Genomic DNA, 57,671 nt, shown 5'->3' with positions numbered 1-57,671 from the left:
CCACCAGACCGGCTGTTTTGGGAACAAACCAGCCTGTTTCTGGTCATATGGGTTATCTGTCGGAAAACGATTGTTGGTTAAGGAGATGACCGTCGAGCATCAACTGATACGGACAATGCTGAATATCTAAAGCTATCAGGTGGTGTTCATGAATGTAGCGGAATTCCTTTTTTTGTTGACTGAAACCGTCTCTCGCTGGTCGCGTGGCTTCTTGTTCGGGTTAATACCTGCAGCCCTGCTGGCATTCTCAATACAAACCCGTTCTATTGTTGCCGATGCCTCCGGGGCGGAGCTTCCCGAAGTCTTTGAGAGCGGGCAGCAGACCGCTTATGCCAACCTGTCATCGGACCAGGAGCTGGGCCTGCTGCTGGGGTATGTGGTCGCACAGTATCCGGACCATGTTATTCGCTACATCACAAAAGCCACAGATTTACAGGAAGGCGGTCTGGAAACCCGGACATTCCCGGATGATCAGAACAAGAGTGCTTCCCACCCCGGCATGATGTTTAACGACAGAGCCTTGATACTGGTGGTCGATTACCGGCTGATGACCGCCGCACAGGTGGCAGAACTGAACGGGATACTCGACAGTGTCCGGACCTACAATGGCAATACACTCTCAGACTCAACCCGGATTCTTGTTGTGGTCGATGAGTCCGTCCTCTCTGGTTCCGGGTCCGGGTCAACGGAGGCTCCGGGCAGTGATTTCTGGCGTCGGGTGAATAAAATCGGGCAGCCGCTGGATATATCCCTGTTGAAAAACCGGTCCGGTGACTGCCTGCCGACGCTGGATCAGTATGTCAACCGCCACGTCTGGACAGACTTTCCTTTCGATGTGACTCACCTGCCGACTAAAACCCTTGATTTTGCAGCAGGGCTGCCCGCTACCGATATATTGTCAGGTGGCATTGAACTGGATTCCGAAGGTGGCCTGATTTTTCGTGACGCGGCGCTGGGAGAGTCCGGGAATACTCTTTTTATCCTTAAGGACGCGCCCTGGCAGGATATCGCGTTCAAAGTACAACTGGCGAATAACCTGGCCAGCCGGGGGGTAGACAGTGGTGACCGCTGCCTTGCCCTGCCTGCACGATTTTTGCTGCAAAGAAAAGACACCTCTCCCGGGGAGATGGCAGACATCCTGGAAGCGTTCGGAACGCGGCACCGGGACATCCGGTCTCGCTGGTTTCCAGTCAACAGTGTTAATTTTGACCTTGTTTTCAGCGGGATGACATTGCGCAAAGGGAAACTGGTCAAGTCCGGCGCGGTTGGCAACCTGAAGCAGAATTTTGAAGGGGTTGAAGTCACATCCACGTTAACGAGGCATCAGTGGCAACGATTAACAGGCTTATTGTCTGATGGCGGGCCGCTGGGGAGCCTGGCGTTGCGGGTCCGGGAGAAAAAACAACCCTTTCTGATACCTGACAGCCTGTTACAGGGCCAGGGAGAGGCCGTTAACGGTTCGCAGTTGCAGAGGCTTCCCGGACACTGGTCTCTGGAAACCCTGCAGCAAAACTATTCCGGCGCGCACATCGAGGTGATATCACCCAGTCTGGACGCCAGCGGACTGCTGGATACCACCCGGATGGAAAGCCTCCGGGACCGTCTGTTTGAACAGCAGCCTACGGGCTTCTACCAAGCACTTCAGTCACCGGGCCAGGTGGTTATTACCGGGCTGGAGTCAAATCCCGGCATCCAGAAGCTGTTGGAGTCACTCTTGTCCAATACACCTTCTGTGCCGGGGTTCGGGACCTTATCTTCCATTCATTCCCGGGCCGATATCCGGGTTCAGTGGCGGGAACCGGCGCTGGCGGCGACAACCTCCTGGTCGAACTGGCTGAGCCAGACGTCAGAACCTGCTGATGAGAGTCACACCCCGTCAGAGCTATCACCATCAGAACGATCACCGTCAGAACCGGAGCATGTGAACTGGTCCAACCCGAAGCAACTGGTAGAGACGGTCACAGGGGCGATACAAAATAACACGCTGGTTTACCTCGAAGGTCCTCCGGGCAGTGGCAAGAGTTATACGGCAAATCGTGTGGCAAGAAGCCTGGCGGGGCAGCAGACGGTTTACCAGTTGACAACAGGCCCGACCAGCCGTCGTGAAGACCTGTTTGGCGAGCAGACCCTGCGTTCTCTGCCGAACCGTCCGGATGATTCTGAAACCCGGTTTGCTGAAGGCCCCATTCTCCAGTGGGCCCGGCAACGGAGTAAAGATGGGGAGCCGGTTATCCTGATCCTTGATGAGGGCAACCTGCTTGATAAGAATATTCAGGTGCTGCTCTCAGGCGTGACCCTGAAGCAGCCTTTTATCAGCAGTAACGGTGACGTGTATTTCCTGACCCCGGAACACCGGCTGGTCATTACCGGAAACCCTCTGTCGTTTAAGGGGCGGCATATTATCCCGGAATTACACAACCATGCGAAAACGATCCGGTTTGCCGCGATGGAGTCCGCCGACTTGTCCGGGCAGGTGATTGTGCCTTTTCTTGCCGCTATGGCCCCTCAGTATTGTGCAACGGAGCAGTGTGGCTGGATCGCAGACTCTCTGCTGGAGAACATGGCGGGCTACCGGAAGCAGTTGCCAGATTACCCGTTTTCGGCAAGGGACACTCTGGATGTTCTCAGCCGGTTTCAGTTTTATCTGGGCGACCTGACGCAAAAAACGACTCATGAGATTGAAGGTACTCTGAAGCAGTCGCTTTATGAAAGTTTCTCCGGCCAGCTTGAAGAACAGGCGCGTTCCGCCGGTTTGTCTGGTCAGGAACATCATGCCTTCGCCGATTTCTACGAACGACTTAAGCAGCAGCCCACACGCCTGCATTTTGATAATGATTCAACAAGGGCGCTGGCTCACCGCATCTGGCTCGAGCTGGAGCGGGTTGCCGGGGAAAATAATCAACACCAGGGTCATCCCGGCCGTCACGGGATGATGATTGAAGGACCTGCCGGACGGGGCAAGGACGTGGTTCTGGACGTGGTCATGAAACAGTGGCAGGAAGACTGGGCGCACAAAGGACTGATGTTGCCCGCCCCCCTGCGAATTACCGCCGGTTACAACAACTGGGACCGGTTAAAAGCGATGATTATCCAGGCGAAAACGGAAGGCAGGATACTCATTGTTTCGGAATTAAATCTGCTCCCCACCCATTTCCTTGAAGGGGTGCTGAATGATGTACTGACGGGCGAGGCCGCACCGGGTTTCTTCCTGTTTGCGACCGTGAACCCGGTGCAATACAGTGGACGACATGCGTTTTCTTCTGCGCTGGCAAGCCGCTTTACTCCGTTGATTCTGGATGAGTACACCCTGAATGATTTCAAGGCGATCGCGGCCAGCTATTCGGACTCGCCTTTTACGGATGATATCGCGCTCTGGCACTACGAGCGGGTAAAGACCCTGAAGGAAAAGCAAGCCCTGGCGGTTCCTGCCGTTATGGTCATGATTGAGTACCTTAATACCCTGAACCAGTCGGAGACAGCAGACCCTAATGCCCTGCGAAACCGGTTTATAGCGCACTATCGGCTGTATCTGAAAGACGGCTGGCGGCCTGAGCCGATTGTGGTTCCTTTCGAGGCGGATGTTGTCAGCGTTTTAGAAAAGGAAAAGGAAAAAGAAAAACAAAAGGAAAAAGAAAAAGCGTCTTTGTCAGAAGTGCCGCTGATGACAACGCTGTTCAATCTGTTTGGCAGTGAACATGAGACGTCAGACATTCCTGAAGAACCCCAAAAAAACCTGCCGGCCTCTTCAGAGGTTGTTGGCGCTTCCGGTGAGGCTACAGCACAGAATGATGTTGCTCAGACGATTTCAGAAGAACAACCGGAGAAAAAGACAACCGATAAGCAGCCACTCTCTTTTATGACAATCCATGAGGCCATCCTGAAAAAAGGTGCGGCGCTTATTGATGCATTAATAAAACCCTTTCTGACGGTAAACGACGAGCCGGGTATTCATGCAGAAGAACAACTGCCTGAAGACAATGAACTGGACAGGCAGGCTCTGCCCCAGCCAAAGACCGGACAGGCAGACAGGTTGCCGGATGGACACTTTGCCCCGGGACAGGCGGGTGTGTTGCCCGATGGTCACTTTGCCCCGGGACAAGCGGGTATGTCGCCCGATGGTCAGTTTGCCCCGGGACAGGCAGGTATATTGCCCGATGGACACTTTGCCCCGGGACAAGCGGGTATATCGCCCGATGGTCACTTTGCCCCGGGACAAGTGGGTATGTCGCCCGATGGACACTTTGCCCCGGAACAGGCAGGTATGTCACCCGATGGACACTTTGCCCCGGGACAATCTGATATGTCGATGGATGATAACGTTGCCCCGGGACAATCTGATATGTCGCTGAATGATAACGTTGGCCCGGAACCGGCTGATGAGTCGCTGGATGATCACTTTGACCAGGATATTTCTTTAAGGCTTAACAAGCGATTTACCAGTAATTTTCCACCCTCGTTTTATCGTCTGGAAATCAACAGGATGAAAATTCACGACAACGGAAAAGTAAAGCTCGAACCCTTTCCCGCCGGTGAATTGACGCCCTACCACCCGGAATCTGTACAGACTGACTTGTCACCGTCTCTTCAGCCCGGGCAACATCACGGTATTCAGGATAATTTCAAAAGCGGCGAGCTGACCAGTCTTTTCCCCCACGAAACCCTGGTGGGTATCTGGACAGAAGATAACCGTAACCAGCCAATCGAGGTGCAATACGACGCTTTGAGGGGAACCTATACCGTTAACCTTCCTGAGTCCGGTCATCCATCAACAGCACAGCTTCATTATGTTGTGGAGAAAATCAAGCCTCAACCGGAGCCGGAGATGGCTCCTGTTGAGGCTTATCAGGCTCCTCCTGTCTGGATCGAAAGACTCGGTCGTCTGCTTGAGGAAAGACAGGATCTGGCCAGAGAGCTGAGGCATAACCAGAACCTTTCGCAGAAACAGAGAGTCGAGGGCATCATTGCTTACGTCAATCGTTTTACCAAGCCCCCCAAAGGGGTGGTAAGCCTTGAAAACCGGCAGTCAGATATTGAGATGCTGGCCGAGTTGATTGAACGGCGTATTGGTGCCTGCCGGCACGTTGCTTACGCGGCTGCCGGACTGCTGCAGTTCTATGGCATTCCGGTGCGGGTGATGTTCAGTGAAACTCACGCCTGGGTAGAATACTCCCTGAATAATGGTAAAACCTGGCGCACATCCGAAACCTGGGGGACTTATGGCAGTATTGAAAATCCGGAGGATTTTGGGGACAGGTCGTTGATTTCAGGTCATGAAGACCCACCTGACTGGCCGACATCGCTGATGGGTCAGGAGGCGAGAAAGGCTGCAAACGATGCTATGGCGCAAGAGCCTCACAGGAAGGAGATGGTTATTCAGCAGCTGTTTTATCATAAACACTCTGCAGCGCTCTACCGTCAGCTGGTTCAGTACATGAGCATAGATGATGAGGGGCATGTTCACTTTACCAACCTGCCTTACCGGGGCATTCGTATACCCGCACTGCCAGCCGATATCGACGAGCAGCAGCTAAGCAACCACAACGCGGTCAGGGGAAAGCAGGTGATAAAAACCGGCAAAAGAACGCCCCTGGGCAGTTTCTCTCCCCGGGAAAAGTTGCTGGCGTTGTCGTTTGAAGGCATGGCATCAAGACCGTACCTGCTGGAGTACGATACTTTTCAGAAGCGTTACTTTATCACCGTTAATAAAGCAGAAGGTGACGCGGAAACCATGACACTGCTCTTTCTGGTACAACCCGACGAGCTGCCTTTTGCCCGGGAGGCGCTGATGGTTGATAAGCAGATACCGGTCTTGATGAGTGACAGGCAAAGACAGCGGGTGGCTGCTTTCTTTGCTGCTCATCCTGACATAGAGAGCATGATTGGTATTCAGCAGGGCATGGACCGCAGCCAGAAAATAGAAAAAATAGTACGTTTTGTGCGCCAGTTTATTCCCGAAAGACCTTCGTCACCTGAGGTTACCCTGACATTATTATTACAAAAAATGGAATACGGTCTGGGAGACTGTCGTTATCGCAGCTACATCGCAGCCATGCTGGCTGAGTATTACAACGTCGCTATTGCGCGGGTGGTATCCAATAACGTCAATACGTTTGTTGAACTCTCTGTCGATGGCGGAGTTCATTGGCAGGGGTATGATTTAGAAGGTTATAAGTTTATCGGATTTAATGAGAAAGAGACGGGTACTGAATTACTAAAAACCGGTTGGGACCGCTTGAAAGAGCTACCCACTGTGAAACATGAGCATAAAGATAAGACAGGGTTCAATAAAGACCCCCGGTTTTTCTTAAGCCCTGAACCTTTGAACAGCGTACTCAAAGATATTAAGACCCTGAAGGGTGAGCCAGGAAAAAAAGCCCTGGATTATTATAAAAATCTGCTGCTCTACTTTAATGCCGACCCATCCCGTATGAAGGATATTCCTTATTTGTTACTGGATGATCCAAAGGTTCGTCAAAAATTGTCACCCTGGCTGAACGGGCAGATGAAGGAAATAGGAACAACGCACCGTTTTTTAAACTCGGAAGAATCTGGATTAATGAGTGTTATTAATCCGCAGTTAAAGGGTTCGCCATTTTCTGAGCTAGAGCAGCGAATAAAGAAAAGGGCTTCCAGCTTTAAAACCGTCTGGAAATATCAGCCGCCAGGCCCGTTGCAACTCAACCGGTTGCTGGAGAATAAAGCCGCTTTCGCGCATACCAGCGAACATCATGAATTACAGCCAAACAGGCGCGTCATTTTCAATGTGGGTCAGTCTCCCCTGCTTGACCCAAACAAGCTGGCAAGTTATCAGGCCATACTGCTGGGTAAACTGGGGAAAGATAAAACCAGTAGCATGGATTCAGGGACAAAAAAACAACTGGTTGAGCAAGCCCTTTTTGACGCTACCTACCACCTGCATGGGTTAGCAGGGCAGAAGACTGGAGTACTGCTACGGCGCACAAAGGATGACGATACTTATGGTTTGACTTTTGATCAGCCTTATGGGGAGTCAACCAGGCAAGAAGCCGAATGGTTGTGGGCTAAAACGATTCTCCAGTTTGAAAGAGCGCTGCCAACCTCTGTCCCACTGCAGTTTAACCTTGTGGGTCAAGAGTGGCTGAAGAGAAGGTGGCAGGATGCCGTGGTTATTGATGGTGATATGCTCCATCGCCTGTCTGTTCGCTATCTGGAGTCCCTGTCCGGTGAGCAGGCAGAAGCGATCAGAAAGGCGGTATCCCAACAGCAGGGCCGCCACTGAAGGAGCAGCAGGCAGCGCCTGCTCATGAAACGGTTAAAAACTCTCGACGCTCTCCTCGCCCTCTTCACTGTCACCCGTCGCGGTCGCTTCTGAAGGCAGGGCTTCAATCAGCCCCATCCCGTCAAAACCACTTTCTACCAACAGGTAATCTCCGCTCAGAGGTTCTTCCAGGGAGTTTTCAGAAATGCTGAAACTGTTAATGGCTGTGAAGACCGCCGGGTCGATATTGCCCAGCTGATTCACCACATCCTGAGACTCCGATTTCGCGGCGGCCATATCACCCAGTTCATACACGTTCAGCAGGCGTTCACCCAGATAGGTAAAGCTGGCTGAATCACTCAGCTGATCATTCACATAGATCCGGGGTGAGTAGAAGCGGGAAGCGATAAAGTTCACGTTCGACGCGATTTTACTGAGAATATGAAACGGACTGTCTTCCGAGCTGATGGTGTAGCCAATGGCGTTCATCGACACATTGTCCGCAACGATGTGATAGCCCACACCGTCTTTATCCAGTGCCAGAATATCCCCGGCCCGGGCCTGCAACGTCACGTCACTGTCTTCAGCCACAATACTGTCTATCACCAGAGTGCCGGAGAAGGCATCAATCTCCACATTCCCGGTAGCGACCACCGAGTCAATGGTCATATCGCCTGTGGTGGCGAGACTGATGTTATTGCCCTGCAGGGTCAGCCTGTCGGTTCTGGCCTGACCGCTGATATTCTGGTCGGTGGCCACCACCAGATTATCAAAACGACTGACGTCGCCAATGGCAACAGAGCCGGAACCGGTGGCAATCGTCTGACTGCCAAGACTGACAGCACTGTCGCTTTCAAGGTTCAGACTGTTTTCAGTATGAGTCAGGTTCTCAAAACCGCTGAATGCCTGTCCGCCCAGACTGGTTCCGGCAGACAACAGTTTCCAGCCAAACGAAGCCTGTCTGTTTTCCAGGGTATCGCCATTGCCGTCGCCGCCGGTAAGACTGGTCAGGCTATCCACTTCCCCCTGAATCGACACAAGATCATTGCCGTCACCGCCGTCTATGGCGGTGAGTCCGGAGAAGCTCATACCGGCGGCATCCATCAGGCCGTTGCCCAGCCAGTTGATGGTGTCGTCTGACTGACTGCCCCTGAGCGAACCGTTGCCGGACTGGTCCTGAGCCGTCTCTACATCGGCAAAGGTCATACCCTCCACCAGTAACCGGTTCAACTCTCCGCCCAGCTGCCATTCACTGGCAACATTACTGACCACGGTATCCTTGCCATCGCCTGCCAGAATCATGCGGATACTGTTGAAAGCGATGCCCTTCGTAGTCAGAGAACCATCCCCCGTCACCTCAAACACATCGTCATCAGTGGTTGCGTTAATGGTATCGCCATTGCCCTGACCATCGTCGTATCCCGTAATGGTGCTGACCCCCTGAAACTTCATGTCGGCAGCGCTCACCTGCTGGTCGGCACTGAGCAGGTTCCAGGTCAGATTACTGCCACTGCCATTGCTGACCGAACCGGCATGGGTGAGGGTGGTGTCCGTATCGGTGAAGGTAAAGGTAATATCGTCACTGGCGGCGGACTGGTTGCCAGCAATGCGCCATTCACTGTCTGCACTGCGACCGGTGACATTCGCCCCGGTTTCCACCGCACTGATGCCGGTAAAGATAAGATCACTGTCGTCAGTGTTACCGGTCACAGCGTCGTTCACACCGGTAATGCGCCAGTCCAGCCCGCGCAGATCAGTAACGGAATCCTGACCGGTTCCGACAAAACCACTGGCTTCCATAAAGTTGATGGAAGCCGTCTGCAAACTGCTGTCAGCCTTCAGCTCAACCTTCAGCGAGCCTTGAGTTTCATTACGAATGGAACCCACATTGCTGATCACCGTGTCAGCATCGGTAAAGGCAAAGGTGACGCCATCGCTGCTGGCTGAACGGTCACCTTCAACCAGCCAGTCACTGTCGCTGTTCTGCCCTCTGGCGTTGGCGGCGGTGGTCACATGGTCGATGCCAGTGAACGACAGGGTTGATGTATCCGCTTGATGGATGCCGGTGACAGACCAGTCCTGACCAGGATTGTCAATAATATTGTCAGTGCCGGAACCTGCGTAGGTCTGAATATCGGTAAAGTTGATACCGGCAGCGGTCAGAGAGCTGTCTGCCAGCAGCGAGACATCCAGATTCAGAAGTGCCTGATTCCTGACAGCCAGTATATTCATCGCTTTGGCAATACCGGAAAGATCCATACCGCTGCTGTCTTCAGCCGTATTCATACGGTTGTCGCCGGTTATATACCAGTCACGGCCAATCGTATCGGTAACGGTGTCTGACCCGGAACCGGTATAGTCACTGCTACCCACGAAGGTTATAGAATCGGTGGCAATGATCTCCTTTGTTGTACCATTGTCGTCAACCTGATCAAGGGTGATAGCCAGAGCATCGCCCGTATTGTTCGTCAGCCCACCCGTAGTGGTGACACGATCAATACCCGTAAAGTTACGGCTCGCTGAAGCACTGTCTGTCACCTGTGCGGCACCAGAGTCGGTGATCAGCCAGTCTTTGCTGGTTGTGTCATTAACGTTATCGCTGCCGTTACCGGTATAGCCGCCGGTGTAGCTGGCGGAATGGTTAAACGTAATACCCAGGTCGTCGAACCCTGTTACTGCCACACCGGCGTTATCGCTCAGGGTGATATTCTGGTCACTGCCGGTGTCGTTGGTCAGGCTACCGGTTGTGGTCACACGGGTGGCACCGGTAAACAGAATCTTTCCATCGGTGGCGGTGGTTATCGTGTTGTCTAAGCCCACACGCCAGTCGCTGTTCTGATCATCAACGACCACGCCCGCCTGACTGACCGCCCCGATATTGGCAAACAACAGACTGTCTGACCGGAGGGCGTAGTCACCGGTAATACTCCAGCCAAGACCCCGGTCATCGGTGACGCTGTCGGAGTTATCGGCAAGACCCGTATACCCGGAGGCATCAATAAACCGGAGTTCGGCTGCGGTGATGGAGCTGTCGTTATTCAGTGCTACATTCAGTGTTGTGGCTGAATCGTTGGTGACGGTTCCCACATTGGAGATGTCGGCGTCAGTGCCTTCAAGGGTAAATTGAATGCCATCGCTTTTTGCCTGACGGGTACCAACAATCGACCAGTCACTGTCAGCGGTCCGACCGGCAACGTTACCTTCCGTTGCAACCGCATCAATATCGTTAAAGCTCAGGCTGCCCGATTCAGCGTCGTTGGCTCCGGTAATCGCCCAGTCTGTTGGGCTGCTACGGTTATCATCGACACTGTCCACACGAGAGCCACTGGCATCGCCATCGAAACCGGTCGCCCCGACAAAGGCAACCCCGTTCAGGCTCAGGTCACTGTCGTTTACGGTAAGGCTCTGGTCTGTTGCCTCTGCGGAAGACAAACGACCCGCAGTCGTTACCTGTGAAGTCCCGGTAAAGGTGATATCTCCGGCTTTAACGATAGTGTTGCCCTGACTTTCCCAGTTATTGGTAGCGGTCTCAGTAATATTGCCCGTTGTGGTGACACCGGCGATATTGGTAAACGACCGGGTTTTAACACCTGACACCTGCTGGCTGGCAGCATGACTGCCATCAAGGTTCCACCCTTTGTTGGTGGTATCGTCAACCGTATCGGTCTGGTCAGAGTGGCCGGTATAACCGGACGCATCCGCGAACTGAATGCTATGCACACTGAGCGACTGATCCTGATTAACGGTCACCGCTTTACCCGACGAGGTGGCATTCGTGACCATACCTGCATTGCTGATAATGGTGTCGGTATCGGTAAAGTCAAAGGTAATGCCATCGCTGCTGGCTGAAACATTGTCGTAAAAAGACCAGGCACTGTCAGTGCTGCGACCCGTGACATTCGCCCCGGTTTCCACCGCATTGATACCGGCAAAGGTAAGGTCACTGTCGTCAGTGTTACCGGTGACGGCTTCGTTTACACCGGTAATGCGCCAGTCCAGCCCGCGCTGGTCAGTAACGGAATCCTGACCAGTTCCGAGAAAACCGCTGGCTTCCATAAAGTTGATGGAAGCCGTCTGCAAACTGCTGTCAGCCTTCAGCTCAACCTCCAGAGAGCCCTGAGTTTCATTATGAATGGAACCCACATTGCTGATTACCGTGTCAGCATCGGTAAAGGCAAAAGTTACGCCATCACTGCTGGCTGAACGGTCACCTTCAATCAGCCAGTCGCTGTCGCTGGTCTGCCCTCTGGCGTTGGCGGCGGTGACAACACGGGTGATGCCGGTCAACGACAGAGAGCCATTGCCTACCTGCTGAGTACCGGAGATCGACCAGTCCTGGCCCAGTTCGTCAGTGATGGTGTCAGAGCCTGAGCCTGTGTAGCTTTGAGCGCCTGCAAACCCGATACCGGAAGCAACCAGTGAACTGTCAGCCAGCAACCTGAGATTCAGGTTATTAAGCGACTTATTTCTGATATCCAGTATCCTGATGGCCCTGGCAATGCCGGACAGCTGAAAACCTGTCTGGTCTTCGCGGGTGTTTATCGTCTGGTCATCGGTCAGGTACCATTCACGGTCGATATTGTCGGTAACCGAGTCGCTTCCTGAACCGGTATAGCCAGTGCTGTCGACGAAGGTAACAGAGCCAGTGTCGAGGGTGTCTTTTGTCGATCCATTGTCGTCAATCTGGTCAAGGGTAATGGCCAGCGAACCGGGAGAATCATTGCTGACCCTGCCGACATTGCTGATCACGGTGTCCGTATCGCCAAAGGCAAAGGTAATGCCGTCGCTGCTGGCTGACTGGTCGCCCTTAATCAGCCAGCTGCTATCGCTGGTCTGACCGCTGGCGTTGCCCGTTGTGGTGATGTGATCGATGCCCGAGAAGGAAAAGCTGCCCGATGTCGCCTCGTAAATGCCGGTAACCGCCCAGTCCTGACCGCGCTCATCAAGCACATTATCGGTGTTATTACCCGCATAAGTGTTCAGGCTGTCAAACAGAATGCCTTCGATACTGAGCTTACTGTCGGCCCTGACGGTGACATCCACCTCGTCTGCAAAACCGGACGCGTGTTCTAATGACGTAACACCGCCGCCTATATGATTAATATTATCCAGCAGAAAACCATTGTCCGCTGGCTGGTCGTTTAATCGCTGATAACCGGTGAGATACCAGCTGGAACCCAGGGAACCCGTGACGGTATCGTTCAGGGTCTGGTCACCGATATAGCCTGTCAGCCCCGTAAAGGTCAGGTTGTGTGCGGTTAAGGTGTTATCAAAGGAACGGTTGATCACCACGGACAGGTCTGAACCTGTGTCGTTAGACACCTGTCCTGTAGAGGTCACACTGTCTATACCGGTAAAGAGACGGGTATCATTTTGTTCAAGGTGTTGCTGTGCTGCTTTATCGCCAACGATACCCCAGTCGCGGTTGCTCTGGTCGTCAATATTGTCACTGCCGCTGCCGGTGTAATTGCCATCGCCCACAAAGGTAACGTCAGCCAGTTCCAGGGTATTGGCGGTGGACTGACCGTTCACCGTTGTATCAAGGGTGACATCCTGGTCCGCACCGATGGCATTGTTAATGCCAAGGCTTGTTTTTACCACATCAATGTTCTTGAAAATCTGACCGTCTTTTCTCACTTCGCCGGTGCTGTGAATGGCCCAGGTGCTGTCACTGGTCTGGTCATTAACGGTATCCACCCGGTTGCCAGCGGCATCCCCTTCAAAGGTGTCGGCTCCTGAAAAACGAATGCCTTTCAGCGACATCTCCCGGGAACCCAGATAGTCAACGGTCTGGTCAGCCTGAGAAGCTGAAGACAGGCTGCCACCTGACGTCACCCGGTCAATGCCCGCAAAGGTAATGCCCCCGGAGACTGCCGTGTTATCGGTATCGCCGGTCGCCCAGTCGTTATCATCGCTGTCGGTAATATTGTCGTTACCGCTGCCTGTATAGCCTTCAACGTTCTGAAAGGTGACGCCTTCTGCGGTCAGGTGACCGCCGGATACCTGTGCCGTCATATCGTCAACAGATTCATTAACGACAGCCTTGCCGGTCGTCACCGTTTCAACGGAGGAAAACTGAACATCATCACTGTCGCCTGCCGCCCCGGACTGGTGCAGGCTAAACTCAGCGGAACCGGTAATGACTGCCTGGTCAAAGGTGCTTGAAGCGTCTTCGGTCAGGCTGTCGGCTCCCCCCTGACCATCAACAGACGCCATATAGAACTTTGTGGTGCCTGAGTTGGCTTCAAGATAGTGGCTGTTGCCATCGTTAAACACGGTGAAGCTGTCATCGCCACTGGTGCCTTGCAGCTCACCGCCGGTGGTTTCCAGGGTGATGTCAGACGAACCGTCTATCTGTTTGCTATAGCTGGCTTTACCAACCACCAGTGCATTAAGGTTGTCGTCTACTGTCAGCCCCAGCCGGTCAAGGTCGGCCGATGTCACGAAACTGTTATCCGACAGGTTGTAGGTACCGTCGGAGAATATCAGGGTGTTGTTATCCGAGCTGAGGGTCAGGTTGAAACGGGACGTTGCGCCACTGCCCGTATAGATTCCGGACAGTTCGCCCATCTGGATGATACTGTCTGTACCCGGTCCATTACGGCCAGCCTCCAGGTTGTGGTGGCCATAGTCATTGGTGCCGCCACTGAGATCAATGGAACCGTTATTGATAAAGTGTTGCGTGGCGGCGGTGAAATCGCCACCGCCGGTGTCAATGGCTCCGGCTTCACCGACGTGCAGGGTGTTGCCTGCATCCACTATCAGGTCAATGTCGCCGGCTTTGTCGCTGCCATCAGACTCTTTGGCGATGCCCAGGTAACCGTTGACAGCAATATCGCCATCGGCTTCCAGTGTCAGTGTCCGGGTTTTGTTATTACCGCCGGGATCAATCTGAATATCGGCGTTAACAAGGATATCATCCTGCTGACTGCCCGTTCCCTCATCGGCGGTGGCAAGGATTTTGGTACCGCCCTGTAACACAATGGTTTCACCATCCAGCTGCACCTGTCCCGCAATCCCATGGCCATTTCTGCCCGATACATCCAGAGTGCCACTGTTCACCACATCGGCCACATCACCACCCGAGCCACCAAGACGAATGGTACCGCCCTGTGTGTCGATGCCTGTGGCTTCAATAACGCCCTGATTATTCACGGCGTTATTAAAAAGAGCACTGGCGACAGATGCCGTTAATAACACCTCTCCTGACCGGATAGTTCCGGAATTAAGGACGGCACTGTCGATACCCAGCTGATTCTCCAGTACCTCTCTGGTCACCCGGACACCAATCAGCTGATCGGCGTCAAAGGTCAGGACCGACTCCGACCCACCGGCCAGGGCGATATAATCAGCAGCCACCAGAGTGCCTGAGTTTTCCACCGCTTCCCCTTGCAGAACAATGCCACTGGCCGCGTTGACTGTTCCTCTGTTCACGACAATACCGTCCGTGCCGTCCAGTGCCTTAAACGCAAAGTCGTCGTTCATAAAGTCATCGGTGGCAATATCCAGCGAGGATGCTGTCAGGCTGTTGACGTTTATCTGAGCCGTTTCGGTAAACAGAAGGCCACGGGGGTTGACCAGAAGAACATGACCATTCGCATCTATCTGACCGTGAATAACACTGGCGTTGTCATCCAGAATACGGTTCAGAACCAGGGATGAAGCGTTGGGCTGCAGGAAGCGAACCAGTTCATCGGCAGACAGGTTAAAGCTGTCCCAGTTGATAGACAGCTTATCCGTCAGCTGATCAATCGTGGTGGTGGTGCCATTGTAATCAATGGTGCCTTCGCCCCCGGTCACATCACCGCCGACAGGGCCGGCCTGACTGACTTGCGGCGCCATCAGCGTCAGTGCGAACAGGCCGCTGCTGATGGATTTGTAATGTTCTGCCATGCCCCGGGTGATGGCATTCAGGCTGTTGTTATTTTCACGTTGGCTTTTATTTTCACGAGAGATCATGGTGCTGTCCGTGCATAAGGGTAACAGGGTACAAGTCGATGTCAGCGTAACTGGTAAGTGGCATCAATATAGGTGCGCCAGCTTCTGGCATCATTGCCGACCAGGTCACTGCCGGAACGGGAAGACACCGGTCTGGCAACGGTCAGGGTGGAGACAAAGCGGTCATCCCAGTTGAACCTGAACAACAGGCCCGCCCCTGCCAGATGAGCCCATGGATCGGGCGCCCGGGTATCGCTGGCATTAAACTTATAACTGTTCTCATGGCCGTAGGCGCCTTCAAACAGAACGGCATACTGGAGCCGGTCACTCAAACGCCTGCCGCTGGCAAACTCGTAGTTCAGCACGCCGGGAAGGTCAAAATACCACTCGGCTCCCAGATAAACGCCGGTGTCAGCAGAAAACTCACTGCCGGTAAAAGCCCGGACAGTATTTGCGCCACCCAGCGCCATCTGCTCGAAAGAGGGCAGGGGGTTGTTGCTGTAACGCCATTTAGACTTGACCACCAGACGTGAGTCGTTGTCAGTAAACGGCAGTGGTACAAAGAACAGGGAATTAGTGTCCAGTGCCAGCCGGTAGAAGGTATCGCCCCGGTCTTCAGGCACCGTATTGTTCAGACGACCATGCATCAGCGACAGCCGCCCCATATTCAGGGTGCGGATGCTGTCACCGAGAAAGTCCCCTTCGATAATGATTTCAGAGGTGTTGGCATGGTCGCCTTCGGTAAAGAGTGGCACAGACGCATCCCGTGTCACCCGCTTGTCGCTGTATTTAAAACCGGTGGCAAGGTTAGCTGCCCTGGAACGCTTCAGCTGATGCATCAGGGTGGCTGAGTACGTGTCGTTGGCGCCGGTGATGTTCAGGCGGTTAATAATCTCGTCGGCTTTGGAGGAGATATCAAAGCGGTTCTGTTCCGCATAGAACTCAAGGCGGGTATCGGCGCTGAACACCGGCAGGCTGTAAACCAGCTGAAACAGGTCGGTGTTTTCCGGATTGAAGGACTTGAGCGCGCCCAGTGTGAGCTGGTCGCCAATACCTGTGGGGTTGTACCAGTTGCCGACGGTATAAACCCGGTTTTCTCCGGTGAGTTCGGAACCATGGTTGTCGGCTCTTATGGCAAGGCTCCAGGTCTCCTCATCCCTGACCTGCAGGTTGAGGTTAGACTCCCCGGGGTTGTCGCCTTTCTCGAAATAGCCGTAAACACTCAACCCCGGATAATCGTTAAGCAGGTAAATGCTCTCTTCTATACGGGCATTGTCCACCAGTTCGCCCAGCTGGTCATTAAACGGTTCCTGCAGTTGTTCGGGCTGGTATTTGTGATTGCCCGACACCACCACTTTACCCAGTTTGCCCGCCACAATATCCAGCTCAACCACTCCCTGCCGTACTTCCTGGGGTGGGATAAAGGCTCTGGCCAGTAACAGCCCCCGCTCTCGATAAAAGCGGGTAATCTGTTGCGCGACTTTTTCAATATCACCGTAGGTCATCCCCCGTTCGGCGGTCTGGCGACGCAGGATGCTGACCAGCTCTTTCAGGTCGTCCAGACTGATGTCATCCGGGTTTTTGTTTAACGCTTTCTTCCTGAGCAATGCGGTCACTTCATCCAGCTCTTTGCGGGTAAAGCCGTTGTCCAGCACTTCTTCTGACTTCATGTATTGTTTACGCAGGGTTTCCGCAAACTGCTCAACAGTCTCCCTGGTGACACCCGCTTCAGGGTATTCGGGCAGGTTTCTGAACGAAAACCTGGTGATGGTGATATGGGGTACCTGTTCATTGCCGCCTTCTTTCAGCGTAACGCCCGGTTCGCTGCCTTTGTTGTCTGCGGCATCGGGTTTGCGCTCTTTGAACTCTTTCGGCAGGTCACGGGGGGGAATGTCCGGTACATAGTTTTCGGCGGCGGTCACCGGCGCGCTGAGCAGCGGCACAGATACTATCGCAGCGGCTAGCGTTACTGCTGTTCTTTTCACAACTGACTTCCCTGTTGGTGATGACGGATTAAAGAACCGTTCTTATTAATCGAAACCCGGTGTATTCATCGGGCTGCCCCGAATGCTTTGACCGGGTGGTGACCAGACAGCGTTTCAGCGGGTCTTTTCTGCTGCCCCCGGCGGCTACCAGCTCGCCATTGCTGTCAAACACCCATTCCTGAACATTGCCCACATGGTTGATCAGGCCGTTGTCGTTTTGTTTGCCGGTTGCGGCTTTGACCAGTGACAGCCCTTTGTGCAGGTTGCCGAACTTCAGGTAACAGTTACGGTCGGGGTCGCTGCCGTTGCTCTGGGGCGATGTGAGCGAGAGCCACTCTTTATGGGAGGGCAGTCGGTAGTGATAACCGGTTTCCTGACTTAACCAGCGGGCGTAACCATTGGCCTGGTCAATGGTGATGTTGTGCGCGGGCAGGTCGGCTTCAGCCTTCAGCGTCGTACATTGACCGGTTTGACGACAGTATTGGTTAAAGTCACCCACGGTGATCTCGTAACGGGTCACCGCCAGCTTTTCTTGCTCCGACCGGCCGACCACCAGTGTCGGACTGTTGCCGCCACTGGCAAGCTTGTCCTGACAGTAATAGCGCTGGCCTTTTTTTCCGGAACCCGGTGCAAGATGGGCGCAGAAGTCGATTTTGATCGACTGGATAGAAGTAGCGTCGGGGAAGAGTGTCAGCGCGTCGGACTGGAATCGGGCGGCGGTTTTCGGATTCTTTACCCCGGCCCGCCGGATACAGCTGGTCAGTGAATCGATGGTGGTTCTGGTCAGGGTGTTATGGTCTGAAGGGCTGAGGGTTTCCAGATGGTTCAGACTGGCGGCCAGTTTGCCATTAATATCCAGCTTACTGTTGCAGGTCAGGTTATTGTTGACCGAGGCAATGGCTGCTTTAATCTGCTGCTGTCGTTTTTCTTCTGCCAGTGCCTTCTGTCTCAGGGCTTCGTCACGGGCCAGCCGGGCATCCCTCTCTCTCTTTTCCTGTGCCAGTTTTTCCTGTTGCAGCCTTAACGCTTCTGCCTGCTGCCGGGCTTCCTCTTCGGCAGCCAGCCGCTGTCGCTGACGTTCCCGTTCCACCTCTTCCCGGGCATTGGCCAGCAGGGACGATTCCCTGCTGTATTCGCTGGCGTCGGTGCGCCAGTCAGCGGCTTTTTTCAAAAAGGCTTCGGCGTCGTCCAGCCTGCCGGTCTGTGTGGCCTCTGCGGCTGCCTGCAGATAAATCCCCATGGCTCTCTGCCGGGCATGGACAATGCTGTCATTATCTTCCGGAACCAGTGCCTGATAGCGGCCAATCAGCTGGTTCAGGGTGCTGTCAAACGCGCCATTAAGCGCATCACCCGGGGGTTGTTCAAGGGCTTTGTTCAACGCTTCCAATGCTGACTTCTGTTGCATTTCCAGCTCAATATTGGCGCGCAGGTCTACCTGTAACTCTTCTGTCAGCGTCTCTCTCAGCACCTCCTGTTCTGCTTCCTGAGTCGTGTACTGGTAGATAAAGGCAGCAACTGTCGCCAGTATTAAACTCGCCACCGCACCATAGACGGGAAGCTTTGACTGACAAAAAAAGGCTTTCTCAAAGTCGGGTACGGTCTGGGTGCGCTGGTCACGTTTAAAGGCCAGCGCCTGTTCCAGTGCCTTCCACTGGCGCTGGCTGAGACGTTTGATTTTTTCCGGCTTCAGCTGTTGTTCAAAGGCTTTGTCGGCCGGGGTTTTATTAAAAGGGTGTTTACCGGCAAACAGTTCATAGGCGACACAGGCCAGGGCATACACATCGTCACTGGTGGATGGCTCTTCCCCTTTCAGCATTTCATAACTGGCATAGGCGGGTGTCAGCGCGCTCAGACTACCGGCATCAAACACCGTTTTATCGCCTTCCGGTGTACCCTCAACACCACTGGCTGAAACGGCCCGGGCAATGCCAAAATCAAATACCTTGGCAGTGCCTTTGTGGGTGACAAAAATATTACCGGGTTTAAAGTCGGAGTGGATAATGTTTTTGGAGTGGGCGTGACCCATGGCCCGGGAGATATCCCGAAGAATGTTAACGGCCTGGTCATCCTCAAAACCGATGCCTGCCTGACGTTTAATTAACTCGTCCAGCGGATGACCTTCCATGTATTCCATGGTCATAAACACCATGTCACCATCCCGGTCAAAATCATAAACGGTGACGATATTCGGGTGTGCCAGATTCTGTGATTTTCTGGATTCCCGCTGCAATGAAATAAAGGCGTCCGGATGCTGTTTGAAATCTTCATTTAACAGCTTTAATGCCACATAAGGGTCACGGTCCCTGGCTTCTACTTTGCGCTGGTCAATGGCTTTATAGACCGAACCCATGCCACCGGAACCCAGCAGCGTTTCCAGCTGGAAGCGGTTGTTAATCAGTTTTCTGGTATTTGTTGGTGTGGACTGACCGGACGGCGGGTTTCCGGCAGCTCCGGCAATAATAGTGGCTTCGTCCTGCGGCGAAATACCCTTACCAACAAGACGGGTTTTATCATCGTCCTTACGAGTACTCATCCCTGGTACTGATCCCCGGCGTTTTACGCTCTTATTCTGTCATTACTTCCTGCAAACAGTATTAAAATTCTGGACAAAAGGTAATCAAGGAAATTCTAGAGTTTGGGGTATAAAGACACAAGCTGCAATTAAAAGAATGTTGTCGTTTTTTGACAGATCATTTCAATGCAACAGTTTTTGTAATAATTGCGATCGGTATCAGACTTACGCTAACATCCTTTGAACCACTAAAAATTGTGTTTTGCAGTGAAAGCAGTAAATGGAAGTATTGCTGTAAAAGCGGAATAAATACACGGCGGTGTATTTATTGACAAGGTAAGGGAACGGATAAATACCTTATGGCTGCTAACCTGGTTCTTGAAGTGATTGATGGCCCGGCAGAAGCCAATATGGCCGGGCATACAAAGACGTTTGCAAAATCAAGTGGAAGTATCGGTCGGTCGGATGCCAGTAGCTGGGTATTACCCGACATTGAACGTATTGTTTCATCAAACCATGCGGATATTCATTTTTCCGGCAACACTTATGTGCTGATTGATAAAAGCACCAATGGCACTTTCTTAAATGGCAGTGAATCCCCCATTGGCGCAGGTCAGCAGGTCACATTAAACGACGGCGATGTTATTGTCGTCGGCCATTATCATATCAAGGCGACGTTACAGCCGGTTTCCTCATCCCTGCCCGACGGTCTGGGTTCCGTTGATTTTCTCGATAACTCTGACAAAACCACCATTGGTTCTTTCTCTGCCGACCCCTCTGCTACCATGCAAGAGCCAAAGGACTCTCTGGACCAGTGGTTTGAGCCCGGACAAAGCGATGCCGCCAGAGATGTCTGGGGACAGTGGGATCAGCCCATGGAATCGCCGCTGCTGGATGCCTCGCAGTCTGTTGATCCTCTGGCTTCGTCAGCCACCCCTGATCCGGCCGTCTCGTCCGGAGTATCTCTCGATCCGCTGGATGCTCTGGCCGGTTCTGCCGGAAGCTGGGATGCCAGCCCTCAGCCAGTGTCGAACCCCAGTCACAACAGCGATGACTGGTGGCTAAGTGAGGCCGATAACACGCCTGCCATTGAACAGTCCATAGCCATACCTTCTGTTGAGCGAGCTATTGAGCCAGCTGTTGAGAAGGCTATTGAGCAAACCATTGAACCGGCTTTAACACCTCAACCTGTGGCGCAACCTCCACAACCTGTCGTTCATCCTGCCCCGCCGGAAACCAGTAACGTTGCTCCTGCACCGGACAGACAGGCGGGGACACTGGGAGAACGACTGGGCTTAAATGGCAATAACCCTGAACTGGTTGATCAGCAGGCAGCGGCCCTGATACAGGAAACCGTCAGTCGTTTAATGGATCTGCTCAGGGCGCGCAGCACCATTAAGAATGAGCTGCGCGTCGAGCGCACGATGATCGAGACTCAGGACAATAACCCCCTGAAATTTTCTGCCACGGTGGACGATGCCCTGGGCATGATGTTTGACGCCAACCGCAGTGCTTTCCTTTCGCCCGGAGAGGCAGTTCGGGACAGCTTTGACAATATTTCCGATCATCAGGTGGCGGTGATGTACGCCATGAGAGCCGCCTATGAATACATGATGGAACAGTTTGACCCGTCCAGATTGCGCACAGTGTTCGAACGGGTCAATGGCAAAGGGCTGTCGCTTAATAAAAAGGCGAAACACTGGGAGCACTATGAGCAGTGGTTTGCCGGGCAGAAAAAAGATCAGGAAGTCACCTATAACCGGCTTTTTGGTGACATTTTTGCGGACGCCTATGAAAAGAAACTGTCCGAGCTGTCTGCCGTACGACGGATGCCTTGAACAGAATTTACCTTACAGAACCATCATAAAAAGGATAAAAAACAGTGGTGTACTGGCAACGACTTTCAACCCTTTTCCTGTCAATGCTGATGGCCGTTTTGCTGGCCGGTTGCGGCACCACTGAAAAGGTAGTGGATTCCGGGCGGGAGTTACTCAATCTGGATACCCGTGTCGCCCTGGCGCTGGAAGCGGACGAGTCCCTGAACCTTGATGCAGACGAACGACCATCGCCGTTAGTGATCAGGATCTTCAAACTGGCGGATGACCGCCAGTTCCAGCGTGAAGACTTTCTCACCCTTTATGAAGATGCCGGAGAAAGGCTCGGGCGTGACCTGCTGGGCGAGGTCAAGCTGCGGGAAATTGCCCCCGGTGAAAAACGACTGGAAACCCTTGAACTGAGCGCCGAGGTGCGTTTTTTAGGGGTGATGGCTGAGTATTCCCGTTATACCGAAACCAACAACCTGCTGGTGTTGCCGGTCAAAGCCCATAGTGGCAGCGAATATAAAATATCAGCCAGCCAGTATGGTTTGAAACAGCCGTAAACCACGATCAGGGATTTAACCCGATGTCGAATAACAATAATCGAGTCATCTGGTCGGAGGGCATGTTTCTTCGGCCTCAGCACTTCCAGCAGCAGGATCGCTTTGTTGAAGCCCGGATAGAAAACCGTGTCAGTGTGTTGAACGCCTACGGCTGGGGTTTTACCGGGCTTCGCATCGATCAGGAGCTGCTTCGTCAGGGCCGGCTTTCCGTGGTTGAGGCGAGTGGCGTGTTTCCGGACGGCACCCCGTTCTCCATTCCTGATAACGATCCCCCGCCGGCTATTATCGAGATTCCGGTCAATACCCGGGATGAAGCCATTTACCTCTGTCTGCCCCTGCGCCGACCCGGTATCCGTGAAAGTGCCAGGGCCGGTGAACAGGCTCCCCAGGCGCGCTATCAGTGTCAGGCGGCTGACGTGCGTAACAATGCCTCGGATGCCGGGGAAGTGGCGTCTATTGAAACCGGACAGATGGCACTGACCCTCAAGCCTGCGTCAGAAGACCGTAACGGTTATGCGGTGTTGGGCATTGCGCGGGTACTGGAAAGACAGCCGGAGCATCCGGTCAAACTGGATAACCAGTTTATTCCGCCCCTGCTGGACTGCCAGCTGTCGCCGGTGACCAGTGGCTATATCGAAGAGCTGATCGGTTTGCTGCGGCAGCGGGCCAATGCCCTGAGTTATCGTTTATGCGACAGCGGGCGGGCAGGCTCGGCAGAGATAGCCGACTACATGCTGTTGCAGGTGTTGAATCGCTACGAGCCTCTTATGGTGGAACTGTCCCGACAGCAACGGTTGCATCCCTTTGAACTGTATAAGGAACTGCTGCAACTGTCCGGTGAACTGGCCACCTTTACCGCCAGTAAAAAACGACCAGAGTCTTTTCCACCTTTTGGCCTTGATAACCTTGGCGAGGTGTTTGCTTCGGTGGTGTCCACATTACGGCAGTCACTGGGCATGGTACTGGAGCAGACCGCCATTGCCCTGGAATTAACCCAGAGAAAGTTTGGTATTTATGTGTCGGTGGTAAACGACCGCAGTCTGATTGACAGCGCCACCTTTATTCTTGCGGTCAAGGCTGATATGCCCGGTGAAGCCTTGCGCAATAATTTTCCTTCCCAGGCGAAGGTCGCGCCGGTGGAGGTGATCAGGGAGCTGATTAGTGCGTCCATGCCCGGTGTGATGATCCGGCCGTTGCCGGTGGCGCCACGACAGATTCCCTACCATGCCGGGTTTGCGTATTTCGAGCTGGAAAAACAGGGGAAAGCCTGGGCAGCCATGAAGAATTCAGGCGGGTTTGCGGTGCATCTTGGTGCAGAGTTTCCCGGTCTGGAAATGGAATTCTGGGCCATCAGGGATTAAGCCATGACCGATAAAACCGTCATTATACCGACGCCGGGCAGCCGCCAGCCGCCAGCGACAGGCACTCTACCTACAGAGAGTCCACCGGTGCAGCAGCCTGCCCATCAGCCGGGGATGTCACCTGTCGGGGCTGCCGGTTCACTGCCCATTCGTTCGTCACTGAACCCGGTGGTCAGCGCCGCATCAACTCTGCTGACCCTGATGATCAAGCTGCGCACGACCATTGAGTTCAGTCAGGCACCCAATCTGCACCAGTTGATGGTGTCGCATATTCAGACCTTTGACCGTGAACTGCAGTCGGCCGGACTTCAGCCAGAGACGACAGTGGCAGCCCGTTACCTGATGTGTACGGTGCTGGATGAAACGGTGATGAACACCCCCTGGGGGGCAGCGAGTGGCTGGAGCCAGCGCTCGCTGTTAAGCATTTTCCACCGTGAGACCTTCGGCGGCGAGAAGTGTTTTGTCATGCTGCAGCGGTTGCAGGAAACCGCCGCCATGAACCTTGACCTGCTGGAGCTGTTTTATCTCTGTCTCAGTCAGGGCTTTCAGGGGAAGTTCAGGCTGGCTGCCAACGGCCCGGCCCAGCTGGAAACCATTCGTGACAATCTTTACCAGGTCATTCAGTCCCACCGGCAATACGCCGACAGCGAACTGTCGCCCCGCTGGCAGGGAACCGGGGTCAGGGGTAAAGGGCTGATGCAGTATATACCGGTGTGGGTGTTTGCCACGGTGGCGATGGCCGGATTGCTGGCGGGTTATGCCGGCTTCTCTTTCTGGTTGTTTCAGGGCAATGCGCCGGTGATTGAGCTTATGCAGCAGCTTGCCGGACAGTAGATTGATAAAAATTTCATGGAGCGAAGTATGAAGCGTTTTCTGGCGGTACTGGCTAACCCCTGGGTCACTGGCTTTATTGGCCTCTGTGCGCTCAGTCTGGTGATCTGGTTTGGGGCCGGCTATGTCCGTTTTGGCGCTGACAATACAGTGATCAGCAAAAACGCCCGGTTAATGACCATTGTCGTTCTGTTTCTGGTCTGGGTGATCTGTCGTCTGGTGTTGATGCTCAGGGAACGGAAACAGAACGCTGATTTGCTGGAAGGCATTCAGGCAGATGCTGGAGGTGAAGCTCATACCGCACCGGAAGATGCCCGCAGCCGGGAAGAACTGGATACCCTGTCCCAGCGGTTTAAAGAAGCCGTCACTGTTTTAAAGGCATCGAAATTCAGGGGCGGTAAAGCGCTTTACCAGATGCCGTGGTACATCATTATCGGCCCGCCGGGTTCGGGTAAAACCACGGCGTTAATGAATTCCGGATTACAGTTTCCGGTGTCTACGGGCGATGGCAAAGCGGCCCTGGGGGGCATTGGAGGCACCCGCCATTGTGACTGGTGGTTTACTGACGATGCCGTACTGATTGATACCTCCGGCAGGTACACGACGCAGGACAGCCACAGGATCGTTGACAATGCCGCCTGGACCGGCTTTCTGGGGCTGTTGAAAAAGTACCGCCGCCGTCAACCCATTAACGGGGCAATTGTCGCCATCAGTCTGCAGGACCTCATGCTGCAGACGGAAGAACAGCGACAACAACACGCCAAGGTGATTCGCGCCCGGCTGGACGAATTACAGCAGCAGCTTGGCATCGCCTTTCCGGTGTACCTGACCTTCACCAAAACCGATTTGATTGCCGGTTTCAGTGAGTTCTTTGGCAACCTCTCTCAGTCTGAACGGGAGCAGGTCTGGGGCATTACACTGAACCTGCCTGCTGGTCAGTCGTCGTCCACGGATCTGCAGGGTTTTGGCGACGACTTTAATGCCCTGGTCAGTCGCCTGAATGATCGGGTATTAAAGCTGTTGCATCAGGAAAGGGATCTGGAACGCCGGGCCTTGCTGCAGGGTTTTCCTGCCCGGATCAGTGGTCTTCAGGGGGCGATTGAGACTTTTCTGCAACAGGTCTTTACAGCCAACCAGTTTCAGGGCAGCCCGCTGCTGCGGGGCATCTATTTCACCAGTGGCACTCAGGAAGGCACACCCATTGACCGGATGATGTCGTCGGTCTCTGCCAGCTTCGGGCTGCCGGGGGATGCCGGCAGGCAGCAGGTGAATATGGGGAAAAGCTTCTTTATCCGCCGTCTGCTGAAAGAGGTGATTTTTCCGGAGTCCACCCTGGTTGGCGTCAATCGTCGGTTTGAGTCCCTGCTGCTCTGGGGCCGGCGCGCAGCGCTGACGCTGCTGCTCGGTGTGACCGGCGCAACTCTGGCGGTCTGGGCAGTAAGTGTCGGTAAAAACAAACGGCTGATTGCTGAGGTCAACGACTCTCTGGACCGTTATCAGTCGACATCTGTCCCGGCTGACAAGGCCACTAAAACCAGCGAACTCCTGCCGTCTATGGAGGCCCTGAAAGCGGCGGGCGGCGTTTATGATCAACAGGAACATCCCTGGCTGAACTCGCTGGGGCTTTATGACGGTGACGTTGACCGGGCAGCCAACCGGTTATACGACGAAAAACTGTTGTCACAGTTCCTGCCGGTTTTTCAGTCGGAGCTGGAACAGCAGCTTCGTTATCCGGATAAAAACTCGGCTGACACCCTGGAGAAGCTTCGGGTCTACCTGATGCTGACAACGCCTGAACACCGGGATAACCGGGTGATCAGCCAGTGGGCAGAGCAGCACTGGGCGCAGGAATTACCCGGCGAAGCGTCCCGGCAACAGGCACTGGCAGGGCATCTGGCACGGTTGTTAAGCCTGAGCGTTCCCGCCCTGGAGCCAGACTCTCAAATTGTTAAGGCGGCACGACAGCAGATTCGTGCCATCCCCGTCGCCCAACGCATTTATGCCCGGATGAAGCAGCAGCCCGGAATGACCGGCGAGGTGGATCTGTTCAGTGTCGTGGGTGGAGATACCGGCAAAGCGTTCGGTGTCGCTCCGGGCAGTGATGCCTTTGTGTCGCCCAGACGGTTTACCCTGGAGGCGTGGAAGCAGGCAGACTTCAGCGCGGACTCACCCCTGCTGACGGATCTGGAGCAGGACCAGTGGCTTTATGGCAGTACAGAAGGGGAAGATTTCAGCCGGACTGACCGGGAAAAAATTGCCGCACAGGTTGAGAAGCTGTATCTGGCGGAATACGCCCGGTACTGGCAGGGTTTCCTGAACCAGTTCAGGGTGCAGTCGTTCAGTAATCTGCGGGCTGCAACGGCGAGTCTGGAAGTGATGGCCGACCCGGTCTATTCCCCTTTGAAAGGTGTGCTGGAAGCGGTGGCCCTGAATACACAACTGGTGCCGCCTGTAAAACTGCCTGCGCCGGGTTCCGCCGCCGCTGAAACCGCAGGCAAACTGCTGGCAGACGTCAGAAAACCCACAACCGTTGATCAGCAGTTTCAGTCTGTAAATCGTCTTGTCAGCACCCGGCCTGATCAGGCTCCGGCGATTCAGGAGGTTCTTGCCTCTGTTCGTGAACTGCATGATTTTCTCAATGAAATGGTGCTGGCAGCGGATTCCGACGAACAGGCTTATGCGGCAGCCAGAGCCCGCTTTCAGCGTTCCGGCAACGATGTGATTAAACGTCTGCGGACCAGGGCGGCCCGGATGCCTGAGCCGGTTAAAGGCTGGCTGATCAGTATGGCGGATTCCAGCTGGGGGTTGCTGCTGGATGGTTCCAGACGCTATGTGAATACTGCCTGGCAGGATCAGGTGTACAGTGCCTACCAGAACAGTCTTCAGAACCGTTATCCGTTTGCCGATTCAGGCGACGACCGGCGTGAAGCACCCTGGCAGGACTTTAACCGTTTCTTTAAACCGGACGGTGTCGAGCAGCAGTTCTTCAATGAGTATTTAAAGCCGTTTGTGGATACCCGCAAATGGCGGGTCAAAACCCTGGATGGTCGTGGGCTGTCACTGTCGGGTAATACCCTGACGCAACTGCGTCGTGCCAGCCTGATTCGCCAGTCGTTCTATAAAGGCAGCAGTGAGCTGAATGTGAACTTCAAGCTGCAACCGACCCGGCTGGATTCCGATGTACGGCTGTTTTCGCTGGAGCTGGGTGAGCAGCGGCTGAAGTATTCCCATGGTCCGAGAATCGTCAAACAGTTCAACTGGCGTTCTGCCGACGACTCAAGAGCCCGGATTATTTTTGAAGACCTGAACGACACCGTGAACCGGCAGGAGTTTGAAGGCGACTGGGCCTGGTTCCGGCTGCTGGATGCGTCGGAGCTGTTGTCTACCTCTGACCCGAGAGAGTTCAGTCTGACGTTTAATGAAAGGGGGCGTAAAGCCCGGTTCCGGTTAATTGCCGGCAGTAGCGACAATCCGTTTGATACCTCGTTGCTGAGAAACTATCGGCTCAAGGGGTCGCTCTGATGAGGGCGACCGGCGCAAGGCGTTGTGGCTTTTACGGCAAGTTGCCCGCCCACGGGGACTTTATCGACAGGGATCTTCCGGTGTCGTTTATAAACCTCTGGGACCCGTGGTTGCAGCAGTGCCTTGCCGCCAGTCGTGAACGCTGTCGGGAACAGTGGCTGGATGTCTACCTGACCAGCCCGGTGTGGCGGTTTGTGCTGTCTGCCGGGGTGATAGACGGCAAAGCCCGGGCGGGGTTGCTGGTGCCGAGTGTGGATGCGGTGGGTCGTTACTTTCCCCTGACGCTTGCTGTCAGCCTGCGGGAGAATGAGCAACCCGCTGGTTTTCTGGCCAATAACGGCAAGGTGTTTGATGTCTGGGAACAGGTGGCCCTGCGTGCGTTGCAGGAACAGTTGACCGCAGAGCAGGTGGCTGAACAGCTGGCGCAGGGTAGCGTTATTGAAAACGCTGTGCAGGGCGCCGCCAGTCAGACGGCGCTGGTCAGAGGTCTGGCACAGCCGCTGGAACCGCTGAACCCCTGGGCGAACCTGCTGGATGCCAGTATGAGTCAGCAGCCGGACAGTTTCAGCCTCTGGTGCTGCAACGGGTCTGTGGCGATGCCGCCGATGCTGCTGTGTCGTAAAGGGTTACCCGACCCCGTTCGTTTTTCTGCGATGCTGAACGGGCAGTGGCAGGCTGAAGGCTGGGAGTGGCTGGCTGGTTAGATCGGAAGACAACAAGGATTGGAGTGTATATGTCATCAGTACAGGTCATGGATATTGAACAGTTGCTGGCACCGATATCGGATGAGCAGCCCCAGGGTTCTGATATTCGGGAAAACCGTTCACCGACGTCCGATTACTACACCATCAAGGACGCCCGTAATACCGCCAGGGCAACGGAGCGGAGCGGGCTGTTTGATGAAGAGGTGCGTCAGGAAGCGTTGAGCCAGTGGCAGCCGGTGTTTGAAAAAGGTCAGGACATTCTGGCGAACACCAGTAAAGACCTAGAAGTGGCGACCTGGCTGATGGAGGCGGCGGTTCGGCTGCATGGTTTTGCCGGGTTGCGGGACGGACTGACGGTGCTACACGGTCTGGTTGAACAGTTCTGGGACGGCGTGTACCCGGAACCCGATGAAGACGGGCTGGAAACCAAGGTTGCCCCCATTACCGGCCTCAATGGTGACGGTGCGGAAGGCACGCTGCTGGCACCGGTGCGCAACTGCCCGGTCACGGCTGAAGGCAACAAAGGGGAGTTTACCTATTTCAATTATCAGCAAATCTACGACGCCAGCAAGATAACCGATGAAGAGAAAAGGGCTGACCGCTATGAAGCCCTTGGTCATACCCTTGAAGACATTACCCAGACCATCTCGACGACGGGGGATGCCTTTTACCTTGATCTGGTCGAGAGCCTGGAAATTTGCAATGAGAAATATAAAGCACTGAACCATCTGCTGTATGAACACTGCGGGCATGACGCGCCGCCAAGCAGTCAGCTCAGCGACCTGCTGGATGAGGTGCTGCGGGCAGTACGCTATCTGTGTCAGGACATTATTGCCCGGGCGGAAGCGGAGTCAAAGGCGCAGGAGAGTGCGGCTGAGGTGGCTGAAGACGCTGAACAGGAAGGCGAGGTGCGAACGGTGACACAGACTATCGACTCCACCGGCACAGCATTGATGGCCGGACCCATTACCAACCGGGAACAGGCGTTAAATCAACTGTCGGAGGTGGCTGAGTATTTTCGTACCTATGAGCCACACACGCCGCTGGCAGACGGCATTGATCGTATTGTGCGCTGGGGACGGATGACCGTGGCTGAATTAATGATGGAGCTGATGCCGGAAGAGGCTTCCCGAAGTATTTTCAGTCAGTTGACCGGGGTCGCCATGGATGGCAGTTCAACGACGAAATATGTGGCCCCGCCCGTCAATGCGTTTAACCAACCATCAGACGCTGTGGCTGAAACCGCCGATGATGGCGGCTGGGGCAGTGAATCGGGTGGTAACGATGGCTGGGGCGATGAAACAGGCAGTGGTTCGAGCGGTGGGGATACCTCCTGGTAACAGGCGGGTGCAGTTTAGTTCTCTGATAAAAAAAAGACGACAGGGAGATAACAATGTCAGACAGTATTCATGACAAACTCAAGCGGGTAAGAAAGCCACGGGTGCATATTACCTATGATGTGGAAACCAATGGCGCGGAAGTGGTTAAGGAACTGCCTTTTGTGGCAGGCGTGATGGGGGATTACTCCGGGGATAATACGGAAGGTAAAAAGTCGTATAAAGAGCGCAAGTTTGTGCAGATCGACCGGGATAACTTTAACCAGGTCATGGGCAAGGTGAATCCAAAGCTGGGTATGAAGGTTGAGAACACCCTGGCGGATGACGACAGTGAACTGTCGGTTGACCTCGACTTTAACGCCATGGACGACTTTGAGCCGACCAGTATCGTCAAACAGGTCAAGCCCTTGAACGACCTGCTGGAAGCCCGCAACAAGTTGCGTGACCTGCTGAGTAAAGCGGACCGTTCTGAAGAGCTGGAAGAGGTGCTTGAAAGTATTCTTAAGAATACCGATGAGATTTCCAAAATTTCACAGGAGTTGGGACTGGGTGAAGGAGAGGATGCCTGATGAGTACTGAAACCGATAATGCGGTACTGGATCGTCCCGAAGCGGATGAACAGTCGCTGAACCTGCTGGATCAGGCGATTGGTGCCACCAAGCAGACCGGCAAGGATGAAGCCAAAGACCTGTTGGAGAACCTGACCCGTCAGGCGTTGCAGGGAACTGTCAGCTGGGACCGGAACCTGACCAAGACCATCAATCAGGCGGTCACCGCCATTGATGAGGCAATTTCCAAACAGCTCGCAGCCATTATGCATCATGAGAAATTCCAGAAGCTGGAAGGTTCATGGCGCGGCCTGAATCATTTGGTGATGAACAGTGAAACCAGCACCAACCTGAAAATTCGCATGCTGAATATCAGCAAGCGGGAACTGTTCAAAGACCTGGATAAAGCCGTTGAGTTTGACCAGAGCCAGACCTTTAAAAAAATCTATGAAGAAGAGTTTGGTATTGCCGGTGGTGAGCCCTATGCCTGCATGATTGGCGATTTTGAATTTACCAACCACCCGGAAGATATTGACCTGTTGAGCAATATGTCGAACGTGGCAGCGGCGGGTTTCTGTCCATTTGTTGCGGCGGCAGGGCCGGAGATGTTTGGCTTTGATGATTATACGGAACTGTCCAAGCCCCGGGATCTGGCCAAGATTTTTGAGTCACAGGAATACATCAAGTGGCGCAGTTTCCGGGACAGTGAAGACGCCCGGTTTGTGTCGCTGGTGATGCCTAAATCGTTGTCCCGGTTACCTTATGGTGCCAACTCCAAACCGGTTGAAGAGTTCAACTACGAGGAGTTTCCACTGGACGACAGCGGTATGGCGGAATCCGTCGCCCATGATCAGTACGCCTGGATGAATGCGTCGTACGTCATGGGTACCACACTGACCAGAGCCTTTGCGGAGTACGGCTGGTGTACGGCGATTCGCGGGGCAGAAGGCGGTGGTAAGGTCGAAGGTCTGCCCAGTCATATTTTCAAGAGTGACGATGGCGACACGGACCAGAAATGCCCGACTGAAATCGGCATTACTGACCGTCGTGAGGCGGAACTCAGCGGCCAGGGCTTCCTGCCACTGTGTCATTACAAGAATACGGATTACTCCGTGTTCTTTGGCGCGCAGACGGCACAGAAACCGAAGGTATACGACGACCCTGATGCCACTGCCAACGCCTCTATTTCGGCCCGGCTGCCTTATATTATGGCAACGTCGCGTATTGCCCATTACCTGAAAGTGATGGCGCGGGACAAGATTGGTTCGTTTATGGAAGCCAAAGATGCCGAGCTTTGGCTGAACCAGTGGATTGCCAACTACACCAACGGCAACCCCGACGCATCGGCGGATATGAAAGCCCGTTATCCGCTGGCACAGGCCAAGGTTGAGGTGAAGGAAAATCCGGGAGCGCCGGGTTCTTACAGCGCTGTCGCCTATCTGAAACCCTGGTTGCAAATGGAAGAGTTGACCACCTCCCTGCGGATGGTGGCGAATATTCCAACGTCGGGTTAATCCGCTGGTCGTTTGTTAAACCCTTAGACCACCGGTGTACGCCGGTGGTCTTTTTGATGAGCTCAGCGTTTGCGGTCAGGAGGTTTAAGTGTCGGATGACTGTGTGATTCAGCAGCGTGCCGCTTCGGATCAGGACTCTGGAGAAGAGAGTGGAGAGGATAGCCAGAACAATACGGTGGCCCGTTCTGAAATGACGGACCTTCAGCGGTTTCTTCTGGAACCGGACGACGTCAGGGCTCTGGCAATCTGGTTTAACGAGATCAGTTCGTTTTCCGGAGGCGACCCCAAAGACTGGTTAAGCAGCGAGATCGCCAGAATTGACGCTGAAATTAACCAGCTGCTTCATAACATTCTTCACCACCCAAAATTCCAAAAGCTGGAAAGCAGCTGGCGGGGGCTCTGGCATCTGGTGGATATTGCCAGTCAGTTTTCTACGACACAGGTACGGGTACTGGATGTGTCCTGGAAGGAGATTACCCGGGATATTGACCGCGCGCCGGATATTACCCAGACCCGCCTGTTCAGGCTTGTTTACAGTGAAGAGTTTGATATGGCCGGGGGCGAGCCTTATGGCATTTTGCTGGGCGATTATCAGGTGTCGCACCGGCCTTATCCCGGTTATCCCTACGACGATGTGTTTACCCTGCAGGGGATGGCACAGATTGCCGCAGCAGCGTTTGCCCCGTTTGTCTGCAGTGCTTCGCCGCAGCTGTTCGGACTGGATGACTATGAAGCCCTGGGGCTGCCCATTCAGTATGACACTTTGTTTCAGCAGAAAGAGTATCTGCGCTGGCGCAAGCTGCGAGAGGGCGACGACAGTCGTTTTCTTGCCGTTACCCTGCCGTCCATTATGATGCGCCAGCCTTATCGGGCCGGTGAGCATGAAGGACTGAGTTACGCGGAAGAACATCACCTTGACGAGGTTAACGGCTACCTGTGGGGCAATGCCTGTTATGCCTTTGGCAGTGTGCTGTTAAGGGAGTTTGGTGAGGCGGGCTGGTTCGCCCATATCCGTGGCGTGCCACGGGATTATTATGGTGGCGGGCTGGTCACGTCGTTTCAGCCTCAGGACTACCGCACCGACAGCCCTGAAACCGCCAGTAAAATACTTACTCCGGTGCTGGTCACGGATGCCATGGAGAGGGAGTTATCTGACCTTGGTATTATGTCGTTGTGCCATTGTCACGATACGCCGTTTGCCGCCTTTCACAGCTGTCCTTCACTGCACGCGCCGAAAAAGTTTCAGGATAAATCCGCCACGGCAAACGACAGGGTCAGTTCGATGTTGCAGCAGGTGTTGTCGGCGTCACGCTTTGCCCACTATATAAAGATCATGATCAGGAACAAGGTGGGGCAGTTTATTACCGCCGGGGATTGTGAGCGGTATTTGCAGGAGTGGCTTAACGGTTATTCATCGGGCCGGGATGATCTGCAATGGGAAGCCCTGGCCCGCTATCCCCTGAGAGGGTCAAGGGTGGAAGTCCGGGAAGTTCCGGGTTCCGCCGGGGTCTATCACAGCACTATTTATTTACGGCCTCATTACAGCGCGGACCATCTGGTGTCAGAGTTGCGGTTGACGACGGAGCTGGCGGCGGGGTGAGTATGATTACGGGCCAGATACCAAATCAGAAAAACCCGGGGGCATCTCCGCTGGAGAGAAACAGCAGGCTGCGTCTGGCTTAATTTAAGCAGTGGCATGAGTATTCTTATGCCTCAATGTGTGACACATTAATGAGTGACACATTGATGAGTACTATATTACTCATAATTATAGCAACTCTACAATAATGAGTAATATATTACTCATAAACATTGGATAATCTGTATTATGAGTACTATATTACTCATATAATGACTGCAATTTGAGAAATGGAATGACCACCAGGCAGCTTACCCTTCAAACATACGTTGATCATGAGTGGAAAGATTCAGCAGCCCTTACTTTTCCTGATCCGGAACAGGGGCGGCTGGGTGTATGTGAAATGGAATACCTCTTTGATTACGCTTTTGAATACCTTCACCAGGATAAGCATGAGGCTGCATTCTCACTGCGTTACCCGGTTCAGATGTATGAACCACACAACCAGCAACCCTGGTTTGCAACCATCGACGACATTATCCCTGCAGGTGCGGCAAGACGTTTCTGGATTCGGAACCTGGGCATGGAAAACCTCCCTGCCACTGAACAGGACTATCCGTTACTGGCTACAGGCACAATAGCCCCGATCGGCAACATGCGGATTAAAGAAGCACTACCCTTGATCAATGATGGAGAGAAGATTGATACCATCCTGTTTCCGCTGGACGATGCCATATCAAGAAGCTCTGATTTCCTGCAATACGCTAACCAGATGGGAGCGGTTGGCGGTGGTGCAACCGGTGCAGGAGGTGAGGCGCCAAAGTTTCTTGTTCGCTACACACCGGATGACAAGGTATGGATAGATGCCTATCAGGATGATGCGGATAATACCGATGAGCATTATCTGGTGAAGTTCGCCAGAAACCGTGGTAGCGCCGTCGATAAGGACATTCTCAGGGCTGAATACCATTATTACCAGGTACTGAGTGACCTGGGTATTAATACCATCGACACAGGAAAAATGAAGCTGTTTGACGACGGTGACAAAGTATCCTTGTGGTTACCCCGGTTTGACGTGGGTATCGAAGATGGAAAACTGGTTCATTACGGAATGGAATCTGTATTTTCAGCGCTTGCCCAACCACCCGGTTCAAATCTCAAGCACTTAAATGTCGTCGTCGAACTGGTGACACTGCTTAATCAGCATGACAAGCGTTTTAATCCTCAGACTTTTGTCAATGAGTGGGTCAGGCGAGATTTTCTGAATGTGGTGTTTGGTAACAGCGACAACCATGGCAGGAATACGGCTTTCCTGAAGCGCCCCGGGCAACCGGTTGTACTGTCTCCGGTTTATGATTTTGCCCCGATGAAAGCTGATCCTGAAGGCGTGATTCGAACAACGACCTGGGGGCCGGACGCCGGGCTTGAAGTCGGTGGTAACTTCGACTGGATAGCGATTGCCTTTGAGACGGAACAAGCATTAAGCCGGTCCGGGTTCAATATTTCTGCAGATTCTGTCATTGACGAATTATCAAAACTTGCCTCCCAGCTACTAGACCTGAAACCCAGGCTGTTGGATCAGGGAGTGCCTGAGTCCATTGCCAACATGCCTGCTTTCGGCTTTGGATTTCTGAATGAAAAATTGAAGAGGTGGGATCTGGTATGACAACAGAAATGACAGGTAATGCCCGAGATCGCCTCGCCAGGCTGAGAGCACAGAAGTCACAACAAGTGACAGGCAATACTCCAAAACCGAAGGCTGATCGGACGCATCAGAGCCGGGAAACCATAATTCTTGATCTTATGGTGCAGGTTTTAAAAGGTGAGATAACGAATGGTCACCTCTTGCAGCAATTAAGAAAGCGGCTGTTAGGTCTTAACCAGGACAAGTTCGCGGCATTGGTCGGTGTCAGCCGAAAAACCATCTCTGATATTGAAAGAGACAAAGGCAGTCCGTCTCAGCAACTCCTGAATGATGTGTTCAAGCCTTTTGGGTTAAAGGCCGGCATTGTCCCGGTATCCCAGAGCCAACTGGAAAAGCTGGTTAGTAAAGCCCATGACGAGCTATTAAGTAGCTGACTCTGCCTAACCCGGATGCATTGGCATTCACTAACGGCCAACTCCCCTGTTATCCCTACTCAGGGGAATCCCTGCATTTATAAACAGTTTTTTATTGCTATCCTTATATGCTCATTGCTGCCTGTCCAAGGAGGTAGTTCCCTTTGTGCTATGTTGCTTCCATCGTGTGACATGCTCCCCCAACTGAAGTAGGGGGCTTCTGACTTCACAGGTTGCAGCCAGTCTATAGCGACTGGACTTACACAGAAGCCTCCATCAGCAGAACCGGCTAGTCCGTCCGGTTTAAATTTTAAATTCTGGGCTTTGAGTAGCTGACAACCACTTGGTTTTCGATAAATAGTTTATTGGCAGACAACATATTGCAGGTGTTTTTTTCAAGCTGTGTGTTTACACGAATCGATCGGATACTTTGAAAGCATTGTCGTTTAAACGGCGGTTTTGCCCGCTTCGCCGGGCAAAAAAAGGCGACTAACCAGAGGTAGTCGCCTTTCATTAACGTCGTCGTTTTTCCAGGTTATTGCAGACGTGTTGGCAGGCAGCGTGTCGGGCTGTCTGGTACACAATCGCTTTCTCTGAACAGTCGCTCCTTGTCCAGACGGAAATTGTCGATATAAACAGTTTGCTCATGCTGAGCATCAGTAGCCTGTCTCATAAACAGGGTTACCGCGAAAGTGTGATCTTCCGGAAGGCTGCGCAGGGTAAAGGTCGCCTCACCCACATAACCTGCTTCAACATCAAGAACATCCCGACGTTCAACGACGCGTTTGCCGGCTTCATCCACTACTTCCACATCAACACCAAACTTCGTGTCTTTAGCGTCCTCGCCATCGAAATCAAAGCGGAACAGGTAGCGGGTACCCACCGGATCTGCGGATACGTCAAAGTTGCGAGTGATATTCAGAGTTCCCGTCTGACCTGCTCTGCGACGCAGTCGCAAAGCGTGTCCTCCGTCTGGCATTTTTACAACATGTGTAGTGCCGTCAGCATCGGTATGCCAGTGATTCATGCCATCTTCGAAATCACCATTTTCAATCGGGAAATCTGCACCACGAATCATGGCGGCCGTGTTTTCAAACTGGAAAGTACCACCCTCTGCCACATACTCAATATGCAGGAAGTTCGCACCTTCCGGCTGAGAAGTTTTGGCAAACAGTTCAGTGTTGCCCGCTTCCAGCAGATTACTGGTTGTGATGTCACCAATAACCGGACTGTTGACGTTGTTGTCAGCGCGCCACTTCAGACGGATAAAGCCTTTGCCATTGCCGTTTACAGATTTACCCAGTGCGCGGACAATGTAGCGGGTATTGTCCAGTCCCATGGATAAATCCAGTGCCTGGCTGACCGACTTCTCACCGTTACCAGTGATCTGCACCGCCTTGCCTGCTATACCATTAACGACAGTGGCAGGACCATTACCCAGCTCATCCCAGCCCTTTAATCCGTTTTCAAAGTACGGGTTAGTAAAGCGCATGGCTTTACCATCCAGCTGATTAAGCAGGTCTTCCAGTTCGATCCAGTCGGCATCAGGGTCAATCACCTCATAGTCCTGGTGGCTGACACCGGCAGGCAGCATAAAGGGTGACATCTGGAAGCCATAAGGTGTGCGCTGGTCGCCATCTACGCCAACAATACGACGGGGGGTCATATTGGAATAAGTCAGCTCGACACGTCCATTACGATAACCGGTTAGCAGTTCCGGACGATAAAAATCATCACGCAGTTTGTCGATAGTCCCCGGCGCAATGGTTTCGACCAGGCCAATACCGCCATACCAGAAATCGGCAATACCGATTGAATTCATCACATAATCATCAACTTCCATGGACCAGCGAGTCAGCATATGAATGCTGTCGCCACCAGAGGCGTTATCCATGGCCTGACGACGTCCGTCACGATACGCCATATAGCCACCGACCATTGGCGCAGTCTGCTGGTGCTGACCAAAGCCCAGAACTGCCGGGAAGTGCAGAATGTCATGGCGATGTTGAGAAGGGCCATCGTTATCGTAAGACTTACAGTTTTCACCATCATCATCACAGAATTGAGGATGATTGCCCGCAGAGAAGCCACCGAAATAGGGCGCACCCATATCATCGGTTTCAGCCATGGTGATGCCATAGTAGTTCAGATTCTGCTCATCCCAGCCTTTGCCATCGTAGTGATGGTTCAGAATCATGGTGGCACCCATGACGATAAAGGCGGCGTGGCTGCTTCGGATAACCGGCTCGCCTTTTACCCAGTGGTCATAATCAAAGTCACTGCGGTCATAGGTAAAGTTGGCGTAGTTGGCTGTGGACAATGGGTCCTGGGCGGCACTGATATCACCGAAGATCCAGGTTTCGTTAGCCATACCGTTGGTACCGAGGCCACTGCCCGTAGGGCGTGGGCCATGGTCATCGTTTGTCCAGGTAATGCGCTGCTCGGCTTTTACGGTATCGCCGGATCGTTTAGTCAACTGCCGCAGGTACTCTTTATATTCCTGCAGCTTCGGCCTGTGTGGATAAAGTTCTGCGGCCTTGAATGCCGCAGGCAGGAACTTCATGTTCACATAAACCTGAGGCTGGGCATCGTTTTCGTTTGGCAGTCCGGTGCTGTTGTAAACCCGGGCAAAGTGACCATCAACAGTACGAACACCACCATGGCGATCCGGGTGCAGGCCAGCATGGCGCTCAATCAACAGTTCTATGATCTCCACAATATCCGGGTCAGACTGAACCTGGTCAATCGCCATTAACAGGAACAAAGCCCAGCCAACGTTATCTGCAATAGGCGTCCTATTGGAGCTGTTACCTTCCGCTTCCAATTTCCGGGTCAGGAAGCCCGGCTGGTTCAGCAGGTCGTTGGTGCCGGGAATGCTACCATCAACCACCAGGCTGCGAATAGCCGCCTGATACTGGCTTAATTCATCCTGCAACCACTCTTCATAGCTCAGGCGGGAGTCGCTGGTGTCGTACATCACCTTGACGTCTGGCAGGGCCAGCATCATTCGACCGTCTGCAGTGGCAGCAATATCAGCCAGTTCCGCATCCAGCGTATGGTAATGTTTCAGGGACACACTGCCGCCTGTACGCAGGTCATTCAGAGGTACGGTCAGAACACTGGCTGTTGTACCGTCGTTTTTCAACAGGAACAGACCACCACCGTCTTCTTTACCGTAAACCCGTCCCATGGTCAGGGCTTTGAAGTCAGAGCCACTGGCGATAGATGTCAGCTTTCTACCGTCCGGGTTCATCCGGAACAAACTGCTTTCTGTTGCGACGTACAGTTTTTGATCTACCATATCGACAGCAAGACCTGCGACAGGTGCTGTGGTTGTCGTCAGCTGACGGTCATCCTGTGAACCATTCGACTCCCAGACGGCATTTTTACCGGCATCATAACGGTAAACACCTTTATCACTACCCACATAAAGCTGACCCTGAAAATAGGTCATGCCAAATCGACCGGTATCCTGTTCAGAAAGAGTGACACGGTCAAAAACACTGAATTTACCGGTGTTAGTGTTATAAGCGAGAATAGCGTCTTTATTGCTACCGCTGCCCTTACCACAGATCGCCATATAGAGAAAACGCCCGGAAGGTGTGAACGTCATGGCGCAGATGCCGTTATCACCTGACAGGTTCATATCAGGCACAAGCTTCCGGATATCACTCATATCCAGACTGCTTTTCAACGCCTGTTGAATGTTTCGAATTTCAACATCACCGGTTCTGGCATCCGCCACTGCGTACTTACCTGCAACTTGTGCCGCAACCACCATGGATGCATCGGTACCCGAAAAGGCCCAGTCAGAAGTGACAACATCCGGATTAGTCTGGGGTGGATTGGTATCAGAATCACTTCCTTGAGAACTGTCACTACTGCTATCGGTACAGCCTGTCAATATCGACGCAGAAAGGCTGCATAATAAAAAAGACTTGATTAACTTATTCATCTATATCTTTGGCAAACAAAAACTGGAAATTGGGCGGGAATGAAAATGTCTCCGTTATTTTTGATGTTATCAACCGACTTGTTGTGATTTTCTGATTCGTATCAATGTTGTTTATTGATAACAGACGATGTTTTTTTACAAATATTATTGGAATGTAACAAAGCAATAAGTACGCTTTAATTATGGTGTTTCTTATTCGGTAAGATGAATTAATGTAACGATCTCTTGCGCAATATATAACCAACAGACTGTTATTTCAGTCAAATAATGGCAGTATATCGATTGAGCTTTTTATACTGTGACCCGGTCGCATTTTATGCGGTTTGAGTCCCATTGATCGAACCCTCTGGTCATGTACAACAAAAACGAAAAAAAACTCATGGCTCCGGTGCTGGACAGGCTGGTGCAGAAAGAAGGCACACCCCGCAACCATCTTCAGCTGCGTCAGTTGCGGGAGAGTGTCCGGCGTGATCTCGAACGTTTAATGAATACGCGCTATCGGTGCGTATCGCCTCCGGATGACCTGCCTCAGGTTAAAAAAGGCATTCCCAATTACGGCCTGCCGGACCTGTCCACCATAAACCTGAACTCTGCCGGGGCATTAAACAGTTTCTGTCGTCAGGTAGCAGCGACCATCAGGCATTTCGAGCCGAGAATTAAGTCTATTAAGGTAGAAAGCGTTCAGGGGGTTGATCCGGAAGACCCGACCATCCGGTTTCGTATGGAGGCTGTGTTGCATGCCAATCCGGCCCATGAGTTGCTGATTTTTGATTCAGCCCTTGATCCGGTGACACAATCCATTGATATTCTGGAAACCCATTAGGCTCTGGCAGGAAAGGACAAGGACAGGGCTCAGGAATAACAGCAGTCATAAGGATAATAATGAGCGAAAAACTACTGCCGTTGTACGAGAAGGAACTGGCGTTTATACAACAGTCGGCCGGTGAGTTTGCCCGGCGCCACCCTTCGGTGGCCGGTGCCTTGCAGCTGGATACCGATACGGTTGAAGACCCCCTGGTGGCACAACTGTTGTCCGGGGTCGCTTATCTGAATGCGCGGATTCAGCAGAAGCTGGACGATGAGTTTCCGGAGCTGACTGAAGCCATGCTGGAAACGCTTTATCCCCATTATCTGCGCCCCTTTCCCTCCATGACAATCCTTCAGTTTGAGCCGGAAGCATTGCTGGACGCGCCTGCCGTGGTGGCATCCGGCACTCTGCTGGATACTGAACAGGTGTCTGGCAATGGCTGTCGTTATTCAACCTGTTACGATGTCATCATTCCCGCCGTAAAGCTGGACAGTGCCAGCCTGATGCCCCGGCCGTTTATTGCGCCGGGCTCTAATCAGGTGACGGACGCTAACGCGGTGCTGAAGCTGGCCTTTTCCACCCTGGGAGAGGAGTCTGTGGTTGCTGAAGCCATGGGGGACAGCCTGAGGTTTTTTCTGAAAGGCCAGCCCCAGCACGTTTACCCGTTGTATGACCTGTTGCTGACAAAAGCAGTGCGGATGGTGGTCGCCCGGGATGATAACGACCCGCACCCGGTGTACCTGGACCCGGAGCTGATTGAAGCAGTGGGGTTTGCCGAAGAAGAGGGCCTGATTCCCTATCCCGATAACGCCTTTCCCGGCTATCGGCTGCTGACCGAGTACTTTGTCTTTCCGGAGAAGTTTTTATTTATCGACATTAACGGTCTGGATGATGCCCTGAAAGACAACGACAGTCAGCAGTTTCACCTGTACCTTTACCTTGAAGAGAGTGCCGACGAACTGGAACAGCAACTGTCTGCCAGTTTTTTCGCCATGGGCTGCACCCCCGCCACCAACCTGTTTCCCATGCGTGCTGAACCGGTGGCCCTTGACCATGCCCGCTATGAATATCCGGTAGTAGCCGACATTCGTCGTCGGGAAGAGCTGGAAATCTGGTCGATTAATTCTGTTACCAGCAGCGATACCAGTGGCAAGATTCGGGAGTTTACGCCGTTTTACAGTTACCGGCACCAGCAGGCTGAATCCGGGCAGTCGGCGTTCTGGATGACCCGTCGGCGCGGGGTGCTGGAGGGTGAGCATTTTAATGAACACGCCAGTGATGTCAGCATCCGTCTGGTTGACCTGGAGTTTAACCCTTTTGCGGAGAAAGAAGGCGTTCTGCATCTGCAAACACTGTGTACCAACCGCAACTACCCGAAAAAGCTGCCTTCCGGTGGCGGGCAACCGGGCTTTTTTATTGTGGATGGTGATGCGCCCACGGAGCGGATCAGCAGTATCACGCCACCTACCAGTGTCGTACGACCACCGATGAAAGAAGGGGCTTACTGGCGGCTGATTTCCCATCTGAATTTGAACGTTCTCTCGCTCAGCCGGGGGACAGAGTCCTGCGAGGCGTTTAAGGAGATACTGAGGCTGTACAATTTCAGGGAGACTGCCAGCTCCAGAAATCTGATCGAGTCAGTGCGCTCTATGGATACCCGAACGATTACGGCACCCATTCCCATCGACAATACGGTTGCCCTGTGCCGGGGAACGGAAGTGGAACTGGAACTCGACACCATGATGCTGGCGGGAACCAGCCCACTGTTGTTCAGTTCGGTGATTGAGCGGTTTCTCGGGGCTTATTGCAGCATCAACTCTTTCGTACGTTTGATTGTCACCCTGACCGGGCAAGAGGGTGAGTTTAAACGCTGGCCGCCCAGGGCAGGGGATAAGGCGCTTTTATGACGATAAAGACAGCGACCAGCGTGAACACCGCCGAAAGATTGAAAGCAAAACCGCAACAGTTTGATTTCTTTCAGGCGGTCCGGTTACTGGAAGTCATCAGTCGTACCGATAAATCACGCCGGGAAAAATTTGCCAGCCAGCCTGTGGCGGAACTGGCCCCGCCCCATAAAGAGTTTGTACATTTTCATGCGTCACCGGGTCTGGCTTTTTCTGCCACCGATATCGTGCGCCTGAAGGTTCAGGAACAGGAACAGACACCCGACCCGGAGAACCGGCACCAGTGGCGTATGGAAGTGTCGTTTATGGGACTGGTGGGCAGTCAGGGTGTGTTGCCACAACATTACAGCGAAACAGTGCTGAAAGAGCTGAAAGCCAGAAACCGTGGCTTGCGGGATTTTCTTGATCTTTTTCATCACCGCACTCTGTCGCTGTTTTACCGGGCCTGGGTCAAGTATCAGCTGCCGGTTCAGTTTGAACGACAGAGGCGTGGCAGCAATCAGGCTGGCAGTGACGTGTACAGCCAGGCCATTAAATCACTGGCAGGCCTTGGGCTGCCGGGATTGCAGAACCGGACGTCATTGTCAGACGATATTGCCGGAGGTATGGCGGGGCTACTGGGGCGCAGCGTACCGTCTGCCATGGCTCTGAAAAGTGCCATCCGTCACCACTTTGGCTTACAGGCGGAAATAGAACAGTTTATTGGTGACTGGAACGCGATTCCCCCGGATTTACAGACCCGGATGCCCGGCCCCTCCAACCGTTATAAAGGGGTGAATAATGTACTGGGCAGGAATGTGGTTCTGGGGCAGGAAAGCTGGCAGGTTCAGAGCCGCTTCCGGATTGTGCTGGAGCCGATGCCCTACCGTCAGTATATGGATTTTCTGCCCGGCAGTCGCAGGCTGGAAGCCTTGCGTTCGCTGGTAAACATGTTTGCCGGACATGAGCTGGACTTTGATATCCATATACAGGTGAAGCAGCAGGAACTGCAACCTTTACAGCTCACCCAGACCGAAGATTATTACCCGATGCTGGGCTTGAATAGTCGTCTGAAAAGTGATCAAGTTAATGATCAGATGATCACCATAACAGCCGCCGGATAACCACAATGATTACCTAAAGCAATGGTTACCTATAGCGATCACCCATAACAATAACCCGGGCAGAACAGGGAAGGGAACTCCAGATGATTACGCTGAACCTCAAGGCTCTTGTCGAAAAAATGTCGCCAGTACTGCGCGAAGCCCTGGAGGGCGCTGCCGGTCTGTGTCTGGCACACAATCAGTACAATGTTGAAGTGGAACACTGGCTGCTGAAGCTGATGGACCGGAGTGACACCGACTTCTACAGCCTGCTTGAACTGCACGAGGTTGACCCTTCTGCCCTGGCCAGACAGCTGGCTGCCGCCGTGGCCCGGTTTAAAAGTGGCAGCAGCCGGCCAGCGGCGCTGTCGCCCGCTATTGTCGATGCGGCAAAAAATGCCTGGATGATTGCTTCGGTGGATTGCGGTCATGACCAGATTACGTCCGGTCATCTGCTGGCCGCGTTAATGCTGGATGACCAATCCAGACGACAGTTGCAGGAACACTGCGAGGTATTGCGGGATCTGGCCGGGGAATCCATTCGGGAAACGGCCCGGGCCAGGGTTGGCACCACGGCGGAATCGGCGCAGACAGTTGCCGCTGCTTCGGGCGACGGCGTGAGTTCAGCAGATGGCAAAGCCACTAAAACCCCCGCGCTGGATAAATACACCATTAACCTGACAGCCCGGGCAGCCAGTGGCGAGATTGATCCGGTACTGGGCAGGGATGAAGAGATTCGACAGTGTATTGATATTCTGCTGAGAAGGCGACAGAACAACCCTATCTTTACCGGTGAAGCCGGGGTCGGAAAGACGGCGGTGGTTGAAGGTTTTGTGCTGCGTATTGCCAGCGACGATGTGCCTGACCCGTTAAAAGGTGTGGTGGTTCGTACGCTGGACCTGGGGCTGTTGCAGGCGGGTGCCAGTGTTAAGGGTGAGTTTGAAAACCGTCTTAAGTCGGTGATTGAAGAAGTGAAAGCGTCGCCGGTTCCCATCATTCTGTTTATTGACGAGGCTCATACGCTCATCGGTGCCGGGGGCAAGGAAGGACAGGGTGATGCCGCCAATCTGCTGAAGCCGGCGCTGGCCCGTGGTGAGTTAAGAACCATTGCCGCCACCACCTGGGCTGAGTATAAAAAATACTTTGAACGTGACCCGGCACTGACCCGCCGTTTTCAGCTAGTGAAAATTGAAGAACCCGATGAAGAGACCGCCATTAATATGATGCGGGGGATTTCTGCCTCGCTGCAGGAACATCACAAGGTACGTATTCTTGATGAAGCCATTGAAGCATCGGTCAAAATTTCCCATCGCTATATTGCCGGACGACAGCTTCCGGATAAATCTGTCAGCTTGCTCGATACCGCCTGTGCCAGGGTGGCACTGAGCCAGTCGGCAACGCCCGGTGCCATTGAAGATGCCCGCCGGCGCATTCAGACCGCTGACACTACGCTGGCGATGCTGAACAGAGAGCAGGCGGCAGAAGCGCTGCACAGTGAACGTCTGCTGGCATTGAATGAACAGAAAAATCTTGCTCAGGATCAGTTGATTGAACTGGAAGCGCAATGGCAGAAAGAGCAGGAACTGATCAGCGAGATTCGCACTGTACGTCAGCAGATTGACGACGATTACCTCAGGGGATCGTCTCAGGCCAGTGAAAACGAAGATGACCCCGACACTCAATGCCTGACCGATGAAGAACGAAGCAAACTGAAAGAACAGTTACAGGAACTGACCACAGAGCTGTCGACGATTCAGGGGCAACAACCGCTGATGCAGGCTTGTGTTGACCAGCAGGCGGTTGCGGAAGTGGCGGCGAACTGGACCGGCATTCCAGTGGGCAAAATGGTCAGCGATGAAATTAATGCAGTACGACAGCTGGCAGACAGAATGCGACAACGGGTGATTGGTCAGGATCATGCGCTGGAAGCCGTGGCTCAGGCTGTTCAGACCAGCCGGGCCGGTTTGAACGATCAGCGCAAGCCGGTGGGTGTCTTTCTGTTTGTTGGCACCAGCGGCGTCGGTAAAACCGAAACGGCTTTGACCCTGGCGGACCAGCTCTATGGAGGCGAGCAGAACATTACTGTGATCAATATGTCCGAGTTCAAGGAGGAGCATAAGGTCTCGATGTTGCTGGGCTCACCTCCGGGCTATGTTGGCTACGGTGAAGGCGGTGTTTTAACCGAAGCCGCCCGGCGCAAACCGCACTCCATTATTCTGCTGGATGAAATGGAAAAGGCTCACCCCGGCGTGCAGGATATTTTCTACAACCTGTTCGACAAAGGCACCATCAAGGACGGGGAGGGCAGGAATATCGACTTCAGAAACTGTGTCATCATCATGACCTCTAACGCGGGTGAAGACGCGATCCGCGCCATTATGAATCAGGTGGAGGAAAAGCCGGAGCCTGAGGTTCTGCTGGATAATATTCGTCCCCAGCTGTTGAAACACTTCAAACCCGCCTTTCTCGGTCGTACAACGCTGATCTCCTATTACCCGCTGGACGATGAAAACCTGATGAAAATCTGCGCCATGACTATGCGCAAGATTGAAAAGCGGATTAAGGAACATTACGGCGCAGCCTTCAGCTACGATGAAGACCTTTTGATTCATATTGTTGCCCGCTGTCAGGAAGCGGACACCGGCGCCCGTAATATTGAGAACATTCTCTCGCGTTCGCTGCTGCCGGAACTGGCCGGTGCCTGTCTGGCCAGAATGGCAGACGATGAACCCATCAGCAAAGTCCATATTGCAGTGGATGAACAGGGCGCTTTTGAGTATCAGCTCGATTAACCATTAACGGACAATACCCGGGAAAGGAGAACCCAATGGCCATTGACTATACTGCCCCGAATGGATTGGTGATCGTCAAAATTGGTGGTGATGATAACTTTCAGACGAGAGTCACCCGATCTCTGGATAAAATAGGACAGACAACGGCAGGTCAGGCATTATTTAGCGGGCTGATGGCAAATCGTAACAACAGAAAGTACTGTACGATTCATCCCGCCACAGGCAGTTGTTGCGAATGCATGTCGGATTCCGACAAAAGCCGCACTAAACTGGCTCAGTCGATTTTTGATTATACCGACAGATTTCCGGCAGAGCTGTCCGCCTGTATTCAGGTACCCAGTGCCAATTTAACCATTGACAGCCTGGCCACTAAAATCAATGCGACGCCGGTCTACGATATACGGGGGCTGCCCAATACGGCTCCGTCCCAGCTGAATGTCACCGGGGATCATATCCGGGACTGGATTATGGGAGTTACCGAGTTTCCGGCACCCTTTACCAATGTCAATGCGGACAAGCTTGTCAGAGTGTTGCTGACAGCTCTATGGCCAGCGGCAAGAACTCGACCCGGTGAAGGTGGTCATGCCCGGGTGAAGTGGAATGAGAACAGTGCCTCTATTGGTTTAACGACGGGTGTCCGGCAGGTGCGTTCTAAATCCATTGGCCTGGCTCATGAACTGGTTCATGCCTATTACACAGGGCGGGGCCTGCAGATGGGGCTGGATAACCCGGAACCCCTTGACGGAGTTCCCACGGTGACCAGTGCCGCCTTGTATGAGTACATGTGTGTAGGGTTAGGTATCTGGAGTGACGAACCGATCAGCGAGAACAAGATCCGCGACCAGTGGCGGTCAGTCACGAAAAACACCTTGTTGAACGGCTCGGTGAAAGTCTCTTATGGAGAAACTGCGCTGAGGCCCTGTTATTGACCGGCTGAAATCTGTGACTGAAATAATTGAGGATTTCAGCCTGAAATAAACGCTTATTGTCAGCTGCAAGCCTTGGCTACCAAGGGATTGCAGCTGACAATAAGCGTGAGGAAGGTTTTACTCACCGTCTGTTCAGTGGCCTGATAATCATCTGCTACAATCTCCTAAATTCAGATTTATAAAAAAGGAAATGTGGCTACTGATCCTTAGCGTTATCCTTATCAGGTGATTTCACATGAAGTTGTATGAGCTGGCCAGAAAGCATAATGGCATTGTCGTATGGGAGTTTTCACAGAATAAAAAGGAAGTAAACCGGTGGCTTGGCATTGGCGTATGCTCAGCATTGAGTGCCAGCTGGGTAAAGTTCCATGCCCATAATGACAGTCTGGCCAACCATCTGGGTTCCTGTGGCGCAGGAAAACTGAACAGATTCACGCTGATGAGTATGACACACCTCCAGGACAGTTTTTCGAATAAAAAGAAGGGCAACGTGCCTACTGTTAAAGTATGGCTTACCATGCACGGACTGATTCCTGTAATGGAGACTTATGGACAGTCCGTTTCTGTTTATGGGGATAGCGGGTATCGTATTATCACAACACTGATGAAATATTATAATTGCTATGCCTATTTTGCTTCAGGTGTTCCCAAAAAAAGGGCATGCCGCAGCAGTCTGGCTGGGTGGTTTCGACTACACAACGGGTGATGCCTGTTTCTTTGAACCAAACTACGGAGAAATCTGGTTTGAAAAAGAACAGGATTTTTTTCAATTCTTCCCTGCTTATTTTCTTGCTGAGTATCAAAATGAAAAAAAACATTCTGGGATGTTCTGGTTTGTCAGATGTCCAGTCAATCCCGGTAATTAAACGGAACGATCCCGTTGTCAAAGGGGCATTACAATTACTTATAAGCATCACCCTTGTGACTAAATAAATAACTTATAAAACACAATTTCGTAGAAAGTCAGGGCAGGGAACATACTACATTTTAGCTTTTGCCGTTTAATAAAACTATCCCACTGATGTTGTTCACCATAAACAATGGGAGGGTCCTGTATCAGTGCTGAAATAACAATAATTATGTTGGTCTCATTTATGCCCATAACCGTTGCGCAGGGCTTTGCTACTGCGTGATAATAGAGATTGTATTTTTGTTCTTCGGTTAATGGGTAGAATTCATTTCCGTATAAATCTGTAACAGGAAATAGAAGAATCATAAAAAACAAGATGATTGTTTGTTTCATAAAATATTGTTCTTATATTTATTGTTAATTCAGGTAAATGACCCATAATGCTAATTGCACAATAACAACGGCCATTAGCATTATTGATATAAGCATGAACCGCTTTTTATCTTTTGTACGGTTTAAGTAGGTTTCGTATTTGCTGTCATCAATTAACTCCTGACAATAGTTGCAATACTCATGTTTGAGACTGTGAGATAATATTGGCTTACTGCCCCGGTATACTGGGAATCCACATCGAACACATCGTTTTTGTTTTTTTGCCATTTAAAATTCTGCTGTTTTTATTCGTTCCTGCATAGCTCCTGCATAGCTCCTGCCTGTATCAAGTCGGCGGCAGGCTAAGGCAGAGGGTTATTTTGTTTTTGCAGGTTAATCTTGTAATCATAAACGGTCATCATTTTAATCAGTGAAGTAAAGCTGGGTTCTACCTTGCCATTTTCTATGCGCTCTACGGTTGAGGTGGCTACTCCAAGTTCCAGCGCCACGGATTCCTGAGACCTTTTTGAAAGGCGCCTGATACGACGGCAAATATGACCAATATTGTCAATCGTAACATCGATATTGTTATCCATAACCAGGCTCTTAATTACTAAAACCACAAGTAAACTCTATGACTACACTGTATCGATCAACACAGCATCTATGCTGTAGACCGAACAGGTAATAACTTTGATTGGTATAAGACAGTCAAACAAAATTGTTCAACTATGAACTGCATGCAACGTGAGCAGCACAGAAAATCGTCAGGCGTATTGTGAACCGTTAAACACGACGCTTGCTGACAATAGAGGCTTCTGGAAAACAACACAAGCCGGGGGTTGTGAGAGGGGAAAGCCCGCCACGGGACGATTCAACATCGTGTTACGGGGCGGGCTGTGTAGCGGGTTTATCGGACAATGATTTTTTCAACGATCAGAGCATTGCGTTTATCAAACGCAGCGCAGTTCAATTTATTGTATTTGATATTTTCCTCTACCGTTCCATCAAAGCGGGCGGGTGAACGCTTTGCCTTGACAACTGAAAAGGCCTCTTGCGCTACAGGTTCCCTGATGGCTTCCATCAACCTGGTATCCTCGTTAATCCGCCAGGCGTATATGAGTGAAGTCTGGACGTTGCCAATTGGAGCATTCAGAAACAGGTGTGAATTGGAGTTTTGCTTATCCAGGTACAGCGTGCCACCGGTGACCATGTAATAAGATGCCCTGTTAACCCCTGCATAAGGTATTTCACTGAAGTGGGTGGCTTCGTCTTCATTCTCTGTTTGAGAGAGTCGCTGGTTTTGCTTATGTTTATCCGGAGCAAACATCCATGTTTGTTGTCCACTGACCGGATGCGTCAATCTGAATTTTACTGGCATGGTTTAACCCTTCTTATTGTTTAAAGTATGTGACACCAGAACGGCTAACCCGGCTGGTGCGATGATCCCACTGTCTGTTGACGAATCGACTGGTACTCGTCAACAGCGTGTTGCACTACCTCGCGGCTTTGGGCGCTGATCGAGATGCTGGATCTGCATTTAGCCTGACCACAGGTAAACTGATGCCCGGCCAGCAGCAGACGTGTATCCATAACCACATTCCCACCACAGGCAGGGCAACGGATTTGTATGCTCATTGTTCATACCCTTTTAACGAAGCAGAGCCGCTTCTACTGATGTTGGAGTGAGTCCGGCTTAATTGTCGCCACCCGGGTCAGCCGAGGTGGCAGGCACCTGAATCGGAGCAATGGATTCGGTAAATGCCTGAATAACCGTATTCACTCCTTCGGGCAGAGGGAGCTGTCCGGCGTGTACATCAACGGTATACTTCGCCTGGTTTGACTTTTCATAATGGTCGCTGGAAGCCGTTGAACTTTTTCTGGAGGACGATACGGTGCCTGATATCTTCGGCCTGCAGCCCCAGAATCCTCTGCCAGAATCATAGCTTCGTGTTTTGTCTTTAGTCTTCTCTGTGCTGCTGCTGTTGTCTTTCGCAAAGGCACTTTTGACTTCCATCTCAAAATGGATCTGCACATTGTCAACCCCCAGTGAGTTCAGGGGCAGCAGGGTCAAAAGCGGGATAGTGAAGTTTGTTTCAACCGAATCTTTTGGTTCACCGTCCGCGTTAATAACGGGGCGGCTGATTTTCATCTCAACCATGATGGGTTCAAATTTTCCATCCTCGCCCTCCTTTACGAAGCAGGTTTCAAGGAGAAAGTTCATTTGTGTAACAGCCATTTCGCTGTTCGCCTGTGCGGTAGCAATCAGGGGGCCACCGATCAGGGCCTCCATAGGTAGGCCACTGAACTGCTGGGCCATAGGGACTAGTGCTGGATCAGCCATGTTAGCCTCTCTCTATAATAATGTTTTTATTGTCTGTTGATTATTCGTTAAGCAAGCGTCGGGATTTAGCCCGGTATCTGCGCCCGTAGTACCCGGTCATATCCCTCAATCAGTTTTTTCAGTCCATCGGTGGTTTCTCCTCCTTCAACAATAATTTCAATATGGGTATTCGCTGAGTTACTGGATGCCTCACTGCCTGCCGATGGAAATGAAACCAGCAACTCGTCGTCTTCATTACTGGTCACTTCCAGATCGCACCTGAATTTAATGTGCTTTACCTGTGAAGCCGCCATCGGCACGAGTGAGATAAGTGGTACATGGGCCACAAAGGTTTCCAGTCCGCTTTCGGTATTGCCCGGATACGCCATAGCCACCATTTTTGGGCGATGGGTCATTTCCTGCTCAGGGGCTAATACTTTCTGGTGGTTTGAATCCTTTATTTCCTGTAACAGTGATTTGGCAACATCTGTTTTCCCTTCTGCCAGAGCCTGCCTGGCCTGTTTTATTTTTTTTTCCGCCGCTTCGTGTTCTTTACTCAGCGGCGAGGGGATCTCTTCAAAGAAATATTTAATCTGCTCAATGCTTTGATTGCCGACAGCCTGTACCGCCTGATTGATACTGCTGTGAATGGCTTCCACAAGTGTTTTCAGCTTGATCATAAATAGCCTTCTGTTAAATTCGAGTCATGTTAATCAGTACAAAGAAAATCAGTCCGGTTAATATAAAACCGGCGACAGCGACACATTTTAACCATCGGGTACGGCGTGCTTTATTCAGTAATAACCTGCCTCTGTCGCCTTCAATAAAACTGTTATAGTGTGTTTTTTTATTGAGCAGCGGTTTTATGTTATTAACCCTTTTCATTGTTAGTCATCAATCCGGATTGCAAAAATTGTTGAATTAATTAGCAGAGTTTTTTAAAACCAGCTGATAACCCATGGCTGCAAATATTTTTATTAATGACTGTGAGCCAGGAGAATGTTGTTTATTCTCTATTCTGGTGATCGTTGAAGTTTCCAGTTCTGCATCTAAAGCCAGTGTTTCCTGGCTCTTACCAGTGGCGCGTCTCAGGATTCGGCAGACATCGCCAATGTTTTCACTGGTCAATACAATAAGCTGATTGCCGTACATTATTATTGCTCTTATCTTGATTCCATAATGTCACCCTATTAAATATTTAAGCCTCAATGTATAGCGCAAATGCTGTTGAAATTTCATTAAAGCCATGAGGGTACTTTTTGAAACAACGGCCTTATTTAAAGAAATAAAAACATCAAATCCATAGCAGGAATGCTGTGTTATAGAAAATCATCAGATCATAAGTTGTAATGGCTGCATGCAGCATCGTTGTATTGAATGAACTACTAATAAGGTGAAAAAACAATGACTGACACAAAGCCTGTTGATACCGTAAAACTGAAACTCAAAGGTAAAGGCAAACATAACGATAAAGTGGGAAGTTATGATGGCTATCTGGAAATGAAAGAGAACAAATTCAGTGGTTTCTCCCGTAAGAAAATTTTCATTTGTAATAAAAAGAATGAAGCTAAAGCGACAGAGTTTGAACGCTACAAGACCATGAGCGATAAGTCGGGCTACTTTTACAGGGTAAAAGGCAGTGAAAATGAAGATGGTGAATCGCTGTGGCTGGATGAAATAACCAAGAATGGGTTTGTATTTGCCATTCGCAGCCGTACTGAAGATGTATTAGGTGCCACAGGGAATATTCATTCATGGGTAGAAGGCATGAGCAACGATAAAAAACAGACTCGCCTGTTTGCCTGCCTGGGTACCGATCTGTCTCAGGAAGCTCTGGCGCTGCCAAGGAAAGGTCTCGGGGATCACGACCAGCACAAAAGCGGTGAAAAAAATGGCGGTTCACAGGTCTTCTGTAATGGTAAGTTCCACAGGGACGGCCTGGCAGTAACGGTTGAAGAAGTGTCTTAAGCTTAAGCGTTAGTGTTTCATCCGGGTTTGGCGGTTACCTGCGCTGTAAAGGGTAACCGTCAGTGTTTTCTGAGGATTTCAGCCTGAAATAAATGGCTCTAAAAGGCTCGATGCCTTAGCTACCAAGGGGTTGCAGCCTGAAACCAGTGTGAGGAATACGTTGATACCTGGCTCTCACAATGGCTCCCTGCATATCAACTTTCCCAGGGACCATGACTGTGTGACGAAGCCCTCGGCAGCGATCATGCTGGCGATGAGCCGTTCGCAGAACGTGGGTACTGATCTTGAGGGTAGCGCTATCGTCAGAAAAGCTATGCAAATAAGCTTTTCCTATACATTACCTTTTTTATTTTATCTCCCTATCTTTCCAGTTGCATCTATTAAAAAATTTTTACCGCCTTTAAATAAAATGATCTACCTTGAATTTTGAGAAAGCGTCCTTGAAAACAAATAAGGTATATAATGATGCAGTTAATTATCAGACTATGCTTGAGTATTTTCATTTCTTTTTTTTCTTACTCTTCACTCGTAATGGCTGCTAAAGATAGAATTCCTTTTTTGCGTGGCAGCGACGTCGATGGAATAGAATTACGGGGATTACTCGATGAGACATTGAGCGAAGAAGAAGATGAACTCGATATTAACCTTCCCGCTATTCCCGAAGACGATGAACTCCTTGTTGATCTTTGTCCTCCGGAAGATGAGCCTTCCCAGACTCACTATGGAGCAACCAATCAAGATTATTACACCACAGTATCACCGGGTCTTTACCGATTAGAATTTCGCACCAGCTCAGGACGAAGGCAGCAAACATTAATTACTCTGGTCGATGAGGCTGCCGGAGTGAGGGAGTGTCCGGACCACCCCAATGATGCCTGCGGATGCCTGCAAGGTCAGTCACCTACCTCCGCTATTACCAGTCAACCGTCTTCTAATACCCAACATACTTCATCGGCATCACAGGGAAACAATAACAGTGCCGAACGCCTTCAATCCATAAGAATAAGAAGGGATGATATTCCCTATTTAAGAGGGCTTGCCCGGTTGCTTGATCCAAATATTAACCGATTACTTCCACGGACGGTTCAAGATGCATGGAGTCACTCTGATCGTGGGTCGGCTATAGTGTGTGCGTTCCTATGTTGTGAATGTCTTAGCGTGGTGGTTCCCGGAGGCTTAGTGTCATGCATAGGAATAAAAGTGGCGTCAATACTCATAGAGAGCTGGTGTGGCACAACAACCCTTATTGGTGGCCTGGTAGGATGCCACCATTGTTATAACGAACCACGATCATGGATAGCCACCATTCGATTTAACCGGACAGTACCCAAGTCAGCCAAAGATACAACCATTGGACGGCTGAATACAATCCTGCACAATCTTGCAAAAAAAACACGCAACCCACAACTCACTTCAATGCGTACCATTGAAGAGGAATGCGTGAAAAACGATGAAACTTCCGAACAAACCGGACAGCAAATAGAGTTACAGGTTGAGGTGCAAATTCCCCATCGGGTGGTAGGTCCGCAACGTGTGATGGAATACCTTGGGCTACAGGACGATAGCGAAAAAAATGTCACTGTTGAATTAGCAAGAAAACGCTGACAGCGGAGCATTTTTTAGTAATGCACTTAAACTGCGCTGACTTTTCAGCCGGTTATCCAGCGTTGGCGATCGTTGCCATAGCTAAGGCTATGACTCCTCACGCCGTCTTGTCTAACCGGCTGAAAAGTCATGCTCATGACGAAGCTAATAACTTTGATTGGTATTACATAGCGTTTTGTGAATGAACTTTTCAGAAGTTTGAATGTCTAGAGGAGGAATGGAAATTAAATATCATCTTTGTATGGAAGATTCTTATGTTGGTACCCGAAACCAGGGATAGAGTGTTTTTGGAATATGAGAATTATCAAAAACAAGAAAATGAGGAAAACTGCTGTTTAAGATCCTGTCGTATGGCCGTATCCGCCATCGTGTACCTGCCTAAAACACTATTTAACGCTATACCTAAATCAATATTCAGCCGCAGCGCTTCTGTTTGCTCAAAAGCCCTTTTTTACAGTTGCAGGGCAGGTTCTTCCGCTTTATATGAAATGGCCTATCTTGAGGAATCAGGAAAAAATGCAAAACGGTTTGGCCGCTGGTGTGTAAACGCTATGCCTGCCTTAAAGAGCATAGAGCGTAGCCTGCCTGCAAAAGCAACGCTGTTAACCTGTCGGGCAATCTGCGCAGTGTATACACATACTCTCGGCTATGGCATTGGCGCTGTTGCCTTTGTTGTTTCGTTAGGGCAAACGCCTGAAGTCGTCAGAAAAATTTGGGAAGCCATCGGAAGATCTGACGCCTTACAAGATAAAATTGCCTCTATAAAAAGATCGGTATTCGAACAGGTTATTAATGATGACCATTTTCTGCATGAAACATGTCATCAAATAATGGACGAATTTATTGTTTTTTTTGATCCCGCTGTTGAGCTGATCTCAGGCTCAAACCGTCCATTTAAAAAGGCTGATTGTGAAAAACTGGTACAAAAGATTCTCCGGCATAGTAATGAAAGCTCTTATTTAAGTAAGGATATTTTTTTTTCAGCCGTTCATAAAATTGTTGCAAACAGGAAGGAACTGATAAAGCAATGCGTGTTTAATGAATGCTTAGGAATTTCCTCCAGACAGCTCAATAAAAAATGTCTTGATTGCCTGGATCTCATATTCCCTGTACCCGGTCAGATAAAAAGTCTGTTAAAAACAGAAGGTGTGCGCGAAAGTTTGATTGAAGAGGTATGGATCATTTATGTTTTTTTATGCGTGTATCTTAATCAGTATCATACTGATTTCGACCTTCTTTTTTCGCTCGCCGGTCGCAAGAAAATAGTCGACGCTCTGTCAAAAAAGCTGGGTAGCGTGATCTATGAGCAGATTAAGATTAAAGCTAAAAATAAAAGAGATGAAAGAAATGAAAGAAAACGGATTGACCGGTTATCCCGTGAAAATAGTTCAGTCAAACCTGAACGAAGTCAGGCTGCCGCAAGTACAGAGGTTTTGCAGCCCCCCCCTGCAATGACGTTTGGGGAGATAGAGAACGCCTGCACACACCTGCTGAAAAAACCGTCCCCTCCGGGGGATAAAACAAAAAAATCGAATAAAGCACCTGAACCCGCCCGGATAATAGCCGGTCCCGCCAGTGTACAGGCAGGGTCGCGAGTCCTTAGTGCGGAGGAAAAAGACAGGCTTTATGGCGATCTGCAAAGTGTTTTCCAGGGACAAAGAGAGAGCCTTATCAACCTCAAAAAATGTCTGGACTCCCTGGAGACCTTTTCATGGAGTGATCAGGCGTTACTCAGGCGCTGTACGACGTACACCCTCCAGCCTGATGATGATCAGCCTCCGGTTCCTGTTTTTCATATTTCGGCGGGAAAACGAGGGTCTCCCGAGGCCGTGACAGTTTTTTTCGCCCAACTGGACAACACGTTTGAATGCCTGGCGGTTGCCAGACATAAAGGAACGTCAAAAGGATCGACGGCGTACACCTGTGAATACCAGAACGATCAATGGAAAGTGCCTAAACATTTGTCCTACGGGGAATCGAGAAACATTCGCCTGAAATCCGATTTGAAATCGTGACGATCAGGGATGCCCCCGGAATCCATATGGCCGGGTAACTGGCAACACCACAAAAACCATCAAGCCTTCTCGTAGCAAAACAGATAAGGAATCATTTCCGGTGAACGTCTGAAAAAAGACTGTAAATCGTCAATGGGATAAGTCTGTTCATTGTCGTATACAAACCATTGCGACCCCTCTTTTTCAAGGGCAATGTAACTTCCCTTATCAGCAGAATCACCGGTATGGGCCACCATTGACTTAATGTTCAGCCCGGTCTTTTCAATAATGCCCGTACCGGTATTTTCAAGTGGTACCTCTAACTGCTCAAAGGGGTGTTCCATCACCAGAGCCCGGGCTTCTTTTGTGAGCTTTCTGGTTTCCCCCGTGTATGGACTGACACTAAATGCCTTAGCCTGGATGTTAACCCGTTGAATGCTTGATGGCTCCCTGTGTCCGTACTGCCTGATCTGAACTCTCGGGTGCTTTTTACCGTCCACAGAGGTTGTGCCGGGCCGGAATAAATCCTGAAGGCCCTTGCCGTCAACAGGAATACTAACAACAGGCGCTTCACCACTGTTTCCATAAGTCACCAGCGATGGGTTATTAACGGCTCCTGTCTGGTAGCGATGCGGCAAGGGGCTGGATAGCTGGTGATCTTCATCAATAATATCCAGCAAACCAGCCAGATATTCACGGGCATCTGACCCCGGTCCCCCGTAGTCATGGTCTTCATTGTAAGGAAAAAGTCGTCTGAATAACCCGGCTTTAATGTCTGCAGATTGCCCCAGTTCGTAACAGGCGTTGTGCAGGGACTTTTGCTTTTCGGTGATATCCGACACAGGTTCACCACTTCTGGCACGCATGGTGGCTTCTGCAAGGCTTGCAAACTTAAGCATGACCTCTGCTCTCTTACCCCCGTCTCGAACTTCTCTTTTATCGCCGTAGTTGGTTTTAGCGGTTGACAGGTAAGTGCCGGGATTGCTTCTTCTTAATGCCCGGGCCCGGTTTTTGATGGAATCAACATCTTCTGTACCAAGGGCTACGATCAGCTGCTTTAATCCTGAATTAATAAAGCTGGTTCTGGAACCGAAATCTTTGAACCCGGGTGTATTGGCGGCATGGGGTGGTGGCAGTTTCAATGGTTCAGGCGCGGAAATATCCAGAGAGTCCATGCTTTTCGAAACATCAGCAAGAGAGAAGGAGTCTCTGTCAGAACCTATCGCACCCACCTGAAGAGACATGTACGGGTCTTCATCCAGGAGTCGCTGATACTGGTTTTGTAAGAAGTTCTCCTGTCCGGCTTCATCGCTCCCGGAACGTTCGCTGTATCCGGGTGAGCCCGGGCGGGGAATAAAGGCCTGCCCAGCTGGTCGCCATTGGGGGTTTTGTTTCATATGCTCCAGATAGTGCCTGCGCTCTTCCTGGCCCTGGCGAATGCTGGTGAGCACGTCTTCACCGGAAATACTGTTGTACTGAGCGTACTGAGTTTCCGGAGGAGCCGATGTGGACACCATCGGCATCCAGTGAGCAAATTGATACTTCCCGAGATTAATCAGAGCCAGCGGGGCTTGCGACGGCTC

37 protein-coding genes (1 of these 37 running past the window's edge) are annotated in these 57,671 nt (G+C 51.8%); 24 read left to right on the top strand and 13 right to left on the bottom strand.

Annotated features, from left to right (window positions below):
- Positions 1-27: the beginning of a hypothetical protein gene (locus tag V5J35_RS00185; protein WP_354011649.1), read on the bottom strand. The gene continues 4,380 nt to the left of window position 1, outside the view; 27 of the gene's 4,407 nt are visible here — the first part of the coding sequence; it begins with the start codon at positions 25-27; its stop codon lies beyond the left edge, outside the window.
- Between the two features lie 121 nt (positions 28-148).
- Here V5J35_RS00185 and V5J35_RS00180 point away from each other — a divergent pair, with 121 nt between their 5' ends.
- Positions 149-7,258 carry an AAA family ATPase gene (locus V5J35_RS00180; protein ID WP_354011648.1) on the top strand — a complete coding sequence of 2,370 codons (7,110 nt, stop codon included), beginning with the start codon at positions 149-151 and terminating at the stop codon, positions 7,256-7,258.
- Positions 7,259-7,291: 33 nt separating this feature from the next.
- Here the strand turns inward: V5J35_RS00180 and V5J35_RS00175 are convergent, their stop codons facing one another.
- The 3 genes from V5J35_RS00175 to V5J35_RS00165 are packed head-to-tail and all read right to left on the bottom strand — an operon-like array spanning position 7,292 to position 19,693.
- On the bottom strand, positions 7,292-15,196 hold the full coding sequence (locus tag V5J35_RS00175; protein WP_354011647.1) for a two-partner secretion domain-containing protein: 7,905 nt from the start codon (positions 15,194-15,196) through the stop codon (positions 7,292-7,294).
- Positions 15,197-15,237: 41 nt separating this feature from the next.
- A complete protein-coding gene (locus V5J35_RS00170) occupies positions 15,238-17,160 on the bottom strand; it encodes a ShlB/FhaC/HecB family hemolysin secretion/activation protein (protein WP_354011646.1) in 1,923 nt (640 codons plus the stop codon).
- A 28-nt stretch (positions 17,161-17,188) separates the two neighbouring features.
- Positions 17,189-19,693 (bottom strand): protein kinase domain-containing protein, encoded by a 2,505-nt coding sequence (locus V5J35_RS00165; protein WP_354011645.1) that lies wholly within the window; start codon positions 19,691-19,693, stop codon positions 17,189-17,191.
- A 338-nt stretch (positions 19,694-20,031) separates the two neighbouring features.
- Here V5J35_RS00165 and tagH point away from each other — a divergent pair, with 338 nt between their 5' ends.
- The 12 genes from tagH to V5J35_RS00105 all read left to right on the top strand — a co-directional run bounded on the left by tagH (position 20,032) and on the right by V5J35_RS00105 (position 35,527).
- Positions 20,032-21,510 carry a type VI secretion system-associated FHA domain protein TagH gene (tagH, locus tag V5J35_RS00160; RefSeq protein ID WP_354011644.1) on the top strand — a complete coding sequence of 493 codons (1,479 nt, stop codon included), beginning with the start codon at positions 20,032-20,034 and terminating at the stop codon, positions 21,508-21,510.
- 44 nt (positions 21,511-21,554) lie between these two features.
- A complete protein-coding gene (gene tssJ / locus V5J35_RS00155; protein WP_354011643.1) occupies positions 21,555-22,052 on the top strand; it encodes a type VI secretion system lipoprotein TssJ in 498 nt (165 codons plus the stop codon).
- A 23-nt stretch (positions 22,053-22,075) separates the two neighbouring features.
- Positions 22,076-23,413, top strand: coding sequence for a type VI secretion system baseplate subunit TssK (gene tssK, locus V5J35_RS00150; RefSeq protein WP_354011642.1), 1,338 nt, complete (start codon positions 22,076-22,078; stop codon positions 23,411-23,413).
- 3 nt (positions 23,414-23,416) lie between these two features.
- Positions 23,417-24,247, top strand: a complete 831-nt coding sequence (gene icmH / locus V5J35_RS00145) for a type IVB secretion system protein IcmH/DotU (protein ID WP_354011641.1) — start codon at positions 23,417-23,419, stop codon at positions 24,245-24,247.
- Between the two features lie 27 nt (positions 24,248-24,274).
- A complete protein-coding gene (gene tssM / locus V5J35_RS00140; protein WP_354011640.1) occupies positions 24,275-27,766 on the top strand; it encodes a type VI secretion system membrane subunit TssM in 3,492 nt (1,163 codons plus the stop codon).
- Entirely contained in the window at positions 27,766-28,470 is a 705-nt protein-coding gene (tagF, locus tag V5J35_RS00135) for a type VI secretion system-associated protein TagF (RefSeq protein WP_354011639.1), read from the top strand. Before tssM ends, tagF begins: the two co-directional genes overlap by 1 nt.
- 29 nt (positions 28,471-28,499) lie before the next feature.
- On the top strand, positions 28,500-29,810 hold the full coding sequence (tssA, locus tag V5J35_RS00130; RefSeq protein WP_354011638.1) for a type VI secretion system protein TssA: 1,311 nt from the start codon (positions 28,500-28,502) through the stop codon (positions 29,808-29,810).
- Between the two features lie 53 nt (positions 29,811-29,863).
- Positions 29,864-30,376: a type VI secretion system contractile sheath small subunit gene (gene tssB, locus V5J35_RS00125; RefSeq protein ID WP_354011637.1), complete on the top strand. Its 513-nt coding sequence runs from the start codon at positions 29,864-29,866 to the stop codon at positions 30,374-30,376.
- Entirely contained in the window at positions 30,376-31,869 is a 1,494-nt protein-coding gene (gene tssC / locus V5J35_RS00120; RefSeq protein ID WP_354011636.1) for a type VI secretion system contractile sheath large subunit, read from the top strand. The genes tssB and tssC (V5J35_RS00120) overlap by 1 nt, the downstream gene beginning before the upstream one ends.
- Positions 31,870-31,957: 88 nt before the next feature.
- A complete protein-coding gene (gene tssC / locus V5J35_RS00115; RefSeq protein WP_354011635.1) occupies positions 31,958-33,469 on the top strand; it encodes a type VI secretion system contractile sheath large subunit in 1,512 nt (503 codons plus the stop codon).
- Between the two features lie 274 nt (positions 33,470-33,743).
- The gene (locus tag V5J35_RS00110; protein WP_354011634.1) at positions 33,744-35,114 is read left to right on the top strand and encodes a type II toxin-antitoxin system HipA family toxin; all 1,371 of its coding nucleotides are present in this window, start codon (positions 33,744-33,746) and stop codon (positions 35,112-35,114) included.
- Positions 35,111-35,527: a helix-turn-helix transcriptional regulator gene (locus V5J35_RS00105; RefSeq protein WP_354011633.1), complete on the top strand. Its 417-nt coding sequence runs from the start codon at positions 35,111-35,113 to the stop codon at positions 35,525-35,527. Before V5J35_RS00110 ends, V5J35_RS00105 begins: the two co-directional genes overlap by 4 nt.
- 514 nt (positions 35,528-36,041) lie before the next feature.
- On the opposite strand, the gene V5J35_RS00100 is transcribed toward V5J35_RS00105, so the two are convergent.
- Positions 36,042-39,461, bottom strand: a complete 3,420-nt coding sequence (locus tag V5J35_RS00100) for a hypothetical protein (protein ID WP_354011632.1) — start codon at positions 39,459-39,461, stop codon at positions 36,042-36,044.
- A 352-nt stretch (positions 39,462-39,813) separates the two neighbouring features.
- On the opposite strand from V5J35_RS00100, the gene tssE reads away from it, so the two are divergent.
- The 7 genes from tssE (at position 39,814) to V5J35_RS00065 (ending at position 47,842) form a co-directional block, all read left to right on the top strand.
- The gene (tssE, locus tag V5J35_RS00095; protein WP_354011631.1) at positions 39,814-40,284 is read left to right on the top strand and encodes a type VI secretion system baseplate subunit TssE; all 471 of its coding nucleotides are present in this window, start codon (positions 39,814-39,816) and stop codon (positions 40,282-40,284) included.
- Between the two features lie 59 nt (positions 40,285-40,343).
- Complete coding sequence (gene tssF / locus V5J35_RS00090) at positions 40,344-42,176, top strand: type VI secretion system baseplate subunit TssF (protein WP_354011630.1); 1,833 nt, start codon at positions 40,344-40,346, stop codon at positions 42,174-42,176.
- Positions 42,173-43,276 (top strand): type VI secretion system baseplate subunit TssG, encoded by a 1,104-nt coding sequence (gene tssG, locus V5J35_RS00085; RefSeq protein ID WP_354011629.1) that lies wholly within the window; start codon positions 42,173-42,175, stop codon positions 43,274-43,276. The genes tssF and tssG overlap by 4 nt, the downstream gene beginning before the upstream one ends.
- Positions 43,277-43,359: 83 nt before the next feature.
- Positions 43,360-46,047 (top strand): type VI secretion system ATPase TssH, encoded by a 2,688-nt coding sequence (tssH, locus tag V5J35_RS00080; RefSeq protein ID WP_354011628.1) that lies wholly within the window; start codon positions 43,360-43,362, stop codon positions 46,045-46,047.
- A 35-nt stretch (positions 46,048-46,082) separates the two neighbouring features.
- Positions 46,083-46,976, top strand: coding sequence for a M91 family zinc metallopeptidase (locus V5J35_RS00075; RefSeq protein WP_354011627.1), 894 nt, complete (start codon positions 46,083-46,085; stop codon positions 46,974-46,976).
- A gap of 235 nt (positions 46,977-47,211) precedes the next feature.
- Positions 47,212-47,682 carry a YopT-type cysteine protease domain-containing protein gene (locus V5J35_RS00070; RefSeq protein ID WP_354011626.1) on the top strand — a complete coding sequence of 157 codons (471 nt, stop codon included), beginning with the start codon at positions 47,212-47,214 and terminating at the stop codon, positions 47,680-47,682.
- Entirely contained in the window at positions 47,600-47,842 is a 243-nt protein-coding gene (locus V5J35_RS00065) for a YopT-type cysteine protease domain-containing protein (protein WP_354011625.1), read from the top strand. The genes V5J35_RS00070 and V5J35_RS00065 overlap by 83 nt, the downstream gene beginning before the upstream one ends.
- A gap of 59 nt (positions 47,843-47,901) precedes the next feature.
- Here the strand turns inward: V5J35_RS00065 and V5J35_RS00060 are convergent, their stop codons facing one another.
- The 7 genes from V5J35_RS00060 to V5J35_RS00030 all read right to left on the bottom strand — a co-directional run bounded on the left by V5J35_RS00060 (position 47,902) and on the right by V5J35_RS00030 (position 51,673).
- Positions 47,902-48,219, bottom strand: a complete 318-nt coding sequence (locus tag V5J35_RS00060; RefSeq protein WP_354011624.1) for a hypothetical protein — start codon at positions 48,217-48,219, stop codon at positions 47,902-47,904.
- Positions 48,220-48,560: 341 nt separating this feature from the next.
- A complete protein-coding gene (locus tag V5J35_RS00055; RefSeq protein ID WP_354011623.1) occupies positions 48,561-48,794 on the bottom strand; it encodes a helix-turn-helix domain-containing protein in 234 nt (77 codons plus the stop codon).
- A 314-nt stretch (positions 48,795-49,108) separates the two neighbouring features.
- Positions 49,109-49,579 carry a hypothetical protein gene (locus V5J35_RS00050; protein ID WP_354011622.1) on the bottom strand — a complete coding sequence of 157 codons (471 nt, stop codon included), beginning with the start codon at positions 49,577-49,579 and terminating at the stop codon, positions 49,109-49,111.
- Between the two features lie 44 nt (positions 49,580-49,623).
- Positions 49,624-49,836, bottom strand: a complete 213-nt coding sequence (locus V5J35_RS00045) for a hypothetical protein (protein WP_354011621.1) — start codon at positions 49,834-49,836, stop codon at positions 49,624-49,626.
- A gap of 58 nt (positions 49,837-49,894) precedes the next feature.
- On the bottom strand, positions 49,895-50,491 hold the full coding sequence (locus tag V5J35_RS00040; RefSeq protein WP_354011620.1) for a DUF2589 domain-containing protein: 597 nt from the start codon (positions 50,489-50,491) through the stop codon (positions 49,895-49,897).
- Between the two features lie 116 nt (positions 50,492-50,607).
- Entirely contained in the window at positions 50,608-51,201 is a 594-nt protein-coding gene (locus tag V5J35_RS00035; protein WP_354011619.1) for a DUF2589 domain-containing protein, read from the bottom strand.
- Between the two features lie 241 nt (positions 51,202-51,442).
- Positions 51,443-51,673, bottom strand: a complete 231-nt coding sequence (locus V5J35_RS00030; protein WP_354011618.1) for a helix-turn-helix domain-containing protein — start codon at positions 51,671-51,673, stop codon at positions 51,443-51,445.
- Between the two features lie 252 nt (positions 51,674-51,925).
- Between V5J35_RS00030 and V5J35_RS00025 the strand changes: the two genes are divergently transcribed.
- The 4 genes from V5J35_RS00025 to V5J35_RS00010 all read left to right on the top strand — a co-directional run bounded on the left by V5J35_RS00025 (position 51,926) and on the right by V5J35_RS00010 (position 56,109).
- Positions 51,926-52,489, top strand: a complete 564-nt coding sequence (locus V5J35_RS00025) for a hypothetical protein (protein ID WP_354011617.1) — start codon at positions 51,926-51,928, stop codon at positions 52,487-52,489.
- 220 nt (positions 52,490-52,709) lie between these two features.
- Positions 52,710-52,919 (top strand): hypothetical protein, encoded by a 210-nt coding sequence (locus V5J35_RS00020; protein ID WP_354011616.1) that lies wholly within the window; start codon positions 52,710-52,712, stop codon positions 52,917-52,919.
- 32 nt (positions 52,920-52,951) lie between these two features.
- Entirely contained in the window at positions 52,952-54,094 is a 1,143-nt protein-coding gene (locus tag V5J35_RS00015) for a hypothetical protein (RefSeq protein ID WP_354011615.1), read from the top strand.
- Between the two features lie 350 nt (positions 54,095-54,444).
- On the top strand, positions 54,445-56,109 hold the full coding sequence (locus V5J35_RS00010) for a hypothetical protein (protein WP_354011614.1): 1,665 nt from the start codon (positions 54,445-54,447) through the stop codon (positions 56,107-56,109).
- 59 nt (positions 56,110-56,168) lie between these two features.
- Here V5J35_RS00010 and V5J35_RS00005 read toward each other — a convergent pair.
- A partial coding sequence (locus V5J35_RS00005; protein ID WP_354016225.1) for a ubiquitin carboxyl-terminal hydrolase family protein occupies positions 56,169-57,671 on the bottom strand: 1,503 nt, incomplete at its 5' end.

The sequence above is a fragment of the Endozoicomonas sp. NE40 genome, from assembly GCF_040549045.1.
Taxonomy (GTDB): Bacteria; Pseudomonadota; Gammaproteobacteria; order Pseudomonadales; family Endozoicomonadaceae; genus Endozoicomonas_A; species Endozoicomonas_A lisbonensis.
This window is presented reverse-complemented; position numbering and strand designations above follow the sequence as displayed.

Bases quoted from the DNA above. Each gene is read 5' to 3' on its own strand.
- V5J35_RS00180 (WP_354011648.1), top strand. From the start codon at position 149: ATGAATGTAGCGGAATTCCTTTTTTTGTTGACTGAAACCGTCTCTCGC.
- V5J35_RS00175 (WP_354011647.1), bottom strand. From the start codon at position 15,196: ATGATCTCTCGTGAAAATAAAAGCCAACGTGAAAATAACAACAGCCTG.
- V5J35_RS00165 (WP_354011645.1), bottom strand. From the start codon at position 19,693: ATGAGTACTCGTAAGGACGATGATAAAACCCGTCTTGTTGGTAAGGGT.
- tagH (WP_354011644.1), top strand. From the start codon at position 20,032: ATGGCTGCTAACCTGGTTCTTGAAGTGATTGATGGCCCGGCAGAAGCC.
- tssK (WP_354011642.1), top strand. From the start codon at position 22,076: ATGTCGAATAACAATAATCGAGTCATCTGGTCGGAGGGCATGTTTCTT.
- icmH (WP_354011641.1), top strand. From the start codon at position 23,417: ATGACCGATAAAACCGTCATTATACCGACGCCGGGCAGCCGCCAGCCG.
- tssM (WP_354011640.1), top strand. From the start codon at position 24,275: ATGAAGCGTTTTCTGGCGGTACTGGCTAACCCCTGGGTCACTGGCTTT.
- tagF (WP_354011639.1), top strand. From the start codon at position 27,766: ATGAGGGCGACCGGCGCAAGGCGTTGTGGCTTTTACGGCAAGTTGCCC.
- tssA (WP_354011638.1), top strand. From the start codon at position 28,500: ATGTCATCAGTACAGGTCATGGATATTGAACAGTTGCTGGCACCGATA.
- tssB (WP_354011637.1), top strand. From the start codon at position 29,864: ATGTCAGACAGTATTCATGACAAACTCAAGCGGGTAAGAAAGCCACGG.
- tssC (WP_354011636.1), top strand. From the start codon at position 30,376: ATGAGTACTGAAACCGATAATGCGGTACTGGATCGTCCCGAAGCGGAT.
- V5J35_RS00110 (WP_354011634.1), top strand. From the start codon at position 33,744: ATGACCACCAGGCAGCTTACCCTTCAAACATACGTTGATCATGAGTGG.
- V5J35_RS00105 (WP_354011633.1), top strand. From the start codon at position 35,111: ATGACAACAGAAATGACAGGTAATGCCCGAGATCGCCTCGCCAGGCTG.
- V5J35_RS00100 (WP_354011632.1), bottom strand. From the start codon at position 39,461: ATGAATAAGTTAATCAAGTCTTTTTTATTATGCAGCCTTTCTGCGTCG.
- tssE (WP_354011631.1), top strand. From the start codon at position 39,814: ATGTACAACAAAAACGAAAAAAAACTCATGGCTCCGGTGCTGGACAGG.
- tssF (WP_354011630.1), top strand. From the start codon at position 40,344: ATGAGCGAAAAACTACTGCCGTTGTACGAGAAGGAACTGGCGTTTATA.
- tssG (WP_354011629.1), top strand. From the start codon at position 42,173: ATGACGATAAAGACAGCGACCAGCGTGAACACCGCCGAAAGATTGAAA.
- tssH (WP_354011628.1), top strand. From the start codon at position 43,360: ATGATTACGCTGAACCTCAAGGCTCTTGTCGAAAAAATGTCGCCAGTA.
- V5J35_RS00075 (WP_354011627.1), top strand. From the start codon at position 46,083: ATGGCCATTGACTATACTGCCCCGAATGGATTGGTGATCGTCAAAATT.
- V5J35_RS00070 (WP_354011626.1), top strand. From the start codon at position 47,212: ATGAAGTTGTATGAGCTGGCCAGAAAGCATAATGGCATTGTCGTATGG.
- V5J35_RS00065 (WP_354011625.1), top strand. From the start codon at position 47,600: ATGCCTATTTTGCTTCAGGTGTTCCCAAAAAAAGGGCATGCCGCAGCA.
- V5J35_RS00060 (WP_354011624.1), bottom strand. From the start codon at position 48,219: ATGAAACAAACAATCATCTTGTTTTTTATGATTCTTCTATTTCCTGTT.
- V5J35_RS00055 (WP_354011623.1), bottom strand. From the start codon at position 48,794: ATGGATAACAATATCGATGTTACGATTGACAATATTGGTCATATTTGC.
- V5J35_RS00050 (WP_354011622.1), bottom strand. From the start codon at position 49,579: ATGCCAGTAAAATTCAGATTGACGCATCCGGTCAGTGGACAACAAACA.
- V5J35_RS00045 (WP_354011621.1), bottom strand. From the start codon at position 49,836: ATGAGCATACAAATCCGTTGCCCTGCCTGTGGTGGGAATGTGGTTATG.
- V5J35_RS00040 (WP_354011620.1), bottom strand. From the start codon at position 50,491: ATGGAGGCCCTGATCGGTGGCCCCCTGATTGCTACCGCACAGGCGAAC.
- V5J35_RS00035 (WP_354011619.1), bottom strand. From the start codon at position 51,201: ATGATCAAGCTGAAAACACTTGTGGAAGCCATTCACAGCAGTATCAAT.
- V5J35_RS00030 (WP_354011618.1), bottom strand. From the start codon at position 51,673: ATGTACGGCAATCAGCTTATTGTATTGACCAGTGAAAACATTGGCGAT.
- V5J35_RS00025 (WP_354011617.1), top strand. From the start codon at position 51,926: ATGACTGACACAAAGCCTGTTGATACCGTAAAACTGAAACTCAAAGGT.
- V5J35_RS00015 (WP_354011615.1), top strand. From the start codon at position 52,952: ATGATGCAGTTAATTATCAGACTATGCTTGAGTATTTTCATTTCTTTT.
- V5J35_RS00010 (WP_354011614.1), top strand. From the start codon at position 54,445: ATGGCCGTATCCGCCATCGTGTACCTGCCTAAAACACTATTTAACGCT.